This is a genomic window from Pseudomonas sp. NPDC090755 (assembly GCF_044769005.1).
Taxonomy (GTDB): domain Bacteria; phylum Pseudomonadota; class Gammaproteobacteria; order Pseudomonadales; family Pseudomonadaceae; genus Aquipseudomonas.
The window spans coordinates 68,999-125,780 of record NZ_JBIVXC010000007.1 but is presented as its reverse complement, the minus strand read 5'-3'; the positions used below and the strand labels follow the sequence as shown (position 1 = coordinate 125,780).

Genomic DNA, 56,782 nt, shown 5'->3' with positions numbered 1-56,782 from the left:
GCCCTGGATGGCGGCCTGGACCTTGAGCTTGGCGTCCTTGATGTGGGCAACGATCTTCTTCGCCAGCTCCTTGTCGATACCTTCCTTGAGCACGGCTTCCTGCTTCATCACCTTGCCCGATGCGTAAGCGTCCTTGACCTCCAGGCACTGCACGTCGATCTTGCGCTTGACCAGGGCCAGCTTGAGGATCTCGATCATCGCCTCGAGCTGGAACTCGGCTTCGGCGGTCAGGTTGACGGTCAGTTCCTTTTCCTTGAACTCGAAACTGCCCTTGCCCTTGAGGTCATAGCGGCGGTCCAGTTCCTTCACGGCGTTCTCAACGGCGTTGGTGACTTCGTGCTTGTCCAGTTCCGATACCACGTCGAACGACGGCATAGCGATTCTCCAGAAAATAAATGCGCGCTCACGGCCCTGATTGCAGAGCGTGATGGAGCGCGTCGGGTTTGACGGTTAAAATGCCGGCTCATTATAACGGTTGCGAAACGCTGATGAGCAGCACCTGGCATATTCTCGGCGCGGGGAGTCTGGGCAGCCTCTGGGCCTGCCGTCTGGCCCGTGCCGGCAAAGCGGTCCGCCTGATCCTGCGCGATACGCCGCGCCTTGCGGCCTACGAAGCGGCTGGCGGCCTGACCCTGGTTGAACACGGCCAGGCGCAATTGCACGCCATTCCGGCACAGACCGCACAGGACAACACGCCCATTCATCGCCTGCTGGTGGCCTGCAAGGCCTACGATGCCGAGCAGGCAGTGGCGCAACTGGCGCCGCGCCTGGCCCACGGCGCCGAGCTGATCCTGCTGCAGAACGGCCTGGGCAGCCAGGACGAGGTCGCCAACCGGGTGCCCCATGCCCGCTGCATCTTCGCCTCCAGCACCGAAGGCGCGTTTCGCGAAGCCGACTGGCGGGTGAATTTCGCCGGCCATGGCTTCAACTGGCTGGGCGATCCTGCCAACCCGTTGGCCCCCGAATGGCTCGACGAGCTGGCCGACGCCGGCATTCCCCATGAGTGGACCCCGGATATCCTCACCCGCCTGTGGCGCAAGCTGGCGCTCAACTGCGCCATCAATCCCCTGACGGTGCTGCATGAGTGCCAGAACGGCGGCCTGCAGGCGCATCACTGCGAAGTGGCGACCCTCTGCGCCGAACTCGCCGAACTGCTGCAGTACTGTGGCCAGCCCGAAGCCGCCGAAGACCTGGACCAAGAAGTGGAGCGGGTGATCAAGGCCACGGCGGCCAACTACTCTTCCATGTACCAGGATGTTCGCCAGGGCCGGCGCACCGAGATCCACTACCTGCTCGGCCATGCCTGCCGCGTCGCCAGCCGTCATGGCCGCGAGCTGCCGCACCTGGAGCGGCTCTACCGGCGCCTGGTCGAACACCTGAACGCGCGCGGATTGCCCAGCGACTGAGCGCAGCGTTACCCTGCCCTTTCACCTACAGACCGGGATCTGGCTTTCACATGACGCTGCGCGAACGCCTGGAAAACCTGCCGGTTGGCCAGAAACTGCTGGCCGCCCTGCTGGTGCTGTTGATCACCATCCTGCTGGTGGCCAACCTGACTTTCATCAGCGCCGCCTACTGGATCTCCCAGGAAAGCATGGCGCCGCAGGCCCTGCAGACCATCGGCCGGCTGGTGGCCAATCCGCAATTGTCCACCCAGGCGGCGGACTCGCCCGAGGCCGCCAAGGCCCTGCTCAAGGAACTGGACAGCTACACCCCCTTGCGCGCCGCCGCCGTGTACGGGGGCGACGGCAAACTGCTGGCGCAGTTACAGCACGGTGAAGTGCTGCCCCTGCCCAAGCGTTATCGCAACATCGAAAACTGGCGCCTGACCGAGTTTCGCAGCACCCAGCTGACCCAGCTGCCGCGCCCGGGCGGGCCGCCGGGCTACCTGTTGCTGGTGGCCAGCAGCGAGCTGCCCGTGGCCTTCTACACCGGCACCCTGACCGCCAGCCTGGGCATCCTGGTGTTCAGTATCCTCTTGTGGATGATCATCGCCCGGCAGATCAAGCGCCTGATCACCCAGCCGATCTACCAGCTCGAAGAACTGTCGCGCCAGGTCACCCGCGAAGAGAACTACGCCCTGCGCGCCCGGCGCGGCAATGACGACGAAATCGGCAGCCTGGCCGAAGCCTTCAACACCATGCTGTCGCGTATCGAAGCCCGCGAGCAGCAGCTCAAGCGTACCCGCGACGAATTCCAGGAAGCCTACGACCAGGCCCAGGGCCTGGCCGAAGAAACCCGCCACACCAACCGCAAACTGGAGCTGGAAGTCCAGGTGCGTAGCAAGATCGAGAAAAAGCTCACGGGGTTCCAGAACTACCTCAACAGCATCATCGACTCCATGCCCTCGGCGCTGATCGCCCTGGACGAACAGCTGTATGTCACCCAGTGGAACCAGGAAGCCAGCGTGCTCTCCGGCACCCCGCTGGACGAAGCGCTCAACCAGCCGATCTTCCTTGCCTTCGAGCCGCTCAAGCCGTTCCTGCCGCAGCTCAAGGAAAGCGTCGAGAAGCACCGGGTGGCGAAGATCGAGCGGGTCACCTGGACCAAGGACGACGACGCCCGCCACTACGCCCTGACCTTCTACCCGCTGATGGGCGGTGGCGGGCGCGGCGTGGTGATCCGCATCGACGACATCACCCAGCGCCTGTCCCTGGAAGAAATGATGGTGCAGTCGGAGAAGATGCTCTCGGTCGGTGGCCTGGCGGCCGGCATGGCCCATGAAATCAACAACCCGCTGGGGGCGATCCTGCACAACGTGCAGAACATCCGCCGGCGTTTGTCGCCGGACCTTGCCAGGAACATGGAACAGGCCGAAGAAGTGGGCATCGATCTGCCCGCCGTCAATCGCTACCTGGAAAGCCGCGAAGTGCCGCAGCTGCTCGACGGTATCCAGCAGGCCGGTGCCCGCGCCGCCAAGATCGTCACCCACATGCTCAGCTTCAGTCGGCGCAGCAACCGCCAGCTGGCCCCTTGCGACCTGCCGGCGCTGATCGACCAGGCGGTGGAAATCGCCGGCAACGATTTCGACCTGACCATCGGCTTCGACTTCAAGGGCCAGGCCATCATCCGCCAGTTCGACCCCGAGCTGGGCCCGGTGCCCTGCACCGCCAACGAGCTGGAACAAGTGTTGCTCAACCTGCTGAAGAACGCCGCCCAGGCCATTCACCTGCGCGAAGACGACAGCGAACCCGGCCGCATCATCCTGCGCACCCGGCTCAATCCGCCCTGGGCAGAGATCCAGGTGGAGGACAACGGCGTCGGTATGCCCGAAGCAGTGCGCAAGCGCACCTTCGAGCCGTTCTTCACCACCAAGGAGATCGGCCAGGGCACCGGCCTTGGCCTGTCGGTGTCGTATTTCATCATTACCAACAACCACAAGGGCCAGATGGAAGTGCAGTCGGCACCTGGCCAGGGCACCTGCTTCACCTTGCGCCTGCCCCTGGCCAATACCGCACCGACAGCAGTCGAGCCCCCCAAGACGGAGTCATGAACATGGGTTTTCGCCTGTCGAAGATCTACACCCGCACCGGCGACAAGGGCGAGACCGGCCTGGGCGACGGCCGCCGGGTGCCCAAGGATCATCCGCGGATCGAAGCCATTGGCGAGGTCGATAGCCTCAATAGCCAGTTGGGGTTGCTGCTGGCGGGGTTGGCCGAGCATGGGCTGGATGAAGTGTTCGAGGTTCTGGCGCCATGCCAGCACCGCCTGTTCGACCTCGGTGGCGAGCTGGCGATGCCCAGTTACCAGGCACTCAATGCCACGGAAGTGGAACGCCTGGAAGCGGCGATCGATCGCTGGAACGAGGAGCTGGGGCCGCTGGAGAATTTCATCCTGCCCAGTGGATCGGCATTGATCGCCCAGGCCCATGTCTGCCGCAGCCTGGCGCGCAGTGCCGAGCGGCGCTGCCAGCAGTTGAACAGTGTCGAGCCATTGGCCGGGGTGGGTCTGGCGTATATCAACCGGTTGTCGGATCTACTGTTTGTGGCGGCGCGCCTGATCGGGCGACGCCAGGGGGTGGCCGAGGTGCTGTGGCAGGCTGCCTCCAAACCTTGAGGGCCTCATCGCAGGCTTCGCCAGCTCCTACAGGTCCGGTGTTGTTCATCAAACCTGTGGGAGCCGACGCAGCCGGCGATTGTCGACTCAGAGTTCCGGCCAGAATGCCCGGATCCCCGCCACACCCTGGGCCCCGTGCTGCCAGGCCTTCTCGCGTTCAGCAGCGCCCACACCGCCCAGCAGGTAGACAGGCTTGCTGAAGCCTTCGATCAAACGTTGCGCCTGCTCCCAGCCCAACGGCACGGCCTCGGGATGGGTCTGGGTCGCCTGCACCGGCGACAGGGTGACGAAATCCACGCCCATCTGCTCGGCCAGGGCCAGTTCCTCGGCATTGTGGCAGGACGCCGCCAGCCAGCGCGCCGTCGGGAACGGACGTCCCTTGCTCGCATACTTGCGCAGTTGCTCGGAGGTCAGGTGCCAGCCCGCCGCCGGAAAATCACCCAGCCATTCCAGCGGCCCCTTGAGCATCAGTTGCGCTTTGCCCGCGCACAGCCCCACCGCATCCACCGCCACGTCGCGGTACTTGGGGTCGTACATGTTCGGGGCGCGCAGCTGGATCAGCTTGATCCCGCCGGCAATGGCCTTCTGCATGCCACGCAGCAGGTGGGGGGTGTCCAGGCCGTCCGGGGTGATCAGGTATTCACCCGGCAAGCGGGCAGCGGCCACGATCGGCCGGTTGGCTTCGGGGAACTCGTACTGCGGCAGGTCCCGCGCCGTGACCCACTCCAGCGGCTGGCCCTCGGCGCCATGGGGGTCGCCGGCAAAACCGCTGACTTCCCAGACATCGAGCAGCACCTGCTTGTCGGGGTAGTCATGCTTGACGGTGATCAACGGCCGCGCGGCGGTCACGACGATCCCCAGCTCTTCGTTCAGCTCGCGGGACAAGGCGACCTGTACCGCTTCGCCCTCCTCGACCTTGCCGCCGGGAAACTCCCACAGGCCACCCTGGTGCTGGGTATCGGCACGACGGGCAATCAGGATGCGACCATCAGCTGCGCGAATGACCGCAGCGGCTACATGAATACGTTTCACCCTTCACGCTCCGCAAGACCTGCCTTTTGCCAGGCCTGGAAAGCCGGCCACTGGTAGATCGTCTCGATGTAGGCAGCCGCTTCGACAGGCACCTCTACCCGGTAGGTGCGCAGGCGCACGGCGACAGGGGCGAAGAAGGCGTCCGCCAGGCTTGGCGTGCCAAACAGGAAAGGACCGGTCTCCTTGGAGGCCAGGCGGCATTCGGCCCACAGGGCGACGATGCGGTCGATATCGACCTGTACGTCCAGGGGCATGTTTTCCAGCGCCTGGTCACGGGACAGATCGAACGGCATGTTGCCACGCAAGGCAAAGAAACCGCTGTGCATCTGTGCACAGGCCGAACGCGCCTGGGCGCGGGCAGCGATGTCGGTTGGCCAGAGATTGGCCTCGGGATGGCGCTCGTTGAGGTACTCGGCGATGGCCAGGGAGTCGGCGATGACGCCGTGCTCGCACTTGAGCAGCGGCACCTTGCCGGTTGGCGAATGTTCGAGAATACGTGCGCGGGTGTCGGGCTGGTTGAGTTTGATCAGGGTTTCGTCATAGCGGGCACCGGCCAGTTCGAGGGCCAGGGCGCCGCGTAGCGACCAGGAGGAGTACAGCTTGTCGCCGATGATCAGGTGGTAACTCATGGTTCGGCTCCAGAACGTGTGAAAAAAAGATCCTTCTGTCCTTGTCGCAGGCTTCGCCAGCTCCCACAGATCATGCCCCAGACGGGGTCACTGTGGGAGCCGGCGAAGCCTGCGATCAGCCGCACAGCGGCTGCAAGGGAATCACGTACGGTATTCGGCGTTGATCTTCACGTACTCGTGGGACAGGTCGGTGGTCCAGATGGTTTCGCTGCACTGGCCACGGCCCAGCTCGATACGGATGGTGATCTCTTCCTGGGCCATCACTGCTGCGCCCTGGGCTTCGGTGTAGGTAGCGCTGCGTCCGCCCTTGCTGGCGATGCACACGTCACCCAGGTACACGTCGATCAGGCTGACATCCAGCTCCGGCACGCCAGCACGACCAACGGCTGCCAGGATCCGGCCCCAGTTCGGGTCGGAGGCGAACAGCGCAGTCTTGATCAGCGGCGAGTGGGCCACGGCGTAGCCGACGTCCAGGCATTCCTGGTGGTTGCCGCCGCCGTTGACTTCAACGGTGACGAACTTGGTCGCACCCTCGCCATCACGGACGATGGCCTGGGCCACTTCCATGCACACTTCGAAGACCGCCTTTTTCAAGGCTTCGAACAGCGGGCCGCGCGCCTCGGTGACCTCCGCGACAGCCGCCTTGCCGGTGGCGATCAGCATGCAGCAGTCGTTGGTCGAGGTGTCGCCGTCGATGGTGATGCGGTTGAACGACTTGTTGGCGCCGTCGAGCATCAGGTCCTTGAGCACTGCGGGGGCGACTTTGGCGTCGGTGGCGATATAGCCGAGCATGGTGGCCATGTTCGGACGGATCATGCCCGCGCCCTTGCTGATGCCGGTGACGGTGATGGTCACGCCTTCGTGCTGGAACTGACGGCTGGCACCCTTGGGCAGGGTGTCGGTGGTCATGATGCCGGTGGCGGCCGCAGCCCAGTTGTTTTCCGACAGGTCGTCCAGGGCCGCCTGCAGGGCGCCTTCGATCTTCTCGACCGGCAGCGGCTCACCGATCACGCCGGTGGAGAATGGCAGCACGGCGCTGGCCTCGACGCCAGTCAGTTCGGCGAGCTTGGCGCAGGTGCGCTCGGCAGCGGCCAGGCCCGGGGCGCCGGTGCCGGCGTTGGCATTGCCGGTGTTGGTCAACAGGTACCGCACGGTGCCCTGCACGCGCTGCTTGGCCAGGATCACCGGCGCTGCGCAGAAGGCATTGAGGGTGAACACGCCAGCAACGCTGGAGCCTTCGGCACAGCGCATCACTACCACGTCCTTGCGCCCCGGGCGCTTGATGCCCGCAGAGGCGATGCCGAGTTCGAAACCTGGAACCGGGTGCAACGTTGGCAAAGGACCAAGACCAACAGCCATGAAAGCGCTCCTAGATAAACAGCCTGTATAGGGGGTGATGAAGTGCAAGGCCGCTCCCACTGTAATCACTGTGGGAGCGGCCTTGTGCCGCGATGGGCCGCCAGGCGGCCCCTGTGTTTACTGCCGTAACGACTGACCGTTACTCGATCTGCCCGTGGCAGTGCTTGAACTTCTTGCCCGAACCACACCAGCATGGCTCGTTGCGGCCCAGCTTCTGTTCGTTGCGTACCGGCGCTGCCGCCACGGCGACGTCGGCGCCCTCTTCCTGCAGCTGGCTGCCATCAAGGCCAGGGGCCTCGGCGTGCTGGAACTGCATGCGCTGGGCCAGGGCTTCGGCTTCCTGGCGCAGGCGGGCTTCTTCTTCAGCCGGATCTTCGCGGCGAACCTGGACGTGCGAGAGCACGCGAATGGTGTCGCGCTTGATCGAATCGAGCAGTTCCTGGAACAGGTTGAACGACTCGCGCTTGTACTCCTGTTTCGGGTTCTTCTGGGCGTAGCCGCGCAGATGGATACCGTGACGCAGGTGGTCCATGGTCGACAGGTGGTCTTTCCACAGGTCATCCAGCACGCGCAGCAGGATCTGCTTCTCGAAGGTGCGCAGGGCTTCGGCGCTGGCCTGCTCTTCCTTCTCGTGGTAGGCCGCCAGCAGCTCGGCCATGAGCTTCTCGCGCAGGGTTTCTTCGTACAGGTGGTCGTCTTCGTCGAGCCATTGCTGGATCGGCAGCTTGACCCCGAAATCGCTGGCCAGGGCCGCTTCCAGGCCCGCCACATCCCACTGCTCTGGCAGCGACTGTGGTGGGATGTGCTGGGAGACGGTGGCGTCGAGCACTTCCTGGCGGAAGTCGGCGATGGTGTCGCCAATGTTGTCGGCTGCCAGCAGGCTGTTACGCATGTGGTAGATGACTTTACGCTGCTCGTTGGCCACGTCGTCGAATTCGAGCAATTGCTTGCGGATGTCGAAGTTGCGACCTTCGACCTTGCGCTGGGCTTTCTCGATGGCGTTGGTGACCATGCGGTGCTCGATGGCCTCGCCGGACTGCATGCCCAGGGCCTTCATGAAGTTCTTCACCCGGTCGGAGGCGAAGATGCGCATCAGGCTGTCTTCCAGCGACAGGTAGAAACGGCTGGAACCCGGGTCGCCCTGACGACCGGCACGACCACGCAGCTGGTTGTCGATACGACGGGACTCGTGGCGCTCGGAGGCGATCACGTGCAGGCCACCCGACTCGATCACCTGCTGATGACGCTTCTGCCAGTCCGCCTTGATCAGGGCAATCTGCTCAGGGGTCGGGTTTTCCATGGCGGCGACTTCGACTTCCCAGTTGCCCCCCAGGAGGATGTCGGTACCACGACCTGCCATGTTGGTGGCGATGGTCAGCGCACCCGGGCGACCGGCCTGGGCGATGATCTCGGCTTCCTTCTCGTGGTACTTGGCGTTCAGGACCTTGTGATCGATGCCTTCCTTCTTGAGCAGGTTGGACATGTGCTCGGAGGTCTCGATGGTGGCGGTACCCACCAGCACCGGACGGCCCTGGGCCATGCTTTCCTTGATGTCGGCAATGATCGCCGCGTACTTCTCGTCGGCGGTCAGGTAGACCAGGTCGTTGAAGTCCTTGCGCGCCAAAGGCTTGTTCGGCGGGATGACCATAACGTTGAGGTTATAGATCTGGGCGAACTCGAAGGCCTCGGTGTCGGCGGTGCCGGTCATGCCGGACAGCTTGCTGTACAGGCGGAAATAGTTCTGGAAGGTGGTCGAGGCCAGGGTCTGGCTTTCGGCCTGGATGTTCAGGTTTTCCTTGGCCTCGATGGCCTGGTGCAGGCCTTCGGACAGGCGGCGGCCCGGCATGGTACGGCCGGTGTGCTCGTCGATCAGCAGGATCTGGCCGTCCTGGACGATGTACTCGACGTTGCGGTGGAACAGCTTGTGCGCGCGCAGGCCGGCGTAGACGTGGGTCAGCAGGCTCAGGTTATGCGCCGAGTAGAGGCTCTCGCCTTCGGCCAGCAGGCCGATCTGGGCGAGCATCTCTTCGATGAACTGGTGACCGGCTTCGTTGAGCTCGACCTGGCGGCTCTTCTCGTCGATCTTGAAGTGACCTTCCTGGGTGACTTCGCCTTCGACTTCCTCGATGTGCTGCTTGAGGCGCGGAATCAGCTTGTTGATCTCGATGTACAGCTTGGAACTGTCTTCGGCCTGGCCGGAGATGATCAGCGGGGTCCGCGCTTCGTCGATCAGGATGGAGTCGACTTCGTCGATCACGGCGAAATTCAGCTCGCGCTGGAATTTCTCTTCCAGGCTGAACGCCATGTTGTCGCGCAGGTAGTCGAAACCGAATTCGTTGTTGGTGCCGTAGGTGATATCGGCGGCATAGGCGGCACGCTTTTCTTCCGGCGGCTGGAATGGTGTGACGACACCGACGCTCAGGCCGAGGAACTCATACAGCGGACGCATCCAGTTGGCATCGCGGCGGGCCAGGTAGTCGTTCACCGTGACAACGTGCACGCCCTTGCCCGACAAGGCATTGAGGTACACGCCCAGGGTTGCGACCAAGGTCTTGCCTTCACCGGTACGCATTTCTGCGATAGTGCCTTCGTGCAAGGCCATGCCGCCGATCAACTGGACATCGAAGTGGCGCATGCCCATGACCCGCTTACCGGCCTCGCGCGCGACGGCGAAGGCCTCCGGCAGCATCTGGTCGAGGGTCTCGCCTTTGGCCAGGCGCTCTTTGAACTCTGCGGTCTTGGCGCGCAGCTGTTCGTCCGAGAGGGCCACCATCTTCTCTTCGAAGGCATTGACGGACTGCACCGCCTTGAGCAGGCGCTTCACCTCACGCTCGTTCTTGCTTCCAAAAAGTTTTTTTAACAAAGGCGCAAACATATCGGCAGGATCTTCCACACATAGGGATGGAGGGCGGCCCCGTGAGTCGCCCGTGCAGCCCTTATGGCCGCATGCGAACGAGCATTCTACCCGGAAACGGTGGTGAGGAAAGTGGCGGATTTCCACGATGCTGGCACAGCGCTTTGACGGGGCTTTTTTACAATAAGGGCTTTTTACGCAACTTCAACCCATACACAACATGAAGTTTTTCCGGTGAGCGGGCGCAAGGCGCGCCTCGGGGGATCTGATAAGATGGTCGTTCTGTAACTTCAGGTGTCCTCCCATGGCTTTTCGCCCCTTGCCGGCCCGCGCGCCCGCCGTACTGTTGCGCGAAGCCAGGCCGCTCAAAGCCCTGTTCAGCCAGGCCCAGCGCCTGGCGCAATTGCAAAAGCTGCTCGACAGCCAGTTGCAGCCGGCTGCGCGTGAGCATTGCCATATCGCCTCCTGGCGTGAAGGCACCCTGCTGCTGATCGTCACCGATGGTCACTGGGCCACCCGCCTGCGTTACCAGCAAAAACGCCTGCAGCGCCAGCTACAGACCCTGGAGGCGTTCGCCAACCTCACCCGGATCCTGTTCAAGGTACAGCCGCCGACCACCCAGAGCCGCGCTGCCGGGCACACCATCGACCTGTCCACGCGCGCCGCCGAAAGCATCCAGGCCACCGCCCAGGGCATCAGCGATCCGAAGCTGCGCGCTGCCCTGGAGCGCCTGGCCAGTCATGCGCGGGACAAGGATTCGGCCGATAGCTGAACACCACCCTGTAGCCTGACGGCAGTGGCTACAACCGGTAGTGACGCCCAATAAAAAAGGCCACCCGAAGGTGGCCTAAAAAAACTAAAGAAGAGAGTGTTCGTACTTACACTGCCGCAACCGGACGCATGTAAGAGATCGGTGCCGTACTGGCATCTTCGAAAGTCACCACTTCCCAGGCATCAGTTTCCTCGATCAGCTTGCGCAGCAGCTGGTTGTTCAGCGCATGTCCGGACTTGTAGCCCTTGAACTCGCCGATCAGGCTGTTGCCCAGCAGGTAGAGGTCGCCGATGGCGTCGAGGATCTTGTGCTTGACGAATTCGTCTTCGTAGCGAAGACCGTCTTCGTTGAGCACGCCGTCCTTGTCGACCACGATGGCGTTTTCCACACTACCGCCGAGTGCGAGGTTGTGCTTGCGCAGGTACTCGATGTCACTCATGAACCCGAAGGTGCGGGCGCGACTGACTTCCTTCACGAACGAGGTGCTGGAAAAGTCCACGCTGGCACTTTGAGTCCGATTACGGAACACCGGGTGATCGAAATCGATCTCGAAACTCACCTTGAACCCGTCGAACGGCAGGAAAGTGGCGCGCTTGTCGCCGTCTTCGACTGTCACTTCGCGCAGGATGCGGATGAACTTCTTGGCTGCGTCCTGTTCTTCCAGGCCGGCAGATTGAATCAGGAATACAAAGGGCCCTGCGCTGCCGTCCATGATCGGCACTTCGGACGCGGAGAGCTCGACGTAGGCGTTATCGATGCCCAGGCCAGCCATGGCCGAGAGCAGGTGCTCTACCGTGTCTACCTTGGTATCGCCATTGACCAGCGTTGTCGACATGGTCGTCTCGCCGACGTTGGCCGCGCGGGCGGGAATTTCCACCACGGGGTCGAGGTCGGCACGGCGAAATACGATGCCGGTATCCACAGGTGCAGGTTTGAGGGTCAGGTAAACCTTTTCCCCGGAGTGCAGGCCGACACCTGTGGCACGGATAATATTCTTCAGGGTGCGTTGTTTAATCATGGCATTGGCCGCTTCAGCGCAAATTGCGAACTGGTATCAACAAAGGCTGAGGATAATACCAGACCCGGCCTTTGCTGAACACCAATCACCCTTATACCCCTGATAAATTTCATCAATCGGCCTGACGACGCAGGAATGCCGGGATGTCCAGGTAGTCCAGATCGTCTTGCGGATTGAGTTTCGCAGCAGCGGCAGCACCGGCGTGAGCCTGGTTGCGCATCACGGTCGGACGCTCCAGGTCACGGTAGTTCACCGACGACTGCTCCTGGCGCACCGGCGCAGGCGCGGCGGTTTGCATGGCGGCGGTCTGCATGGTGTTGTCGATGACCTTCACCGGCTTCTCGATCTTCGCGCCCAGGCCCGTGGCAACCACGGTCACGTGCAGCTCGTCGCGCATGTCCGGATCGATAACGGTACCGACCTTGACCATGGCGTGATCGGAAGCGAAGGCTTCGATGATGCTACCGACGTCGGAGTATTCACCCAGCGACAGGTCAGGACCTGCGGTGATGTTGACCAGGATGCCGCGGGCGCCCTGCAGGTTGACGTCTTCGAGCAGCGGGTTGCGAATCGCCGCCTCGGTCGCTTCACGTGCACGGTTCGGACCACTGGCGCAGCCGGTACCCATCATCGCCATGCCCATCTCGCTCATCACGGTGCGCACGTCGGCGAAGTCGACGTTGATCATGCCCGGACGCTTGATGATGTCGGAAATACCGCGGACCGCACCGGCCAGTACGTCGTCGGCCTTGGCGAAGGCGGACAGCAGGCTTGCGTCCTTGCCCAGGATGGTCAGCAGCTTCTCGTTCGGGATGGTGATCAGCGAGTCGACGCTGTCGGCCAGGGCGCGGATGCCTTCATCGGCGATCTGCATGCGCTTGCGACCTTCGAACGGGAACGGACGGGTCACCACCGCAACGGTGAGGATGCCCAGCTCCTTCGCCACTTCGGCGATGATCGGCGCAGCACCGGTACCGGTACCGCCGCCCATGCCAGTGGTGATGAACACCATGTTGGTGCCCTGCAGTACTTCAGCGATGCGCTCGCGATCTTCCAGGGCGGCCTGACGACCGACTTCCGGATTGGCACCGGCACCCAGGCCCTTGGTCACGCCGGTACCCAGTTGCAGGATGGTACGCGCGCCGATGTTTTTCAGCGCCTGAGCATCAGTGTTGGCGCAGATGAACTCGACGCCTTCGATGTTGCTCTTGACCATGTGATTAACGGCGTTGCCACCGCCGCCACCGACGCCGATCACTTTAATGACCGGACTTTGCGGGACGTTGTCTACGAGCTCGAACATTTTCCCTCTCCTTTCAGTTCTCTAGTTTTCGCGCCTACTACTACTGCTTTGAAACTTTAAAAGTTGCCCTGGACCCAGCGTTTGAGACGTTCAAACGCTGGCGCCTTCGGTTCATCGCCATAGCTGTTGCTGCTGTTACCGGTCAGGGACACGCCGTCGGACTGCTTTTGCAGGCCATAGGTCAGCAGGCCCACACCGGTGGAATAAATCGGGTTGCGCACGACGTCGCTCAAACCCCGAACGCTATGCGGCACGCCCAGGCGTACCGGCATGTGGAAAATCTCTTCGGCCAGCTCTACCGCACCTTCCATCTTCGAGGTGCCGCCGGTCAGGACGATGCCCGCAGGCACCAGGTCCTCGTAGCCGCTACGGCGCAGCTCGGCCTGGATCAGGGTGAACAGCTCGTCATAGCGCGGCTCGACCACTTCGGCCAGGGCCTGGCGCGACAGTTCGCGTGGCGGACGGTCGCCGACGCTCGGCACCTTGATGGTTTCGCCGGCACTGGCCAGCTTGGCCAGGGCACAGGCGTAACGGATCTTGATCTCTTCGGCGTACTGGGTCGGAGTACGCAGGGCCATGGCGATGTCGTTGGTCACCTGATCGCCGGCAATCGGGATCACGGCGGTGTGGCGGATCGCGCCTTCGGTGAAGATGGCGATGTCGGTGGTGCCACCACCGATGTCCACCAGGCACACGCCCAGTTCTTTTTCATCGTCGGTCAGCACCGAGTAGGCCGAAGCCAGCTGCTCGAGGATGATGTCGTCTATTTCCAGGCCGCAGCGACGCACGCACTTCTCGATGTTCTGCGCAGCGTTGACGGCGCAGGTCACCACGTGGACCTTGGCTTCCAGGCGCACGCCCGACATGCCCAGTGGCTCGCGCACGCCTTCCTGGTTGTCGATCACGTAGTCCTGCGGCAGGGTGTGCAGCACCCGCTGGTCAGCCGGAATGGCGACCGCCTGGGCGGCGTCGAGGACGCGCTCCAGGTCCGCCGAACTCACTTCACGGTCGCGGATGGCGACGATGCCGTGGGAGTTCAGGCTGCGGATGTGATTGCCGGCCACGCCAACGAAAGCCGAGTGAATCCGGCAACCGGCCATCAGCTGGGCTTCTTCCACCGCCCGCTGGATCGACTGCACGGTCGATTCGATATTGACCACCACGCCCTTCTTCAGCCCGCGCGATGGATGGGTGCCGATACCGACGATTTCCAGGGTACCGTCGGCCGCGACTTCGCCTACCAGCGCCACTACCTTGGAGGTGCCGATATCCAGCCCGACGATCATTTTGCCGCTATGCGCATTTGCCATGGTCCTGCCTCTCTCTAATTCTTCGCAACGGCGGGTTGGGCCGTCGTCGGTGCATTCGGTTCCCGCCAGCCAACGGCCAGGCCATTGGCGTAACGCAGATCGATGCGGGCGATGTTCGTGATCTGTTCTTTGAGTGTCTTGTCGTAAATGGCAATGAAGCGGCGCATCTTTTCCACCAGATGATCACGTCCCAGCAGCAATTCGATGCCCGCTCCGGCGCTGCCGGCGCCAGTGGTCAGGAACCAGCTGCCACGCTCGCGCAACTCCAGCCGTGCAATCGAAAAGCCCATTGGCCGCAACATCTGGCTCAGTACCTGATATTGCTGCATCACTTGTTGCTGCGCCCGCTGCGGCCCGAACAGCTGCGGCAGGTGCTCGTAGTTGGCCAGTTCGCGCGGAGTGAAGGCCTGGCCCTGGTTATTGAGCAAGGCTTCTTCGCCCCAACGCGCCACCGGCAACTGTTCTTCCAGGCGGATCACCACTTCGTCCGGCCACACCCGGCGTACCTCGGCGTGGGCGATCCAGGGCATCTGCTCCAGCTCTGCACGCATGCTGGCCAGATCGACGGTGAAGAAGCTGGCCGCCACATAAGGGGCGATTCGCTGCTGCACCGCCTGTTGGCTGATGTAGCTGAGGTCGCCCTGCACGGCGATCTTGGTGATCGGCCGGTCGGCGTAGGGCATCAGGCGTTGTGCACCTTCATAGGCGCCAAAGCCTGCGGCCACCAGCAATACCGGCCAGAGCAGTCGCTTGAAAATACTGAAGTTGGCCTTGGGCAGGCGCGCCGACAGTGGCTCCTTGGCCACCATCCGGCTGGCACCACGCGGCACCGGCTTGCTACGGCCGGTGGCGGGTTGCTGATGACGTAACATCGCGCCTTGCATGGGCTTAACCTCGCGACTCTACGCTGGCTGCCAGGATCGCCAGCACCAGTTGCTGGAAATCAAGGCCGGCCGCGCGCGCCGCCATAGGCACCAGGCTGTGATCCGTCATGCCTGGTGCGGTGTTGACTTCGAGCAGCCAGAAACGTCCCTGCTCATCCTGCATCACGTCCAGCCGTCCCCAGCCAGCGATGCCGATGGCGTCGCAGGCGCGGGCGGTCAGGTCGATCAGCTCTTGCTCCTTCGCCTCGTCCAGGCCGCACGGAATGCGGTACTGGGTATCGTTGGCGATGTACTTGGCGTCGTAGTCGTAGAAGGTGTGCGGAGTGCCCAGCGCGATTGGCGGCAGGACCTGACCACGCAGCACAGCAACAGTGAACTCCGGACCCTTGATCCATTGTTCGACCAACACTTGCGAATCGTAGGTGGCGGCGTCTTTCCAGGCGGCGATCAATTCGTCGACACCGTTCACTTTCGCCATACCGATACTGGAGCCTTCATGGGCCGGTTTGACGATCAAAGGGAAGCCCAGTTCCGCACCTGCAGAAATACAGTCGGCTTCGCTGGTAAGCACGGCGTGACGCGGGGTCGGAATACCCAGGCTGTGCCAGACCTGCTTGGTGCGCAGTTTGTCCATGGCCAGCGCCGACGCGAGGATGCCACTGCCGGTGTAAGGGATGCCCAGGCATTCGAGCAGGCCCTGCATGCTGCCGTCTTCACCGCCACGGCCGTGGAGGATGATGAAGGCACGGTCGATCTTCTCGCTTTGCAGGCGGTCGAGCAGGTCATCACCCACATCGATGCCGACCACGTCGACGCCAGCGCCGCGCAGCGCTTCGATCACCGCGGCACCGGACTTCAGCGAAACCGGACGCTCGGCGCTCTTGCCGCCATAGAGCACGGCGACTCGACCGAAGTCTTCCACGGCGAGGGTCGAATGCAGCTTGGCGTATTGGTTATCAGTCATTTCGACTTCCCCTGACTGGCAACGGCACCAGCGAACAACGGACTCTTGAGTAATTGCGGGGCCAGGCCGCCGATGTCACCGGCACCCTGGCACAGCAGGATGTCGCCAGAGCGCAGCAGCGGCTTGACCAGCGGCGCCAGCTCGATGCCGCGCTCGATATAGATCGGGTCGAGCTGGCCACGCTGACGAATGCTGTGGCACAGCTGGCGGCTGTCGGCACCGGGAATCGGCTCTTCGCCGGCCGGGTAGACCTCCATCAGCAGCAGGACGTTGGCGTCGGCCAGGACCTGGACGAAATCGTCGTACAGGTCGCGGGTGCGGCTGTAGCGGTGCGGCTGGTAGACCATCACCAGGCGGCGCTCCGGCCAGCCGCCGCGCACGGCCTTGATGACTGCGGCCACTTCGGTCGGGTGATGACCGTAGTCGTCGACCAGCATCACGCTGCCGCCGTCCACCGGCAGTTCGCCGTAGACCTGGAAGCGTCGCCCTACCCCCTGGAAGCCCGACAGGCCCTGGACGATGGCTTCGTCACTGATGCCTTCGTCGCTGGCAATGGCGATGGTCGCCAGGGCATTGAGCACGTTGTGGTTGCCCGGCATGTTGACCGACACATCCAGCGGCTCGCGGTCGCGGCGCAGCACGGTGAAGTGGGTCTGCATGCCCGACTGGCGGACATTGATCGCGCGCACGTCGGCTTCTTCGCTGAAACCGTAGGTAACCGCCGGACGCTTGACCTGCGGCAGGATCTCGCGCACCACCGGGTCGTCCAGGCACATCACCGCCAGCCCGTAGAACGGCAGGTTGTGCAGGAACTCGACGAAGGTTTTCTTCAACTTGTTGAAGTCGCCTTCGTAGGTCGCCATGTGGTCGGCGTCGATGTTGGTCACCACGGCCACCAGCGGCTGCAGGTGCAGGAAGCTGGCATCGCTTTCATCGGCTTCGGCGATCAGGTAGCGGCTGGTGCCGAGCTGGGCATTGGTACCGGCTGCATTGAGGCGGCCACCGATGACGAAGGTCGGGTCCAGGCCACCGGCGGCGAACACCGAGGCCAGCAGGCTGGTGGTGGTGGTCTTGCCGTGGGTACCGGCGACGGCGATACCGTGGCGGTAGCGCATCAGCTCGGCGAGCATTTCTGCACGCGGCACCACCGGAATGCGCCGCTCAAGGGCGGTGGCCACTTCCGGGTTGGCGGTGTTGATCGCACTGGAGACCACCAGTACATCGGCACTGGCGGCGTTCTCGGCACGGTGACCGATGAAGATCTCGGCACCGAAGGATTCCAGGCGCTCGGTGACCGGCGACGTCTTGAGGTCGGAGCCCGACACCTGGTAGCCCAGGTTCAGCAACACCTCGGCGATTCCGCACATGCCCACGCCGCCGATACCGACGAAATGGATGCGGCGGATGCGGCGCATTTCCGGTTGCGGCATGGCTTTCTGGCTTTCAACCATGGGCCACCTCCAGACAGATATCGACCACGGTGCGGGTGGCCGCAGGTTTTGCCAGGCGCCGGGCAGTGGCGGCCATGGTGGTGAGTTTTTCCGGTTGCATCAGCACCTCGTTCAGGCGTTCAGCGAGTTCCGCTGCGCCGGTTGTCGCTTGTGGCATCAGGAAGGCAGCGCCTTCGCGGGCCAGATAATGGGCGTTGTGGGTCTGGTGATCGTCGATGGCATGGGGCAAAGGCACCAGCATCGATGGCAAGCCGGCCGCAGCCAGCTCACTGACGGTCAAGGCGCCGGCGCGGCAGACCACCAGATCGGCCCAGCCATAGGCTTGGGCCATGTCCTTGATAAACGGCTCTACCTGAGCCTCGACGCCAGCCTCGCGATAGCGCTGGGCGGTAATCTGGTCGTGCTGCTTGCCGGCCTGGTGGAATACCTGCGGACGAATGTCCTCAGGCACCCGGGCCAGGGCCTGGGGCAGCAATTTGTTCAGAGGTTCCGCGCCCAGGCTTCCGCCGAGCACCAGCAAGCGAGGCCGACGCGCACCCAGGGGCTCGCGCGGGGCGTCCATGAACAGCTCGCTGCGCACCGGGTTGCCGGTGGTACGCAGCTTGTCCGAAGCACTGAACGTGCCGGGGAAAGCTTCGCAGACTCGGCCGGCCAAGGGCACCAGCAGCCGATTGGCGGTACCGGCACGGGCATTTTGCTCGTGCACCACCACTGGCACACCGCACAGCCTGGCGGCAACACCGCCCGGACCTGTCACGTAGCCGCCGAAACCGACCACGCACACCGGCTTGAGCTGACGCATGATGCGCCGCGCCTGGAGCACGGCCTTGACCAGGGTGAACGGCGCCTTGAGCAGCGACAGCTTGCCCTTGCCGCGCAGGCCGGTGACATTGATCAAGTGCAGTTGCAAACCTGCCTGGGGTACCAGCTCGTTCTCGATGCCACGCGGGGTGCCCAGCCAGTGCACGGTGTAACCGCGTGCCTGGAACTCACGGGCACAGGCCAGCGCCGGGAACACGTGGCCCCCGGTGCCGCCTGCCATGATCAGTACGTTCTTGCCGTTAGCGGCCATGATGCGGCTCCTCGGCAAAATCGCTCTCGTTGAATTCATGCTCTTCGCTGCCCAGGTGGGTGCGACTCTCCCACTCGATCCGCAGCAACAGCCCGACACAGGCGCAGCAGATCACCAGGGAGCTGCCACCGTAGCTGAGGAACGGCAGGGTCAGGCCCTTGGTCGGCAGCAGGCCGACGTTCACGCCGATGTTGATCAGGAACTGACCGATCCACAGGAACGCCAGGCCGAAGGCCATGTAGGCGGCAAAGAACTGTTTGGCTTTCTCGGCCCACAGGCCGATGTACAGCGCGCGCACGGTGACGAACACGAACAGCGCCACAGTCGCCAGCGAGCCGACCACGCCCAGCTCCTCGGCCAGTACCGAGAAGACGAAGTCGGTGTGCGCCTCAGGCAGGTAGAACTGCTTCTGCACGCTGTTGCCCAGGCCCACGCCCAGCCACTCGCCACGACCGAAGGCGATCAAGGCCTGGGTCAGCTGGTAGCCGGAGCCGAACTGGTCGGACCAGGGGTCGGTAAAGGTAACGAGCCGCGCCATCCGGTACGGCTGGGCCTGCACCAGGACGAACACCGCGCCCACCGCCAGCAGCACCATCAGACTGAAACGGAACAGCCCCACCCCGCCGAGGAACAGCATTGCCGCCGCCGCGCCCATCATTACCACGGTGGCGCCGAAGTCCGGCTCCATCAGCAACAGGCCGGCCATGGGCAGCAGTACGATGAACGGCTTGAAGAAGCCCATCCAGCTTTCGCGTACTTCCTTCTGGCGGCGCACCAGGTAGCCAGCCAGGTAAATGACCACGAAGACCTTGGCGATTTCCGAGGGCTGCACGTTGAAGAAACTGAATCCGATCCAACGCATCGAACCGTTCACTTCGCGACCAATGCCCGGCACCAGTACCAGCACCAGCAGGCCGAAGGCGCCGACCAGCATGGTGAAGCCCATCTTCTGCCAGGTAGCGATCGGGACCAGCATGGTGACGATGCACGCCCCCACACCGATGAGGACGTACACCAGGTGGCGGAACATGTGATACAGCGGGTTGCCCGATTGCGCCGCGGCCACTTCCGAGGAGGCCGAGGTGATCATCACCAGGCCAAGCCCCAGCAGCGCCAGGCAACCGGCGAGCATGGCGAAATCGAGGTCGATGCCACGTCCGCTGACCAGCGGAGACGGATAGGGCTTGATGATGCCGAAGATCATGCCAGCCCTCCCACGGCCTGGGCGAACAGGCGCCCACGCTCTTCAAAATTCTTGAACATGTCGAGGCTGGCGCAGGCCGGCGACAACAGCACGGCATCGCCCGGCAGGGCCTGGGCAGCAGCGTGCTCCACCGCTTCGTCGAGGGTCTTGACCCGGATCAGTGGCACGCTGTCGCCAAATACTTGTGCCAGGCGCTCGGCGTCACGCCCCAGCAGCACCACGGCGCGGCAATGGTTGGCGACCGGTGCACGCAGGGCAGAGAAATCGGCACCCTTGCCATCACCACCGGCAATCAGCACCAGCTTGCCGTCGATATCGGCACCCAGGCCTTCGATGGCGGCCAGGGCGGCACCGACGTTGGTGGCCTTGGAGTCGTCGTAATAGTTCACGCCGTTGCGTTCGCGCACCCACTGGCAACGGTGGGCAAGGCCGGCGAAGGTGCGCAGGCTCGACAGCATGGCCTCCATCGGCAGGCCGACAGCATGGCCCAGCGCCAGCGCCGCCAGGGCGTTGGACTGGTTATGGGCGCCGCGGATCTTCAGCTCGCGGACTGGCATCAGGTTCTGGAACTCGAATGCCAGGTACTTCTCGCCGTTTTCTTCACGCAGGCCGAAGGCCTTGAAATCCGGGGTATTCAAACCGAAGGTCCAGCAGGGTTGCCCCTCGGCCAGCAACGGACGGCTCAAGGCATCCTGGCGGTTGACCACCACCTGGCGCGCACCGCGGAAGATCCGGTGCTTGGCCAGATGATAGGCCGGCAGGCCGCTGTAGCGGTCCATGTGGTCTTCACTGACATTGAGGACGGTGGCCACTTCAGCATTGAGCTGGTCGGTGGTTTCCAGCTGGAAGCTGGACAGCTCCATCACGTACAGCTCAACGTCATCGCTGAGCAGATCCAGCGCCGGGGTACCGAGATTGCCGCCCACGGCCACGCGCTTGCCGGCCGCAGCGGCCATCTCGCCGACCAGGGTGGTCACGGTGCTCTTGGCGTTGGAGCCGCTGATGGCAATGATCGGCGCCTTGGCGTTACGGGCGAACAGTTCGATGTCCCCCGACAGCTTCACGCCGCGAGCTGCGGCCTGCTGCAGCGCCGGGGTAGCCAGGGCCAGGCCGGGGCTGACATAGAGCTCGTCGGCGCGGCAGAGAAATTCCACGTCCAGTTCGCCACAGCGCACTTCCACCTGCGGGTATTCGCGGCGCAGGGTTTCCAGCTCCGGCGGGTTCTCGCGGGTGTCGGCGACCGCAAAGGCAACGCCCCGGCTCGCCAGGAAGCGAACCAGGGACATGCCGCTCTTGCCGAGGCCGACAACGATGCGGAAGTGGTCAGTAGCGATCAGGGACACGCGTTTCTACCTCAGTTTCAGGGTGGCAAGGCCGATCAGCACCAGAATCACGGTGATGATCCAGAAGCGGACGATCACCCGAGGCTCGGGCCAACCCTTGAGTTCAAAGTGGTGGTGAATCGGCGCCATGCGAAATACCCGGCGGCCGGTCAACTTGAAGGAGGCCACCTGGATCACCACCGACAGGGTCTCCATGACGAACACACCGCCCATGATGAACAGGACGATTTCCTGGCGAACGATCACCGCAATGGTGCCCAGCGCCGCACCCAGTGCCAGGGCACCGACGTCGCCCATGAACACCTGGGCCGGATACGTGTTGAACCACAAGAAGCCCAGGCCCGCGCCGATCAGCGCACCGCAGAACACGATCAGCTCGCCGGCGCCCGGCACGTAGGGAATCAGCAGGTATTCGGCGAACTTCACGTTACCCGACAGGTAGCAGAAGATACCCAGGGCGCCGCCGACCATGACCGTCGGCATGATCGCCAGGCCGTCGAGGCCGTCGGTCAGGTTCACCGCGTTGCTGGAGCCGACGATGACGAAATAGGTCAGGACCACGAAGCCGATCCCCAGGGGGATGGTGACGTCCTTGAGCATCGGCACGATCAGGGTGGTTTCGACACTGCTCGGCGCGGTCATGTACAGGAAGATCGCTGCACCCAGGCCGAACACCGACTGCCAGAAATATTTCCAGCGGCTCGGCAGGCCACGGGAGTTCTTCTCGATCACCTTGCGATAGTCATCGACCCAGCCGATGGCGCCGAACAGCAGGGTGACGATCAGCACCACCCAGACATAACGATTGGTCAGGTCGGCCCACAGCAAGGTGCTGATGCCGATCGCCGAAAGAATCAGGGCGCCGCCCATGGTCGGGGTGCCGGACTTGGACAGGTGCGATTGCGGGCCGTCGTTGCGAACCGCTTGGCCGATCTGGCGAATCTGCAGGGTACGGATCATCCATGGGCCCAGCCACAGGGCCAGCGACAGCGCGGTCAGTACCCCGAGGATCCCGCGCAGGGACAGGTACTGGAAGACCGCGAAGCCTTTGTAGAACTGTTGCAGATACTCAGCCAGCAGCAGCAGCATTAATGTTTCTCCCCGCTGGAACCGCACAGCGCCGTCACGACGTTTTCCATCGCAGCGCTACGCGATCCCTTGATCAAAATAGTGGTGTTAGCGGCCTGCTCGTCGGCGCAAACGGCGGCGATCAGGTCGGCTTGATTAGCGAAATGTCGGGCATTGGCGCCGAACGCTGTTACCGCGTGAGCCATGTTCGGCCCCACCGCATACAGTGCCGAAACCTTGTCTTTGGCGTACGCGCCTACCTGCCGATGCCCTTCCTCGGCCCACTGGCCCAATTCGCCGATATCCCCGAGCACCAGGACGGTGCGGCCGGAAAAGCCGGCGAGTATATCAACGGCAGCGCACATGGAGGTGGGGTTTGCGTTGTAGGAATCGTCGATAACCCGCACACCGTTGCCGGCCATCTGCACCACAGTGCGGCCCTTGACCGGTTGCACGTTGTTCAGGCCCTGGGCGATACCCTCAAGAGTCAGACCAAAGGCATGGGCAGCAGCGGCAGCAGCCAGGGCATTGGCGACATTATGGGTACCCAGCAGGTTCAGCTGGACCCGCTCCACGCTTTCGGCGCCGTGCAGGTCGAAGGCCGGGCAGCCGCGCTCATCAAAGGCAATGTTGCCGGCGTGAAAGTCGGCCGCAGCGTTGTTCAGGGCGAAGGTCAGCACCTTGCGATTGCCGGCGCGCTGTTTCCAGGTGCCGAAGGCCTTGTCATCAAGGTTCAATACAGCCACGCCATCCTGACCCAGACCTTCGAGGATCTCGCCCTTGGCTTCGACAATCTTCTCTGGCCCGCCGAACTCACCGACATGGGCGGTGCCGGCGTTGTTAATCAGGGCCACTTGCGGGCGGGTCAGGCCGACGGTGTAGCGAATTTCACCGATGCGCGAAGCACCCAGTTCGATGACGGCGGCGGTATGTTCCGGGGCCAGTTCGAGCAGGGTCAGCGGGGCACCAAGATCGTTGTTCAGGTTGCCCCGGGTAGCCAGTACCGGGCCACGGGTGCGCAGGATGCTGGCCAGCATCTCCTTGACCGTGGTCTTGCCGCTGGAACCGGTGATGGCCGCGACCGGCTTGGCGAACGCCGCACGATTGAGGGCGCCCAGCTGGCCCAGGGCCAGACGACTGTCGGCCACCACCAGTTGCGGCAGGTCGCTGCCCGGCACTTCGCGCTCAACCAGGGCAGCAACGGCGCCCTTGGCCTTCACGTCGTTCAGGTAGTCATGGCCATCGAAACGCGGCCCGGCCAGGGCGACGAACAATTGCCCGGCAACGATTGCGCGACTGTCGATGCTGACGCCGGTGAAGGTTGCATCGGCCGCCACCAGGCGACCCTCAAGGGGCGCGACCAGTTGGCTGAGGGTCAATGGCTTAAGCATGGGGAGCCTCCCAGACAGCGAGTGCCTTCTCGGCTTCGACCAGATCGGAAAAATCCAGACGCTGGCCGTTGATTTCCTGGTAGTCCTCATGGCCCTTGCCGGCCAGGACAATGACATCGTCAACGCCAGCACTGGCAATCAGTTGGGCAATCGCCGGTCCGCGACCGGAAACGAACTCAACGACATCGGCCTTGCCAAAGCCCGGGCGAATGTCGGCGAAAATCTGCTGCGGATCTTCCGTGCGCGGGTTGTCGTCAGTGACCAGCACCCGATCAGCCAGGCGTTCGGCCACTTCGGCCATCAGCGGACGCTTGCCGCGATCTCGATCGCCGCCGCAGCCGAACAGGCACAGCAGCTGGCCGCGGGCGTGAGGGCGCAAGGCCTGGAGAACCTGCTCCAGGGCATCGGGGGTATGCGCATAGTCGACCACCACCAGCGGCTTGCTGCCGCCACCCAGGCGCTGCATGCGCCCGACCGGCCCTTGCAGGGTCGGGGTGACCTTGAGAATTTCATCCAGCGGATAGTCCAGCGCCATCAGGGTGCCGACCGCCGCCAGCATGTTGCTGAGGTTGAAGCGACCGAGCAGGCGGCTGCGCAGGGTGCGTTCACCTTGGGCGGTGACGATCACCGCGCGTACGCCATCGTCATCGAAATGCGCTTCGCGGCAGTACAGCGACGCGGCGCGGTCCTTGAGGCTGTAGCTGATCAGGCGCGACTCGGCATGCTCGGTGGCCAGGCGGCGACCGAACTCATCATCCAGGTTGACCACCCGGCAGCGCAGGTTCGGCCAGGCGAACAGGCGCGCCTTGGCGTCTTCGTAGGCCTGCATGCTGCCGTGGTAATCCAGGTGATCGCGGGACAGGTTGGTCATCACCGCGATGTCGAATTCCAGCGCCGCGACCCGGCCCTGGTCCAGGGCATGGGAAGAGACCTCCATGGCCACGGCTTTCGCCCCGCCCTTGCGCAGGTCGTTGAGGGTCGCCTGCACGGCGATCGGGTCCGGCGTGGTCAGGCGGCCGCTTTGCAACTCGCCATAGAAACCCGTGCCCAGTGTGCCGATAAGACCGCAGCGCTTACCAAGATTGTCCAGGGCCTGGGCCACCAGTTGAGTCACGCTGGTCTTGCCGTTGGTGCCGGTGACACCGACCAGGTCCAGCTGACGGCTTGGCTCGCCATAAAAGCGACCGGCAATGTCCGACAGCTGGGCAATCAGGCCCTTGACCGGGATCAGCGGCACTTCGGTGATCGGCAGCACGGTGGCGCCTTCGGCTTCATAGGCAACGGCCGCCGCCCCACGCTTGAGCGCGTCGGCAATGTGATCACGGCCATCGACCCGCGCACCCGGCACGGCCAGGAACAGGTCGCCCGGACGGATATTACGGCTGTCCAGGGTCAGCTCGCGGATCAACGGATCGCGGCTGGCCTGGGCGAAAAGCTTGCTCAATGGCATTGTCATTAACCGCGCCCTCCTTTGGCGGGCGCAGCATTGACCTGCTGCTGTGGAGTCGCCGGAGGCAGGTTGTCCGGCGGAACGTTCATCAGGCGCAACGTGCCCGACATGACTTTGCTGAATACGGGGGCCGAGACCAGACCACCGAAGTAGCCGCCTTTGCTCGGTTCATCGATGACCACGACCACGGCATAACGCGGATCGCTCATCGGGCCGAAGCCGGCGAACAGTGAGCGGTAGGCGTTCTCGGTATAGCCCTTGGAGCCGATGGTGGCCTTACGGGCGGTACCACTCTTGCCACCGACGTGATAGGACGGCACCTGGGCGCGGAACACACCACGCGGCGCTTCGATCACCTGCTGCAGCATGCCCTGGATGGTTTCGGCGGTTTCCTTCGGTACAACCTGGGTCGACTCCGGTGCCTTGTCGATCTTGAGGATGCTCAGCGGCACCATCTTGCCGTCGTTGGCCAGGGCCGCATAGGCATGCACCAGTTGCAGCGCGGTCACCGACAGACCGTAGCCGTAGGACAGGGTCGCGGTTTCGGCCTTGCGCCACTCGCGGTGGTTCGGCAGATTGCCGACCCGCTCACCCGGGAAGCCCAGGCCGGTGTACTGGCCCAGCCCCAGCTGGGACATCACCCGGTAGATGGATTCGCCACCGATGTCGAAGGCGATCTTGCTCATGCCGACGTTACTGGAGTTGATCAGGATGCCGGTCAGGTCGAGGATCGGGCCTTCGCTCTTGGATACGTCACGAATGGTGTAACGCCCCAGCTGCAAGGTGCCCGGGTAGACCTCGACCTTGTCGGTCGGTTTCCAGCGCCCGCTTTGCAGGGCCGCACTCATGGACAACGGCTTTACCGTCGAGCCCGGCTCGAACACGTCGATGATCGCCCGGTTACGCATGGCGGCCGGGAACATGCTGCGGCGGTTGTTCGGGTTGTAGGTGGGCTGGTTGACCATGGCAAGCACTTCGCCGGTCTTGACGTCCATGATCACCAGGCTGCCGGCCTTGGCTTCCTGCTCGGCGATGGCATTGCGCAGCTCGCGGGTTGCCAGGTATTGCAGGCGCAGGTCGATGGACAACGCCAAGGTCTTTCCGGCCTTGGCGTTTTTGGTTACCTGGATGTCTTTGATCAGCCGGCCGCGCCGGTCCTTGATGACCTGTCGCTTGCCGGGCACCCCGGCCAGCCACTCATCGTAGGCCAGCTCCACCCCTTCGCGACCATGGTCATCGAGGTCGGTAAATCCGACCATGTGCGCTGCGACATCGCCGGCCGGATAGAAACGACGGAACTCCTCGATGCCATAGACACCGGGGACTTTCAGATCGAGCACCACCTGCCCTTGCTCCGGGGTCAGGCCACGGACCAGGTAGATGAACTCCTTGCCGGCATTTTGCTCCAGACGCAGGGTCAGTTGTTGAGGATTCTGCTTGAGGGCGGCGGCCAGCGCCGGCCAGCGATCCTTGGATGCCTGCATTTCCTTGGGATTGGCCCACAGGGTGGTCACCGGGGTACTGACCGCCAGCGGCTCGCCATTACGGTCGGTGATCAGCCCGCGGTGTGCAGGAATCGGAATGTGCCGCAGGCTGCGGGCATCGCCCTGGCCCTTGAGGAAGTCACGGTCGACCACTTGCAGGTCGATGATTCGCCAGGCGATCGCACCGACCATCACCGCCAACAGGCCGATGACCACGCGAAAACGCCACGGATAGAGTGCACCCTCGAGCTTCATCATGGCGCCACCATCCGTACTTCGTCGGCGGCGGGAATGCGCATTTGCAGCTGCTCGCTGGCCAGGTTTTCAATTCGGCTATGCGCCGTCCAGGTGCTCTGCTCCAGGATCAACCGGCCCCACTCGGCCTGGGCCTTGTCGCGTTCGCTCAGCTCACCATAAAGGGTATTGAGCAACTGACGGTTCCAGTGCGCGCTGTACGATACCGCCACCGAAGAAACGAGCACGGCAATGAACAGCAGAAGCATCAGGAAGCTTCCGCCTGGCAAAGGCTTGGCGAACAGGCGGCTCACCGCAGCTTCTCGGCAACGCGCATGACCGCACTGCGCGCACGTGGGTTGGCCTTGAGCTCGGCGTCGGAGGCGAACTGCGCCTTGCCGTGCACCTTGATCCGCGGTTCGAATGGCTTGTGCTGCACCGGCAGGTTGCGCGGCAGGTTATCGGCCTCACCCTTGACCAGCTTGCGCATGAACAGTTTGACGATACGGTCTTCCAGGGAGTGGAAGCTGATCACCACCAGCCGTCCACCGACCTCCAGCGCATCGAGGGCTGCCTCGAGACCGGCTTCCAGGTCGCCCAACTCGTTATTGACGTGAATACGCAGGCCCTGGAAGGCGCGGGTAGCCGGGTTCTTGCCCTTTTCCCAGGCCGGGTTGGCGACCTTGAGCACTTCCGCCAGGTCTGCGGTGCGGGTGAACGGGGTCTGTTCGCGGCGCAGCACCACGGCACGGGCCATGCGCTTGGCAAAACGTTCTTCGCCGTACTCCTTGAAGACCCGGGCGATCTCTTCTTCCGGCGCGGTGGCGATGAACTCGGCGGCACTGACGCCACGGCTCGGGTCCATGCGCATGTCCAGCGGACCGTCGTTGAGGAAACTGAAGCCGCGCTCGGGGTCGTCCAGCTGCGGCGAGGACACGCCCAAGTCGAGCAGGATGCCGCTGACCTTGCCATCTATACCGCGCTCGACCACTTCCGCGCCCAGCTCGGCAAAACTGCGCTGCACAATGACAAAGCGGCCGTCTTCGGCCGCCAGCGCTTGCCCGGTGGCAATCGCTTGTGGATCCTTGTCAAAACCCAGCAGCCGGCCCTGGGGCCCAAGCTTGCTGAGAATCAGCCGGCTGTGCCCGCCGCGTCCGAAGGTGCCATCCAGATAGCAGCCATCGGCGCGTACGGCGAGAGCCTCGACGGCTTCGTCAAGCAGTACGGTGATGTGGTTAAAGCCGCTATCTATAGTCACAGGATCAAATCACGTAGTTCATCGGGCATGGCGCCCGGTTGTTGAATAGCTGCAAGGTCGGCTGCCGAAACCGCGTTCCAGGCATCCTCGTCCCACAGCTGAAATTTGTTCAGTTGCCCCACCAGCATTGCCTTCTTGTCGAGCTTGGCGTACTCGCGCAAACGCGGAGGCACCAGGAAGCGGCCACTGCCATCAAGCTCCAGATCCACCGCATTGCCGATCAGCAGACGCTGCAGGCGGCGGTTCTCTTCACGCAAGGACGGCAAGGCGCGCAACTTGGCTTCAATCAGTTCCCACTCATCGAGCGGGTAGACACACAGGCAGGGATCCACCGCATCGATGGTCACGATCAGTTGCCCGGAACTACGCGATTCAAGCTCGTCACGGTACCGGCTCGGCATGGCGAGACGGCCCTTGGCGTCGAGGTTGATGGCGTTGGCTCCGCGGAACACGGCTGCAAATCCCCACTTGTTAGCTTTTTGGTGTCAGAAAACCCACTTCGTGCCACTTTCTGCCACTTGCGCACACTATAGGAATCCGCCTACCACACCGTCAAGGCACGCTTATAAGGAAATCCCTTACAGATCGGAGATTTAGCGCGTTGTAGGGGGATGCAGGAAAAAACAGAGGGGGAATTTTTGGCAAGAAAATCAAAGTCACTCAGGCGAATAGAGTGCATAGTTAAAGTAATTTATTAAGAGTAAGATTTTTTCGGTATTACAAAGACGCATCTGCTATCGATTCAAGCAGGAAGGGAGGTGGAGAGTCGATCTGTAAGCCGGGTTCTGTCGAGGACAGTCATTCCTCTACGACGGCCATCACTGGACGCCTTTAGCAACCTACCCGGTTCCAACGCGGGCCGCGCCATATGGAACCCTATTTGGTCTTGCTCCGAGTGGGGTTTACCTAGCCACGAACTGTTACCAGTCGTGCGGTGCGCTCTTACCGCACCTTTTCACCCTTACCGGCACCGAAGTGCTTAGGCGGTTGTTTTCTGTGGCACTTTCCGTAGGCTCGCGCCCCCCAGGCGTTACCTGGCACTCTGCCCTATGGAGCCCGGACTTTCCTCCCCCCTCTTTTGCGGAACAAAAGAAGGCAGCGACTGTCCGATCGACTCTCCGCCGCAAAGGTTAACGGTAGCGGCGCTCAAGAACAAGTAATAATGCACATAGTAGCATTGTGCAACTATTGTGCTTTCTGTTTTTCCAGCGCGGCCTGGTACAGCAGGTTCTTGCGCACACCGGTAATTTCCGCCGCCAGGGCCGCAGCCCGCTTGAGCGGCATCTCCGCCAGCAACAGGTCCAGCACCCGCATCGCCTCGCTACTGACCGCCTGCTCGTCTTCCGGCGCAGTCCAGCCGGCCACCAGCACCACGCACTCGCCGCGCTGCTGATTGCTGTCCGCCTCGACGAACGCGCACAGCTCACCCAGTGGCAACCCCTTGAGGGTTTCGAACGTCTTGGTCAGCTCCCGCGCCAACAACGCAGGGCGGTCCGCACCGAATACCTGCTCCATGTCCTGCAGGCATTCGAGAATCCGGTGCGGCGCCTCGTAGAAGATCAACGTACGCGGCTCCTCCTTGAGCTGACTCAGACGTGCCTTTCGTCCGACAGACTTGGCCGACAGGAAACCTTCGAAAATGAAACGGTCCGACGGCAGCCCCGCCGCCGACAGCGCCGCGATCAGGGCGCAGGCACCGGGCACAGGCACCACCTGGACACCCGCCGCACGCGCCTGGCGCACCAGGTGATAGCCAGGATCAGAGATCAAGGGCGTACCGGCATCGGAAATCAGCGCCACATTGTCACCGGCCAGCAGACGGGTGAGGAAACGGCTGCCTTCGTCGCGCTCGTTGTGCTCATGACAGGCTGCCAGCGGCGTATTGATGCCAAAGTGCTGCATCAGCCGGATAGAGTGCCGGGTGTCTTCGGCAGCGATCAGGGCGACATCACTGAGCACTTTCAGCGCCCGCGCGCTCATGTCATCCAGGTTGCCGATGGGCGTGGCCACCACGTACAGCGTGCCAGCAGTGGAATGGGAAGCCCCTGGAACATCAGTCACAGCACACACCTGTCGTCTTGGTCAAAGCGCCATTGTAGCCCGACTGTCGGCAACAATGCGTAACCGGCAACGCCGCATGACCGCGCAGCACCACCTATATTGAAGGATTAGCACCACCAAGATCGCGCCCCGGCCAGCGCTTGGGTACAATTGCCAGTTAATTTGATCGAGTAACAGGACCCTTACATGATCGCTTGTCTGCGGCTGTTCACAGCCCTTTGCCTCGCCGCCCTGCTGGCAGCCTGCGCCAGCTCGCCCTCGTCGAGCCTCGGCGAACTGCCACGCACCCCGGACGCCAGCATCGAGCAACTGCTGGACCAGGCCGCCACCAGCAAGACCGCCGAGCAGGCAGCCCTGCTGCGCCTGAGCGCGGCCGACCTGGCCTTCCGGCAAAAGGACAACGCCCGTGCGGCGCGCATCCTCGAGCAGGTGCCGATGGATCAACTCAAACCGGCCCAGCAGATCTTCGCCAGCACCCTTAGCGCCGAGCTGGCCATGAGCCGCAACCAGCCGAAAGCGGCCCTGACCGCCCTGAGCCACCCAAGCCTGGAGCGCCTGGGCGAACTGCCGGACGAGCAACAGGTACGCACACGCAGCGTGCAGGCCAATGTATTGGAAGCCAACGGCCAGACCCTGGCCGCCGCCAAGGCCCGCATCGAACTGGCACCGCTGCTCAGCGGCAACGCCGCCAGCGCCAACCAGGACGCCATCTGGAACCTGATGGCCGCCCTGCCCGTCGACCAGCTGCAAGGTGTCAGCACCGGCACCGACACCCTGGCCGGTTGGGCCAGCCTGGCCCTGGCGGTGAAAAACGCCGGCACCCTGGAGCAGCAACAAGTCGCCATCGAGACCTGGCGCAAACAGAACCCCGAGCATCCGGCCGCCCTGCAGCTGCCGCTGCCGCTGGTCAAGCTCAAGGAACTGGCCAGCCAGCCGCTGACCAAGATCGCCCTGCTGCTGCCACAGGAAGGCCAGCTGGCCGGTGTCGCCCGCGCCCTGCGCGACGGCTTCATGGCCGCACACCTCCAGGCCCAGCAAGCAGGCCAGAAGCCTCCTGCCGTCGAAGTGTTCGACAGCTCGCGCATCACCTCCCTGGATGACTTCTATCGCCAGGCCCAGGCCTCCGGCGTGCAACTGGTCGTCGGCCCGCTGGAAAAGCCGCTGGTGAAAAAGCTCGCCGCTTACCCGCAACTGCCGATCACCACCCTGGCCCTGAACTACAGCGATGCCGGCAAGGCCGGCCCACCCCAGTTGTTCCAGTTCGGCCTGGCCGCCGAAGACGAAGCCCGCGAAGTCTCGCGCCGTGCCCATGCCGACGGCATGGTCCGCGCCGTCGCCCTGGTGCCGCGTGGCGAATGGGGTGACCGCGTACTCAAGGCCTTCCGCCAGGACTGGGAAGCCAAGGGCGGCACCTTGCTCGCCGCCGAACACGTCGACCAGCCCGTGGCCCTGGCCCAGCAGATCGCCGACCTGTTCCAGCTGCGCCAGAGCGAAGGCCGCGCCAAGAGCCTGCAGGACACCGTCGGCGGCGCCGTTTCGGCCCAACCTTCGCGTCGCCAGGACATCGACTTCATCTTCCTCGCCGCCACTCCGCAGCAAGGCCAGCAGATCAAGCCGACCCTGAACTTCCAATACGCCGGCGACGTGCCGGTCTACGCCACCTCGCACCTGTACAGCGCCAGCGGTGACGTCAACCAGTACAACGACATGAACGGCATCCGCTTCTGCGAAACCCCATGGCTGCTCGACACCAGCAACGCCCTGCGCCAGCAGGTCGTCAGCCAGTTCCCACAGGCCGCCGGCAGCCTCGGGCGCCTGTACGCCATGGGTATCGACGCCTATAGCCTGGCGCCGCGCCTGAGCCAGCTCAAAGCCTTGCCGGACAACCGCATCGATGGTTTCTCCGGCAGCCTGACCATGAACGCCAACCAGCGCATCGAACGCCAGTTGCCGTGGGCCGAGTTCTCCGGTGGCCAGATCGTCCGCCTGCCCGACACCCCACGCTGATGCCTGACAGTTCGCGCAAGCAGGCAGGCCAGGCCGCCGAGCGGCATGCCCTTGAATACCTTCAGGGGCAAGGCCTGCACCTGCTGGCGCAGAACTGGCGGTGCAATCGCGGCGAGCTTGATCTGGTCATGCTCGACAGCGATACAGTAGTATTCGTCGAAGTCCGCTATCGGTTGCATGCGGACTTTGGCGGTGCGCTCGGCAGTATCGACGGGCGCAAGCAGGACAAACTGGTGCTAGCCGCCGAGTCTTTCCTGCACAAGGAAACACGCTGGGCCAATCATCCCTGCCGTTTCGACGTGATCGCCGTGCAAGGCAGGGGCCATTCGGGCCAGGCGCTTCAATGGCTGAAAAACGCCTTCGAATGCTGACTCCACCCCTGCACCTTCACCCCTACAACTTTTTTGCTCTTTGCTTCGCGGGCTGCACAGTCATGTGCCGGGACCTTTTCTGTACACTCCCGACACGCCCGACCAGCCGCCCTACTTAAGGTCTCACTGATGGACATGCAATCCCGAATTCGCCAGCTTTTCCAGGCCAGCATCAACACCAAGCAACAGGCGATGGAAGTCCTTGCACCGCACATCGAGCAAGCCAGTCAGGTCATGGTCAACGCGCTGCTCAACGAGGGCAAGATGCTCGCCTGTGGCAACGGCGGCTCGGCCGGCGACGCCCAGCACTTCTCCTCCGAGCTACTCAACCGTTTCGAACGCGAGCGCCCGAGCCTGCCGGCCATCGCCCTGACCACCGACAGCTCGACCATCACCTCGATCGCCAACGACTACAGCTACAACGAGATCTTCTCCAAACAGATCCGCGCCCTGGGCCAACCGGGCGATGTGTTGCTGGCAATTTCGACCAGCGGTAACTCGGCAAACATAATTCAGGCGATCCAGGCCGCACATGATCGCGAAATGATTGTCGTAGCTCTGACCGGACGCGATGGCGGCGGCATGGCTTCGCTGCTGCTGCCTGAAGACGTCGAGATTCGCGTTCCGGCCAACGTCACCGCACGTATTCAGGAAGTCCACCTGCTGGCGATCCATTGCCTCTGCGATCTGATCGACAGCCAATTGTTCGGGAGTGAAGAATGACCCCTAACCGCCTCGGCCTGATGGCCCTGACCCTGTGCCTGAGCCTGACCGGCTGCAGCTCGGTCCTCACCGCCACCCGTGACACGCCGATTGAAGATGACCGTGGCACCCGCACCTTCGGCAGCAAGATCGACGACTCGCTGATCGAAACCAAGGTCGCGGTCAACGTAGCCAAGGCCAGCCCAGACCTGGACAAGAGTTCGCACATCGTCGTCAGCAGCTTCAACGGCGTTGTCCTGCTGGCCGGCCAGACGCCACGCGCCGACCTCAAGAACCTGGCCGGACAGGCCGCAGGCCAGGTCCAGCGCGTGAAGAAGGTCCACAACGAACTGCAGGTACTGCAACCCTCCTCGATCCTGGCGCGCAACAATGACGCCTGGCTGACCACCAAGATCAAGACCCAGATGCTCACCGACGCCACCATTCCCGGCACCCGGATCAAGGTGATCACCGAGAACGGCATCGTCTACATGCTCGGCCTGCTGACCCAACAGGAAGCCGTCCGCGCCACCAACCTGGTGCAGGGTGTGTCGGGCGTGCAGAAGATCGTCAAGTTGTTCGAGTACATCGACTGATTTCTACCCATCGCGGGGCAAGCCCGCTCCTACATCCCCTGTGGGAGCGGGCTTGCCCCGCGATAATTCTCAAGGAAAACCCATGAAAAACGGCCTGCTGCCAACCCTGCTGATTGGCGCCTTCGCCACCCTGGCCGGTTGCTCCACCCCCAGCCTGATCACCCTCAACGACGGCCGCGAGTTCCAGGCAGTCGACGCGCCGCGCTACGAGCGCAGCTCCGGCTTCTACGAGTTCAAGCAACTGGACGGCAAGGTGACCCGGGTCAACAAGGACCAGGTACGCACCATCAGCGACCTGTAATCCGGCAGGCGAACACAAAAAAGGCGATCCCCATGGATCGCCTTTTTCGTTACTTCACCACCTTCAGGCTCGGACGCCCGGTAGGTCGTGGCGGCTGCGCATCCGGCGGGCCGTCATCATCAGGCTCGACACCGTCGTCGTCCTCGTACTCATCATCCTCGAGCACCGGCGGCTCGAGCTCGAAGACCATGCCCTGGCCATTTTCCCGGGCGTAGATCCCCAGGATCGCACCGGCAGGCACGAACAAGGTGTGGGCTACCCCACCAAAACGTCCCTCGAAGCTCACAGCCTCGTTATCCATGTGCAGGTGACGTACGGCATTGGGTGAGATGTTCAGGACGATCTGGCCGTCACTGGCAAAGCCCTGGGGCACCTGTACCGCCGGGTACTCGGCATTGACCAGCATGTGCGGGGTGCAGTCGTTGTCCACGATCCACTCATAGAGTGCACGTACCAAATAGGGGCGACTGGAGTTCATCGACAGCTCCTTAAAACCTAGCGCATTTCACGTTCAGCAGCGGACAGGCTTGCCTGGAAGGCTTCGCGGGCAAACTGTCGCTCCATGTAATCGAGCAGCGGCTTGGCCGGCCGCGGCAGTTCAATACCCAGTACCGGCAATCGCCAGAGTATGGGCAGTAGACAACAATCGACCAGACTTTGCTCCTCACTAAGGAAACAAGGCTTGTCGGCAAACAGCGGCGACACGCCGGTCAGGCTCTCACGCAATTCCTTGCGCGCCTGCACGCGGGCGGCTTCCTTGCTGCGCGGATCGAGAATCAGGTCGACCAGTGCACACCAGTCGCGCTGGATGCGGTGCATCAACAGCCGGCTGTTGGCCCGCGCCACCGGATAGACCGGCAGCAGCGGCGGATGCGGGTAACGCTCGTCGAGGTACTCCATCACCACGGTCGACTCGTACAACGCCAGGTCGCGATCGACCAGGGTCGGCGCACTGCCATAGGGGTTCACTTCGACCAGCTTGGGCGGCAAGCGTCCGGGATCGACATTGATGATCTCGACGCTGACGCCCTTCTCGGCGAGAACGATGCGCACCCGATGAGAATAATGGTCAGCGGGGTCGGAGTAGCAGGCCAACCGGTTGGTCACGCCCATAGTGGTCCTCCTCGCAGATGAAATTATAGAAGCTACAAATGCAAACGCGCCCTGCAGGCACCTCCGTCGTCCAGAGGCGCCCCAGGGCGCGTTCAACTACCAGAAACTACTGCGTGATCAGTGCACGTCCTTCCAGTATTCGCGCTTGAGCAGGTAAGCGAATACGAAGAAGAAGGCCAGGTACAGCAGCACATAGGTGCCGATGCGCTGGCTTTCCAGTTTGACCGGGTTGGCCGAGTAGGCCAGGAAGGTCACCAGGTTCTTGACCTTCTCGTCGAACTGCTCTTCGTTCAGGGTACCGGATTTCGGCTCCACGGTCAGCTGATCGCACGCTTCATGAGTCAACGGCGTACCGGTCAGCGGGTCGTACTGCTTCTTGCCATCGACCAGGGTCTGTACCTGCTTGCAGCCAATCACCTGGTTGCCCTGCAGACCCACCAGCACGTTGGGCATGCCGACGTTCGGGAAGACCTTGTTGTTCACACCCCATGGGCGCGAAGGGTCGGCGTAGAAGCTGCGCAGGTAGGTGTACAGCCAGTCGGTGCCACGCACGCGGGCCACCAGGGTCAGGTCGGGTGGCGCGGCACCGAACCAGGCCTTGGCATCGTCAGGCTGCATGCCGATCTTCATGTGGTCGCCGATCTTGGCGCCGGTGAACACCAGCTTCTCGAGCATCAGCTCGTGAGGGATGCCCAGGTCATCGGCAACCCGCTCGTAGCGCTGGAACTTGGCGCTGTGGCAACCCATGCAATAGTTTGCAAAGGTTCGGGCACCGTCCTGCATGGCGGCCTTGTCGGTCAGATCGATATCGACCTTGTCCAGCACCAGGCCGTGTTCGGCCGCGAAGGTCAGCGAGGGCATCACTGCCAGAATCAATGCTGCAAATAGCTTTTTCATCAGCCAGTCACCCTTTCCGGAACCGGTTTGGTCTTCTCAAGCCTGGTGTAGAACGGCATCAGAATGAAGTAGGCGAAATACAGGAAGGTACATACCTGCGACAGCAACGTACGACCCGGGGTAGGTGCCAGTACGCCCAGCACGCCAAGGATCACGAACGAGATGCAGAACACTACCAGCCAAGCCTTGCTCATCCAGCCCTTGTAGCGCATGGACTTGACCGGACTGCGGTCGAGCCAGGGCAGGACGAACAGCACGGCAATCGCGGCGCCCATGGCGATGACGCCCAGCAGCTTGTCCGGAACAGCCCGCAGGATCGCGTAGAACGGGGTGAAGTACCAGACCGGGGCAATGTGCTCAGGGGTCTTGAAGGCGTTGGCCTGCTCGAAGTTCGGTTTTTCCAGGAAGTAACCGCCCATTTCCGGGAAGAAGAACACCACGGCACAGAACACGAAGAGGAACACGACGACGCCGACGATGTCTTTCACGGTGTAGTAAGGGTGGAAGGCGATGCCGTCGAGCGGCACACCGTTCTCGTCCTTGAGCTTCTTGATGTCGACACCATCGGGGTTGTTCGAACCCACTTCGTGCAGCGCCAGGATGTGCAGCACCACCAGACCGAGGATGACGATCGGCAGGGCCACCACGTGCAGGGCGAAGAAACGGTTCAGGGTGATGCCCGAGATCAGGTAGTCACCACGGATCCACTGGGTCAGGTCGTCGCCGATCACCGGAATGGCACCGAACAGCGAGATGATCACCTGGGCTCCCCAGTAGGACATCTGGCCCCACGGCAGCAGGTAACCCATGAAGGCTTCGGCCATCAGCGCCAGGTAGATCAGCATGCCGAACACCCAGACCAGCTCGCGAGGCTTCTGGTACGAACCGTACAGCAGGCCGCGGAACATGTGCAGGTAGACGACGATGAAGAATGCCGATGCGCCGGTGGAGTGCAGGTAGCGCAGGATCCAGCCGTACTCGACGTCACGCATGATGTATTCGACCGAGGCGAATGCCTCTTCGGCCGACGGGGTGAAGCTCATGGTCAGCCAGACACCGGTGACGATCTGGTTGACCAGAACGAGCAGTGCCAGGGAGCCAAAGAAATAGAAGAAGTTGAAGTTCTTCGGTGCGTAGTACTTGCTGAGATGGTCTTCCCACATCTTGGTCGCGGGGAAGCGGGCGTCAACCCAGTCCATGAACTTACTCATCACGCGTTCTCCTGATCGACGCCGACGACAATGATGTCGTCCGACTCATAAGAGTGCGGCGGCACTGGCAAATTGAGCGGCGCCGGCTGGGATTTGTAGACGCGGCCAGCCAGGTCGTAGTGAGAACCGTGGCACGGGCAGAAGTAACCGCCGACCCACTTGGGACCCAGGTCGACAGGGGCGACTTCAGGACGGAAGGTCGGCGAGCAGCCCAGGTGGGTGCACAGACCGACCAGCACCAGGATTTCCGGCTTGATCGCGCGGTTTTCCGGGTTGACGTAGGTGGGTTGGACCGATGCTTTGGACTCGGGATCGGAGAGGTCGCCGGTGATCTTCTTGAGGTTGCCAAGGATCTCTTCGGTACGACGGACGATGAAGACCGGCTGGCCACGCCACTCAGCAATCATCTGCTGACCTGGCTCAATCTTGGCGATATTGACCTTCACCGGTGCACCTGCGGCTTTCGCCTTGGCACTGGGGAACCATGACCCCACGAACGGGACCGCAGCCCCCACCGCTCCTGCAGCACCCACCACGGATGTGGCTGCTACGAGGAAGCGACGCCGGCCTGCATTGACGCCGTCATTGCTCATTCAGTCCTCTCCCATCAGCTTTATGGCCTGTTACAACAGGCATCTACTAAGTAATTTCTGAACTGCTAAAAATTTGCCGCATGGTAATGAAAAGACCCTTCATTGACAAGGTGATTAGCCGCGGCAAAGGGCTGCATCCCTTATAGCACTTGACTTGCGTCTATGCGGCAAGTTGTCACAGCAAAAAACCAACATGCTTTATTCAAGACATAAAAAAAGCCCGGTTCCACTGGAACCGGGCTTTTTTTGAACGCCGAAGCGAAATTAACGCTTGGAGTACTGAGGACGCTTACGCGCTTTACGCAGACCCACTTTCTTACGCTCGACTTCACGAGCGTCGCGGGTGACGTAGCCAGCACGACGCAGAGCGCCACGCAGGGTTTCGTCGTAGTCCATCAGCGCACGGGTGATACCGTGACGGATCGCACCAGCCTGACCGCTGACACCACCACCGATAACGGTGACGTAGATGTCGAACTTCTCGGTGGTCTCGGTCAGCTCCAGCGGCTGGCGAACGACCATGCGCGCGGTTTCACGACCGAAGAAGGTGTCGAGAGGACGGTTGTTGATGGAGATGTTACCGGTACCTGGACGCAGGAAAACGCGAGCGGTTGCGGTCTTGCGACGGCCAGTGCCGTAATTTTGAGTCGCCGACATAATGAACTATTCCGTTAAATCTTCAGTTCTTGGGGCTGCTGAGCAGTATGAGGGTGAGTAGCGCCCGCATAGACTTTCAGCTTACGGTACATGTCGCGACCCAGTGGGTTCTTAGGCAGCATGCCTTTAACCGCGGTCTCGATCACGCGCTCTGGGGCCTTGGCGATCAACTTCTCGAAGTTGATTTCCTTGATACCGCCCGGGAAGCCGGAGTGGGAGTAGTACATCTTGTCCGAAGTCTTGGCGCCAGTAACACGGATCTGCTCGGCGTTGATGACGACGATGTAGTCGCCGGTGTCAACGTGAGGAGTGTATTCTGGTTTGTGCTTGCCACGCAGACGGCTAGCGATTTCGGTAGCCAGACGACCCAGGGTCTGACCAGCGGCGTCAACTACGAACCAGTCGCGCTTTACTGTTTCCGGTTTAGCAGTAAAAGTTTTCATTCTTTATAGCCTCAGGGGCCGCCCAGCGAAAATAAGACGGCGGATCTTACTGGATAGTGCGTCCCTTGACAAGTCAAGGACACAGCCGCACACGGACGCTATCGGGGGCTCGGGTCAGCGCGTCCAATATTCGGCAGGGTTCTTCTATGGGCGGGGCATCACTTCCGCACCACGGAGAGGGGCTGAATTATCCAGATTGCGAAAAAAAATTCAACCTGCTTTTATGCTTCTTTTGCCAGGGAGAAGCCGATGGAATACCGCCAACTGGGCCGCACCGGCCTCAACGTCAGTGCCCTGTGCCTGGGCACCATGACCTGGGGCGAGCAGAACGAACAGGCCGAGGCTTTCGCCCAGATCGAACGGGCCAGGGCCGCCGGAATCAACTTCATCGATACCGCCGAGATGTACCCGGTACCGCCCCGTCCGGAAACCTATGCGGCCACCGAACGGATCATCGGCAACTGGTTCAAGCAGCGCGGCGATCGTGCCGACTGGATCCTGGCCAGCAAGGTCGCCGGCCCCGGCAACGGCATCAGCCATATTCGCGACGGCCAGCTAAAGCACAATCGCCAGCACATCGTCGCCGCCCTGGACCAGAGCCTCAAGCGCCTGCAGACCGACTGGATCGACCTCTACCAACTGCACTGGCCCGAGCGCAGCACCAACTTCTTCGGCAAGCTGGGCTACCAGCACCTGCCCCAGGACCACTTCACCCCACTGGAAGAAACCCTGGAAGTGCTCGACGAGCAGGTCAAGGCCGGCAAGATCCGCCACATCGGCCTGTCCAACGAGACGCCGTGGGGCACCATGAAATTCCTGCAACTGGCCGAGAGCCGCGGCTGGAGCCGCGCGGTGTCGATCCAGAACCCCTACAACCTGCTCAACCGCAGCTTCGAGGTGGGCCTGGCGGAAATCGCCATCCGCGAACAGTGCGGCCTGCTGGCCTACTCGCCCCTGGCCTTCGGCATGCTGTCGGGCAAGTACGAGAACGGCGCCCGCCCGGAAAAGGGTCGCCTGACCCTGTTCAGCCGCTTCTCGCGCTATTCCAACCCACAGACCGTGGCGGCCTGCAGCCGCTATGTGAAGCTGGCCCGCGACCACGGCCTGGACCCGGCGCAGATGGCCCTGGCCTTCGTCACCCGCCAGCCGTTCGTGACCAGCAACATCATCGGCGCCACCACCCTCGAGCAACTGGACAGCAATCTGGCCAGTCTCGACCTCAAGCTCTCGGACGAACTGCTGGCCAGCATCGAAGCCATTCACCAGGACCAGCCCAACCCGGCGCCATAGACCTTGTGGGAGCGGCGATGCGGCGACCCGACTTGCCCCGCGATTGCATTCTGCCGACCTCATGGCATCGCGGGACAAGCCCGCTCCCGCAAGAACCGAGGGTAGACACAACGGCCAAAAAATAAGACGATCCAGCCGGTGATTGACCACTCTACCCTATAAGAATAAAGAAAATGATGTTTACCCAACCCTCCGCGTCCTTGCGGCGCGTCAGCATCCTGGCCATCGACAATGTGTTCGCTTCGACCCTGATGCAGGCCAAGGACTTCTTCCACCTGGCCAGCCTGCGCTATGGCAAGCAACTGGGACTGGGCCTGCAGCCCATGTTCGAGACCCGTCTGGTAAGCCCGGACGGCCAGCCGGTACGCAGCTTCAGCGATGTCCTGCTGCCGGTGGACAGTGGCCTGGAACAGGCCGATGTGATCATCCTGCCGGCCTTCTGGGACGACTTCGACGCCCTCTGCCAGCGCTACCCCCAGGTACTGCCCTGGCTACGCGACCAGCACGCCCGTGGCGCGGTGCTCTGCGGCGAAGCCAGTGGTGTGTTCTGGCTGGCCGAGGCCGGCCTGCTCGACGGCAAGGAGGCGACCACCTACTGGCGCTTCTTCAACCAGTTCGCCGAGCGCTTCCCCAAGGTCAGCCTGAACCCCGACAAACACCTGACCGACGCCGACAACCTGTATTGCGCAGGCGGCACGACCTCGGCGTGCGACCTGTACATTTACCTGATCGAGCGCTTCTGCGGTGCCAACGTGGCCCAGGCCGTGGCCCGCGACACCCTCTACGAAGTGCAGCGCAGCTACACCCCGGGGCGCATGGGGTTCGGCGGGCAGAAACTGCACCAGGACCTGATCATCCTGCAGATCCAGCAGTGGCTTGAAGAACACTTCGCCGACAAGTTCCGCTTCGAGGACGTGGCGCGCAACCATGGCATGAGCATCCGCAACTTCATGCGCCGCTTCCAGAGCGCAACCGGCGACAAGCCGCTGCATTACCTGCAGCGACTGCGGATCGAAACGGCCAAGGGCTTGTTGTCGGGTACGCGCAAGAGCATCAAGACCATCAGCTATGAGGTCGGCTACGACGATGCGAGTTTCTTTGCGCGGCTGTTCAGGCAGCACACCGAGTTGTCGCCGAACCAGTATCGGCAACAGTTCATGCAGGAGGCGTGAGGGCCCCATCGCGGGGCAAGCCCGCTCCCACGGTGGGAGCGGGCTTGCCCCGCGATGAAGGCGCCGCCGATTAAGGCTTGTGCGCCCGCGCCAGGAACTCGTGGGACTGCATCTCCAGCAACCGGCTCAGGGTCCGCTGGAATTCGAAGGTCAGGCGACCACCGGTGTACAGGTCCTTGAGCTCGACTTCGGCCGAAATGATCAGCTTGACGTTACGGTCATAGAACTCGTCGACCATGTTGATAAAGCGACGGGCGATGTCATCGGTGGTCACGCTCATCTGCTCGACGTCGCTGAGCAGCACGGCGTGGAAGATCTTGCCCAGTTCGATGTAGTCGTTCTGGCTGCGTGGGCCGTCGCACAGTTCGCGGAAGTCGAACCAGGCCACGTCGTCACAGGTGCGCAAGGCACGGATCTCGCGGTTCTCGATGATCAGTACGTCGTTTTCCACCGCCTGGGTGCATTCCGGCGTCAGGGCCCGGAAGCTCTTGCGCAGGCTTTCGTGGGCGGCTTCGTCCAGCGGGAAGTGGAACAGCTCGGCCTGCTCCAGGTGACGCAGGCGGTAGTCGACGCCGCTGTCGACGTTGACGATGTCGGTGTTCTGCTTGATCAGGGCAATGGCCGGCAGGAAGCGCGCACGTTGCAGGCCGTCCTTGTACAGGCCGTCCGGCACGATGTTGGAGGTGGCCACCAGGGTCACGCCGTTCTTGAACAGCTCCTCCATCAGGGTGCCGAGGATCATCGCGTCGGTAATGTCCGAGACGAAGAATTCGTCGAAACAGATCACCCGCGCCTCATCGGAAAAGCGCTTGGCGATGAGGGTCAACGGGTTCTTCTCGCCCTTGAGCGACTTCATTTCGTCGTGCACACGCTTCATGAAGCGGTGGAAGTGCGTGCGCATCTTCTGCTTGAACGGCAGCGCTTCGAAGAAGGTATCGACCAGATAGGTCTTGCCGCGCCCTACCCCACCCCAGAAGTACAAGCCCTTGACCGGTGCCTGCTCCTTCTTGCCGAACAACTTGCCGAACACGCCCGGCTTGTTGTTCTGCGCCGCGATCAGATCGTCGTACAGGCGCTGCAGATGACGCACCGCTGTTTCCTGCGCCGCGTCATGGAAGAATTCGGGACGTTTCAGATCTGCTTGATATCGTTCTAGGGGCGTCATAATTCGTTAGCAAGGCAACAAAAGCGGGCCGTCACTGTAGCGACGGCCCCGGATAATGGCAATCAGACTTGCGTCAGGCCGTTCAGTCCTGCTGCGGCTGCAGGGCCACGCGCAGGCTCTCGATGGCGGCATCACGCGCGGCCTCGTCGGCCAGCTGCGGACCGTCGGCTACGCACTCGCCTTCCAGCCACAGGGTGAAGCCCAGGCCTTCGCTGCGCACATCCAGCTCACCGCCCTGCTGCAGCTGTTTGCTCACCGCACCGGCAGTCTTGCCATCGGCGAAGTTGCGCGACAGCAGCAGTTGCTCGCCATCGGCTGCCAGCAGGCGGAAGCGGAAGCTGCCGTCATCTTCGCGGAAACTGACGAAACGCGCTGCCTTGACTGCTTTTTTCTTGACCTGGGCGGCGCCCTGCTCGACGGCACGGAACGAACGCAGGCCCACCGCCTCGCGCAGTTGCTCGAGGAACGGGGTGGCGACCTTGCGCGCTTTCTGCGCACCGGCCAGGAGGATGTCTTCCAGGTCACCCGGGCGGCTGATCAGCTGGTGATAGCGCTCGCGCGACTCACTCAGCTGGCCGTCGAGCAGCTGGAACAGGCGCTGCTTGGCTTCGCCCCAGCCCAGGCCCTGCAGCAGCTCGCTGCGGAACTCGTCGGCTTGTGCCGGCGTGGCAAAAGCCTGGAACAAGGTGAACAGGTGCGAATTGTCCGGATCTTTCGCTTCACCCGGTGCACGGGAGTCGGTAACGATGCGCGAAATCGCATCCTTCATGTCCTTGGCGCTGGTGAACAACGGAATGGTGTTGTCGTAGCTCTTGGACATCTTGCGCCCGTCCAGGCCCGGCAGGGTCGCCACGCTTTCCTCGATCAGCGCCTCGGGCATGGCGAAGAATTCCTTGCCCTGGCCGAACAGGTGGTTGAAGCGCTGGCCGATGTCGCGGGCCATTTCCACGTGCTGGATCTGGTCGCGGCCGACCGGCACCTTGTTGGCGTTGAACATCAGGATGTCGGCGGCCATCAGCACCGGGTAGCTGTACAGGCCCATGCTGATACCGGCATCCGGGTCTTCACCGGTCTCCAGGTTCTTGTCCACCGAGGCCTTGTAGGCGTGGGCGCGGTTGAGCAGGCCCTTGGCCGCCACGCAGGTCAGCAGCCAGGTCAGCTCGGGGATCTCGGGAATGTCGGACTGGCGATAGAAGGTCACGCGCGCAGGATCCAGGCCACCGGCCAGCCAGGTCGCGGCGATTTCCAGGCGCGAGCGCTGGATGCGCTGCGGGTCGTCGCACTTGATCAGGGCGTGGTAGTCCGCCAGGAAGTAGAACGAGTCGACACCCGGCTCGCGGCTGGCGAGGATGGCCGGACGAATGGCACCGGCGTAGTTGCCCAGGTGAGGCGTGCCCGTGGTGGTGATACCGGTAAGGATGCGCGTAGTCATGGGTAATCGCTTATCAGGCTTGTATCAATTCGAAAGGCGCGGCAGCACCAGATCCTTGAGGTCGGTGAGCTTGCCATGGAAAAAGTGTCCGCATTCTGCCACTTTCAGCAGCTCATGGGGGCGCACAAGTGCGTCGGACCAGTCGTAGACGATCTGCGGATCGATCACTTCGTCGGTATCCGGCTGGATCACGCTCAGCGCGCAAGCCTGCGGCAGCGCATCCTGGTCCCTGAGGCGCATCACCGCCGGCGCCACCATGAACAGGTGCTTGAGCGAGATGTCGCTGGCTTCCAGGCGTCCGCCAAGGCTGGCCGCGACAAAACCGCCGAACGAGAAGCCCATCAGGGTCAACGGCAACTGCGGGTGCTTTTCCAGCAACCAGTTGGCCGCCGCCTGGGCATCGTCCACTTCGCCGCTGCCCATGTCGTGGCTGCCGGCACTGGCGCCGACGCCCCGGTAGTTGAAACGCAAGGTAATGTAACCGGCATCGCGGGCGGTGCGTTGCAACATCGACACCACCTTGTTGGTCATGGTGCCACCCTGCACCGGGTTGGGGTGGCACAGCAGCACCACGCCGCGAGCGTCGGCGACATCAAGGTACAAGGCTTCCAGTTGGCCGACCGGGCCATCGATGAATACGGGGGTTTCGCGGATAAGCAAGGATAAACTCCGTGACCTCGGAAAGGGTCGACTCGTCTAGCTGAATGATTCTGTCTGAGATATTTGCGATCGTTCGCGGTATACAGCGCAGGTCCGAGCCGTTAACGTAAAGCAAAGCCGTTTATAGAGGAAGGACTCGTGGAACTCTCGCTCTTAGTTTGGTTGTTGCCGACCCTGGCCCTCGTCGTGGGCGTCGTCGTTGGTTTCCTGGTCGCCCGCCTGCTGCCCAATGCGGCACCGAGCAGCACCCAGCGGCAGCTGGATGATATCCAGGAACGTTTCGACAGCTACCAGAATGAGGTGGTGACTCACTTCAACAGTACGGCTGCGCTGGTCAAGAAACTGACCCAGAGTTACCAGGAAGTCCAGGATCACCTGGCCGATGGCGCCAACCGCCTGGCCCTGGACGAACTGACCCGCCAGCGCCTGCTGGCCGCCCTGCATTCGGAAGCCGCCCAGGCCCCGCGTGATCGCCTGACCCCGCCCCGGGACACCGAGGTGCCACGCGACTACGCACCGAAGGCGCCCAACGCGCCGGGCATGCTCGACGAGCATTACGGGCTCAAGCGCTGATAACACGAACCCCGCCGATTGGCGGGGTTTTTTATTGCGGTCCAGCGGCTACAGGTACCAGGGGGCCTGGGTGATTTTCTGACCATACCGCTCCAGCGCCCGGCCCAACACCTGCTGCTCGACACGCCCCTGCCCAACCAGGCTGTGCAGGCTGGCCAGCACGATACTGTAGCGATCCACTTCGAAAAACCGGCGAAGCTGCTGCCGGGTGTCACTGCGACCAAAACCGTCGGTACCCAGGGTGACATAGGGCGCCTGCACATACTCGGCAATCAACTGCGGCCAGGCACGCACATAATCGCTGGCGGCAATCACCGGCGTGCTGCCCTCCAGGCAACGCTGCACATGACTGCTGCCCGCACTGTCCTGCCCCAGGCGACCGGCCCGCTGGATATCCCGTGCCTCGCGCGCCAGCTCGCTGAAGCTGGTGACGCTGAACACCTCACTCTCGACCTGCCAATCGGCCGCCAGCAACTCACTGGCTGCAATCACTTCGCGCAGGATCGCACCGGAGCCTAGCAGGCGCACGCTCCCCCTGGCATCTGCCACGCGCTGTTCGACATAACGGTACATGCCGCGCAAAACCTCTTCGTGCACCTGCTCGGGCAGGGACGGTTGTGGATAGTTTTCGTTCATTACGGCGACGTAGTGGAACTCGTCCCGTTGCTCGGTGAGCATGCGCCGCGCCGCATGTTCGAGGATCACCGCCAGCTCGCCGGCGAAGCACGGCTCCCAGGCGCGGCAGTTGGGCACCATCGAGGCCATGACCAGGCTCGAGCCGTCCTGGTGTTGCAAGCCTTCGCCCCCCAGGGTGGTACGCCCTGCAGTGGCGCCGAGCAACAGGCCGCGGGCACGCTGGTCGGCCGCCGCCCAGATCAGGTCGCCCACGCGCTGGAAGCCGAACATCGAGTAGTAGATGTACACCGGTAGCATCGGCTCGCCATGCACCGCATAGGAGGTTGCCGCCGCCACCCAGGAAGAAATCGCCCCGGCTTCGGTAATGCCCTCCTCCAGCAACTGCCCGTCCCGCGCTTCCTTGTAGGACAGCAACGAACCGGCATCCTCGGGCTCGTAGCACTGGCCCTGGGGCGAATAGATTCCAATCTGCCGGAACAGGCTGGCCATGCCGAAGGTGCGGGCCTCGTCAGCCACGATCGGCACCACCCGCGCCCCCAGCTCCGGCGCCTTGAGCCAGGCGCCGAGCATGCGCACCGCCGCCATGGTGGTGGACATCTCCTTGCCGTCGGCCTGCAGGGCAAAGCCCCCCATGGTCGCCAGCGCAGGCACTGCAATCGGGCGCACGTCACTGCGCCGCGACGGCAAGGGGCCGCCAAGGGCCGCTCGACGCTCGCGCAGATAACGCATTTCCGGGCTGTCTTCGGCTGGGCGATAGAACTGCAGCTGCTCGACCTGGCTGTCGCTGAGCGGCAGGTGGAAGCGGTCGCGGAAGGCCAGCAAGGCCTGGACGTCCAGTTTCTTGGCCTGGTGCGCGGTCATCCGCGACTCGCCCGCCGCACTCATGCCATAGCCTTTCTTGGTCTTGGCCAGGATCACACTCGGCCGGCCCTTGCAGGCCCTGGCAGCGGCGAAGGCCGCGTACAACTTGCGAAAATCGTGGCCACCACGCTTGAGCGCGTTGATCTCGGCCGAACTCATGTGCTCCACCAGCTTCTGCAAGGCCGGCTGCTGGTTGAAAAAGTGTTCGAGGTTATAGGTGCCGTCCTTGGCACCCAGGTTCTGGAACTGGCCATCCGGCGTAGCCGCCAGCTGGCGCAGCAACACATGCTCGGTGTCGCGGGCGAACAGCGCGTCCCACTCCGATCCCCAGAGCACCTTGATCACATTCCACCCGGCGCCGCTGAACAGCGCTTCGAGCTCCTGGATGATCTGGCCGTTGCCGCGCACCGGTCCGTCCAGTCGCTGCAGGTTGCAGTTGACCACGAAGGTCAGGTTGTCCAGTTGCTCGCGCGCCGCCAGGGTCAGGCCGGCGATGGATTCCGGCTCGTCCATTTCGCCATCACCGAACACGCCCCAGACATGCCGCTGCGCGGTGTCGGCCAGCTGGCGATGCTGCAAGTAACGCATGAAGCGCGCCTGGTAGATGGCATTGATCGGGCCGATACCCATGGAGCCGGTGGGAAACTGCCAGAAGTCCGGCATCAGCCAGGGGTGTGGATAAGAGCACAACCCCTTGCCCGCCACCTCCTGGCGGTAACTGGCAAGCTGCTCTTCGCTCAGGCGCCCTTCGAGAAAAGCACGTGCATAGATGCCTGGCGCCGAATGCGGCTGGAAGTACACCAGGTCAGCCGTGCGCTGCTCGCCGCCGCAGTCGCCACGAAAGAAGTGTTGAAAGCCGACCTCGAAGATCTCTGCCGCCGAGGCGTAGCTGGCGATATGGCCACCCAGGTCGCCATAGGCGTGGTTGGCCCGCACCACCATGGCCAGGGCGTTCCAGCGCAGGATGCTGGTGATGTGCTCCTCAAGTTCCAGGTCGCCCGGATAGGCGCCCTGCTGCTCCACCGACAAGCTGTTGCGATAGGCCGAAAAGGGCTGTACGCCATGCTCCACGCCCAACTCGCGCGCATGGGCCTGCAACTGCTGGAGCAGAAATCGCGCGCGCTCCGGGCCGCAGTGGCGCAAGGTCGATTCCAGCGCCTCCAGCCATTCGGCGGTCTCGCCCGGATCGCTATCGTCTTGTGGATCGTCCCCTAATTGCCGCGGCACAGCATCGCCAGGCACAAGGCTCATCATCGCCACCATCGTATTGGCCTCTTCCGTGAGGGGTTCAGGCGCAGGCCTTCAGTGCCTGTTCGATATCCGCCAGCAGGTCGTCGATGTCCTCAAGGCCAACCGACAGCCGCACCAGACCTTCGGAGATGCCGTAGCAGGCACGTTCTTCAGGGGTATAGCTGGAATGCGTCATGCTCGCCGGATGCTGGGCCAGGGACTCGGCATCGCCCAGACTGACGGCACGGCTGAACAATTGCAGGGCGTTCATGAAACGCCGTCCCGCGGCGATGCCGCCCTTGAGCTCGAAGGCGATCATGCCGCCGGGCAGGCGCATCTGCTGTCTGGCCAGTTCGTACTGGGGAAAGCTGGGCAGGCCGGGATAGTTGATCAACTCCACGGACGGGTGCTGTTCGAGGAATTCGGCGATGACCTGGGCATTGCTGCAGTGGCGATCCATGCGCAGGTTCAGGGTTTTCATGCCGCGCATCAGCAAGGCGGCATCCTGGGGCGACATCACGGCACCGGTCATGTCCTTCAGCCCTTCCAGGCGAATCCGGTCCACCAGTGTCTTGCGTCCTACGACCAGGCCGGCAGTGATATCGCCGTGGCCACTGAGGTACTTGGTTGCCGAATGCACCACCAGGTCGGCGCCCAGTTCCAGCGGGCACTGCAGGTAGGGCGTGCAGTAGGTGTTGTCGACCACCACATGGATGTCGTGCTTGTGGGCCAGCGTGGCCACGGCGGCGATATCGGCCATCTGCATATTGGGATTGGCCGGGGTTTCGAAGTAGATGACCTTGGTTTTACTGCTGATCGCTTCCGCAACGGCTGCAAGGTCAGTCAGGTCCACATGCCGTACCTTGACCCCGAACTCGCCGATGCCGTGGTGCAGGAAGGCGAAGGTGCAGCCGTAGAGGGTACGCCCTACCAGCACTTCATCGCCGGGTCGTAGCAGGGTCCATAGCGTCGCGGTGATCGCGCCCATTCCCGAGGCCAGCGCCAGGCCGGCTTCGCCGCCTTCCAGGGACGCCATCCGTTGCTCCAGCAACGCCAGGGTGGGGTTGGAAATGCGGCTGTAGAAGTATCCACCCTCTTCCCCGGCAAAGCAGGCCGCGCCGTATTCAACCGTAGGAAAAGCGAAGGTGGCCGTCTGGTAGACCGGGGGAACCAGTGCCCCCTGGTGAGCCAGCGGGTCATAGCCGTGATGGATGGCACGGGTAGCAAAACCTGAATCCTTGGTGGAGCCGCTCATGACAACAGCCTCTTGTGGTTTGTTATAAGCTTATGCCACTGAGGTGCTGAATTTTTTCCAAATGTGACCACCCTTACCCAGGGTTGTTGATAAAAAAACAATGAATCCAGGCCACGGAGGGCAAACCATGCCTACCGCCATCGACCGTACCGACCGCGCCCTGCTTGCCGCCTTGCAGGACAATGCCCGACTGACCGTTTCCGAACTGGCCGACAGCGTTGCCCTGACCACCTCGCCCTGCTGGCGACGGGTCAAGCTGCTGGAAGAAAGCGGCTACATCACCGGCTACCAGGCCATCCTGTCGCCCAAGGCCCTGGGCTTTGGCGTGACGGCCTTCGTCAGCATCATGATGGACTCGCACAACAAGGAAATGGCCCGGGCCTTTGAACAGCGCCTGATGGAGATTCCCGAGATCGTGGCCTGCCACAACATCTCCGGGCGCTATGACTTTTTGCTGGAGATCCTGGCGCGGGACCTGGAGTCGTTCGGCGAGTTCGCGCGGGAAGTGCTGCAGTCGTTGCCGGGGGTGAAGGAAATTTATTCGAGTTTTTCGTTCAAGGCGGTGAAGGAGAAGCGGGTGATTCCGGTGTCGGAGAAGCATATTTAAAGCGTATTTTTTGCTAAAGCACCGCCGCCTACAAAGATATCCTACACATGTGGAGTCATAGCCTTACATAACATTAGGAGGTATTGGTATGTACCTAGCGCTCGTGCCGCGAGATCATCTAAAACTCCAGACACGAGCCTAGGAAAAACGATGAAAGCAATAATGGCAAGTCTTCTAATTCTATCGCTAATGGCCTGCTCGAATGGAAAATTCGTTCCGCCAGAGGCCGCCAATGAGAGGCAATTCAAATGTGACATGGACCCATTCATGCAACAATGTGGAAAGCGCATCACTCCTTAAAAAACCAATCCCAGTCGAACACCTTGATATTGAAAATTTCCTTATATGGCTTAGGCTTTGGAAAACGTCCGGGTACAAAGCCAACTCGAGCCCAGCGGACTTCACCTGAGCGCTGATCGTGAATCACTAAATTCCCATCATCCCTCAAGACCAAACAATTGTTATACCAATATGACTTATCCGTTGTATGTGTACTCTCTGCTATCCATAGCCTACCTCTGGATGGGTCATATAAAAACCCTGAGTTACTCACCACAAAACTCAACGACTGACGCATTTTCCTCCGATGGATGGTAGTACTATACGGCTAAGCAGTATTAGCCACCCAAACTTGTACGCCGTCTTGCTCAAGAACCAAATCCCCTTCCGATTTCAACCTCAAATAATATCGACCATTCTCAGACATTAAAAACTGACCAGGCAATAACATGTGGTTGGCTGGCAAAAGCATAGAGCCGGAATTTTGAAAGACAACATAATTCACAGACACTTAACACCTCCAAACCCAAGTAGGAGACATCAATGTACTGCCCGCCAAACCCATAAAACCATAAATATGCACCACAACATTAAAAATTTATAAAAACACAACCCTCTTACAATATCCAACACACTTCGGACACCCAGAAATTACTCCACGAGCCTTCCCCTCGCTCAAGCAAGCTAAGCCGCGAAACAAGCCCTTTCTTAGTAGAATGTACTGGCGAAACGATTGCTTCGGCCAAAAAAAACCCCACCGAAGTGGGGCTTCTTGTTTACACCAAACGCTTAGATGGCACCACGCTTACGCAGCAACTCCAGCACTTGCTTGACGCCCTCTTCCAGGCTGACGCTCTGGGTGTCGATCACCAGATCCGCATCCAGCGGCACGTCGTACGGGAAGCTTTCACCCGGGATGTTGTCGCTGCCGGCGGCATACAGGCCCTGCGGGTCACGCTCGCGACAGGCCAGCGGCGATGCCTGGACGTAGACGGTGAGCAGGCGCTCCTTGCCGATCAGGGCCTTGGCCTGTTCGCGGCCTTCGGCATCCGGGGCGACGAAGGCCGCCAGGGTCAGCAGACCGGCTTCGTTGAACTGACGCGCCACATGGGCGGCACGACGCCAGTTCTCGGTACGTCCGGCACGGTCCTGAGGCAGGCCCTTGTTCAGGTCGTGGCGCAGGTTCTGGCCATCGAGCACATAGACCGCACGGCCCATGTCGAACAGCTTGCGCTCAACGGCGTAGGCCAGGGTGCTCTTGCCAGCGCCCGACAGGCCGCTGAACAGTACGGTGGCCGGTTGCTGGCCGAAGCGCAGGGCACGCTCTTCAGTGTCCACATGAGCCAGCTTGCCATGCTGGCCAACGGTGCCGTGCGGCACCACCGGCGGCGCGATGATCATGCCGGCGCCGACGGTGCCGTTTGTCAGGCGGTCGATGACGATGAAGGCACCGGTAGTGCGGTTGCTGTCATAGCCGTCCAGGGCGATCGGTGCGTCGAGGCTGACCTTGACCTTGCCGATCTCGTTCAGTTGCAAGGCACTGGCGGCGCCCTGCTCCAGGGTGTTCACATCGACCTTGTGGGTGATGCTGGCGATCGAGCCCGGCACGTAGCTGGTGGCCCGCTTGATGTCGTATTTCTTGCCCGGCAACATCGGCTCTTCGGCCATCCATACCAGCATGGCGTCGAACTGGTCGGCTACCTGCGGCACGTTGTCGGCATGCACCAGCAGGTCGCCACGGGAGATGTCGATCTCGTCTTCCATGGTCAGGGTCACGGCCTGGCCGGGGCCTGCGTTCTCCAGCTCACCTTCGAAGGTGACGATGGATTTGACCCGACTGCTCTTGCCCGACGGCAGCACGACGATCTCGTCGCCCTTGTGCACCACGCCGCTGGCCAGGGTGCCGGCAAAGCCGCGGAAGTTCAGGTTCGGACGGTTGACGTACTGCACCGGGAAACGCAGGTCGGTGAAGTTGCGGTCGGCGGCCACTTCGACGGTTTCGAGGATTTCCATCAGCGCAGGGCCGGTGTACCACGGCGAACGCTCGCTGCGGTTGACCACGTTGTCGCCCTTGAGCGCCGACATCGGCACGAAGTGCAGGCTGCTCGGGGCCATGTTGATGGCTTCGGCGAACTGCAGGTAGTCGGCCTTGATGCTTTCGAACACGCCTTCGTCGAAGCCCTTGAGGTCCATCTTGTTGACCGCAACGACGATGTGCTTGATGCCCAGCAGCGAAGCGATGTAGCTGTGCCGGCGGGTCTGGGTCTGCACGCCGTAGCGGGCATCGACCAGGATGATCGCCAGGTCGCAGGTGGACGCGCCGGTGGCCATGTTGCGGGTGTACTGCTCGTGGCCCGGGGTGTCGGCGATGATGAACTTGCGCTTGGCGGTGGAGAAGTAGCGGTAGGCCACATCGATGGTGATGCCCTGCTCGCGCTCGGCCTGCAGGCCATCGACCAGCAGTGCCAGATCGATATCGTCACCGGTGGTACCGACTTTCTTCGAGTCGCGGGTGATGGCTTCCAGATGGTCTTCGTAGATCATCTTCGAGTCGTGCAGCAGGCGCCCGATCAGGGTGCTCTTGCCGTCGTCGACGTTACCGCAGGTAAGGAAGCGCAGCAGCTCTTTACGTTCGTGCTGGGCCAGGTAAGCGAGGATGTCCTCGCTGATCAGATCAGATTGATGCGACATGAAGAGACCCTAACTTAGAAATAGCCCTGACGTTTTTTGTCTTCCATGGAGCCGGCGCCATCGTGATCGATGACACGGCCCTGGCGCTCGGAAGTGCGCGTCAGGAGCATTTCCTGAATGATGTCGGTCAGGGTTTGGGCCTCAGACTCGACAGCGCCCGTCAACGGGTAGCAACCAAGGGTACGGAAACGCACTTTCTTCTTGACGATGCGGGACTTTTCTTCATCCGAGAGGTGCTCGAGGATGCGCTCGTCATCGATCATGATCAGGGTGCCGTTCTTCTCGATCACGTCACGCTCGGCAGCGAAGTACAGCGGCACGATCGGGATGCCTTCGAGGTAGATGTACTGCCAGATGTCCAGCTCGGTCCAGTTCGACAGGGGGAAGACACGAATCGATTCGCCCTTGTTGACCTTGCCGTTGTAGACGTTCCACAGCTCCGGACGCTGGTTCTTCGGGTCCCAGCGGTGCTTGCTGTCGCGGAACGAGTAGACGCGTTCCTTGGCCCGGGACTTTTCTTCGTCGCGGCGGGCACCACCGAAGGCGGCATCGAAACCATGCTTGTCGAGTGCCTGCTTCAGGCCCTCGGTCTTCATGATGTCGGTGTGCTTGGCGCTGCCATGGGTGAAGGGGTTGATGCCCTGGGCAACACCCTCGGGGTTGACGTGAGTGATCAGCTCCAGGCCCATTTCCTCGACCATCTTGTCGCGGAAGCTGTACATCTCCTGGAATTTCCACTGGGTGTCGACGTGCATCACCGGAAACGGCAGTTTGCCCGGGAAGAAGGCCTTGCGTGCCAGGTGCAGCATCACGGCCGAGTCCTTGCCGATCGAGTACAGCATCACCGGGTTATCGAACTCGGCGGCCACCTCACGAATGATGTGGATGCTCTCCGCCTCCAACTGTTTCAAATGCGTCAGTTTGTCGACCATGGCTACTCACGGAAATACGATCTTATGGACGGCCAGCGGGCCGTGTTCGAGCGGGTCACTGTATCACAGCACTCGATTCTATTTAGACGTCCAACTAGAACGAAACAGTATAAGAATATGCCCTGCCGTTTGAGCCTCAGATCGGGTTCGGGCAATCGATGAACAGGTGTTCCAGGGCAAAGCGCCGGGCCAGGTAATCACCCAGGGCCTGGACGCCGTAACGTTCGGTAGCATGGTGACCGGCGGCGATGAAGCTGATGCCGTTTTCCCGGGCGCTGTGGAAGGTCTGCTCGGATGCTTCGCCGCTGAGGAACAGGTCGACACCGGCGGCAATCGCCTGGTCGATGTAACCCTGGCCGCCTCCGGTGCACCAGCCGACCCGGCGAATCACCTGCTCGCCTTCGATCACCAGCGGCTCGCGCCCCATCACCTCTTGCACCTTGCGGGCGAAGTCGCGTGCCGACATCGGTTCAGCCAGCGAGCCGACCAGGCCGACGACCCGCGGATTGTCCGGATCCAGCGGCCCTTCCACGGTGATATCGAGCTGGCGGGCCAGTTGTACGTTGTTACCGACTTCCGGATGCAGGTCCAGCGGCAGGTGGTAGGCCAGCAGGCTCAGGTCGTTCTTGAGCAGGGTCTTGAGCCGGCGCTGCTTCATGCCGGTGATGCAGGGATTTTCGCCCTTCCAGAAGTAACCGTGGTGCACCAGCACCAGGTCGGCCTCGGCTTCGACCGCAGCATCGAGCAACGCCTGGCTGGCGGTGACGCCGCTGACGATGCGGGTCACCTGCGGACGACCTTCCACCTGCAGGCCGTTGGGGCAGTAATCCTGGATTTTTGCGCTGCCAAGGTAGCGTTCGGCTTCCTCGACCAGGGTGCTCAGGGCAACAGCCATGAAAAGACTCCTCAAATCAGGTTCAGCGCGGCACAAGGCCCCGTATAATGGCTGCCATTATGGGCCGTCGCCGGGTTTGGGGAAACCGACGGCAGTTGCCTGGGGGTATCCGACGTTGGCCTTCGTGGTGCTGTGGCAGTTCCAGCAGGAGCCTTGCCACAGTATGATCGCGCGCTTTCACGCTCCCAGCTGTCCACGGCCCTCTGCCAACTCCCAGGATTCGTTCAATGTTCAAGGCTTTGCGTTACTTTGGCTGGCCGCTGCTGGTCGGCGTGTTGATCGCCCTGCTGATCATCCAGCGATTCCCGCAGTGGGTCGGCCTGCCCAGCCAGGACGTCAACCTGCAGCAGGCGCCGCAAACCACGCGGATCATGCAGGGCCCGGTGTCCTATGCCGACGCGGTCAGCAATGCCGCCCCGGCGGTGGCCAACCTGTACACCACCAAGGTGGTCAACAAGACCGCCCACCCGCTGTTCGAAGACCCGCAGTTCCGCCGCTTCTTCGGTGACAACCTGCCCAAGCAGCGGCGCTGGGAGTCGAGCCTGGGCTCGGCGGTGATCATGAGCCCGGAAGGCTACCTGCTGACCAACAACCACGTGACCTCCGGTGCCGACCAGATCGTGGTAGCGCTCAAGGATGGCCGCGAGACCCTGGCACGGGTCATCGGCAGCGACCCGGAAACCGACCTGGCCGTCCTCAAGATCGACCTGAAGAACCTGCCGTCGATCACCATCGGCCGTTCCGACAACATCCACATCGGCGACGTCGCCCTGGCCATCGGCAACCCCTTCGGCGTCGGCCAGACCGTGACCATGGGCATCATCAGCGCCACCGGCCGTAACCAGCTGGGCCTGAACAACTATGAAGACTTCATCCAGACCGATGCGGCGATCAACCCGGGCAACTCCGGTGGCGCACTGGTGGATGCCAACGGCAACCTGACCGGCATCAACACGGCGATCTTCTCCAAGTCCGGTGGTTCCCAGGGCATCGGCTTCGCCATTCCCACCAAGCTGGCGCTGGAGGTGATGAAGTCGATCATCGAACATGGCCAGGTGATTCGTGGCTGGCTGGGCATCGAAGTGCAGCCGCTCAGCCAGGAATTGGCCGAGTCGTTCGGCATGCAGGGCCGTCCGGGGATCGTGGTGGCGGGGATTTTCCGTGATGGTCCGGCGCAGAAGGCCGGCCTGCAGCTGGGTGATGTGATCCTCAGCATCAACGGCGAACCGGCCGGCGATGGCCGTCGCTCGATGAACCAGGTGGCGCGGATCAAGCCCAACGACAAGGTGGCGATCCAGGTCATTCGCAACGGCAAGGAGCTCAAGCTGACTGCCGAGATCGGCTTGCGTCCACCGCCGGCACCCGCAGCCAAGGAAGAAAACTGATTGGTTTAAAGGCATCGCGGGGCAAGCCCGCTCCTACAGGTCCGTAGGAGCGGGCTTGCCCCGCGATGGTATCAGTGCAGGATCTGGCTCAGGAACAGCTTGGTCCGCTCGTTCTGCGGCCGGTCGAAGAAGTCGTCCGGCGCTGCCTGCTCGACGATCTCCCCCTTGTCCATGAAGATCACCCGGTTCGCCACGGTCCGGGCAAAGCCCATTTCGTGGGTCACGCAAAGCATGGTCATGCCGTCTTCAGCCAGGCTGACCATGGTGTCGAGCACTTCCTTGACCATTTCCGGATCGAGCGCCGAGGTCGGCTCGTCGAACAGCATGATCTTCGGCTTCATGCACAGCGCGCGGGCAATCGCCACCCGCTGCTGCTGACCACCGGACAGTTGCCCCGGGTACTTGTTCGCCTGCTCGGGAATGCGCACCCGCTCAAGGTAATGCATGGCGATTTCCTCGGCCTTGCGCTTGGGCATCTTGCGCACCCACATCGGCGCCAGGGTGCAGTTCTGCAGGATGGTCAGGTGCGGGAACAGGTTGAAATGCTGGAACACCATGCCGACCCGCGAGCGCAGCTTGGGCAGGTTGGTCTTGGGATCGGCGATCGAGGTGCCGTCGACCACGATGTCAC

General features: G+C 62.3%; 52 protein-coding genes and 1 other RNA gene (1 of these 53 only partly in view). 14 read left to right on the top strand and 39 right to left on the bottom strand.

Features of this window, described 5'->3' with window-relative positions:
* Positions 1–375, bottom strand: partial view of a YajQ family cyclic di-GMP-binding protein gene (locus ACIQUS_RS13140; protein WP_285862757.1) — the 5' portion only. It extends 111 nt beyond the left edge of the window; the window shows 375 of its 486 coding nt (coding positions 1–375); the start codon lies at positions 373–375; its stop codon lies beyond the left edge, outside the window.
* A 113-nt stretch (positions 376–488) separates the two neighbouring features.
* Here ACIQUS_RS13140 and ACIQUS_RS13135 point away from each other — a divergent pair, with 113 nt between their 5' ends.
* The 3 genes from ACIQUS_RS13135 to ACIQUS_RS13125 are packed head-to-tail and all read left to right on the top strand — an operon-like array spanning position 489 to position 4,056.
* Positions 489–1,406, top strand: coding sequence for a putative 2-dehydropantoate 2-reductase (locus tag ACIQUS_RS13135; protein WP_403047584.1), 918 nt, complete (start codon positions 489–491; stop codon positions 1,404–1,406).
* A 50-nt stretch (positions 1,407–1,456) separates the two neighbouring features.
* Positions 1,457–3,493: an ATP-binding protein gene (locus ACIQUS_RS13130; protein ID WP_403047583.1), complete on the top strand. Its 2,037-nt coding sequence runs from the start codon at positions 1,457–1,459 to the stop codon at positions 3,491–3,493.
* Between the two features lie 2 nt (positions 3,494–3,495).
* Positions 3,496–4,056, top strand: a complete 561-nt coding sequence (locus tag ACIQUS_RS13125; protein ID WP_403047765.1) for a cob(I)yrinic acid a,c-diamide adenosyltransferase — start codon at positions 3,496–3,498, stop codon at positions 4,054–4,056.
* Positions 4,057–4,143: 87 nt separating this feature from the next.
* Here ACIQUS_RS13125 and ACIQUS_RS13120 read toward each other — a convergent pair whose 3' ends face one another.
* The 4 genes from ACIQUS_RS13120 to secA all read right to left on the bottom strand — a co-directional run bounded on the left by ACIQUS_RS13120 (position 4,144) and on the right by secA (position 9,951).
* Positions 4,144–5,088 (bottom strand): Nudix family hydrolase, encoded by a 945-nt coding sequence (locus ACIQUS_RS13120; protein ID WP_403047581.1) that lies wholly within the window; start codon positions 5,086–5,088, stop codon positions 4,144–4,146.
* The gene (locus ACIQUS_RS13115; protein ID WP_403047580.1) at positions 5,085–5,717 is read right to left on the bottom strand and encodes a glutathione S-transferase family protein; all 633 of its coding nucleotides are present in this window, start codon (positions 5,715–5,717) and stop codon (positions 5,085–5,087) included. The genes ACIQUS_RS13120 and ACIQUS_RS13115 overlap by 4 nt, the downstream gene beginning before the upstream one ends.
* A 141-nt stretch (positions 5,718–5,858) precedes the next feature.
* Positions 5,859–7,076: a bifunctional glutamate N-acetyltransferase/amino-acid acetyltransferase ArgJ gene (gene argJ / locus ACIQUS_RS13110; protein ID WP_403047578.1), complete on the bottom strand. Its 1,218-nt coding sequence runs from the start codon at positions 7,074–7,076 to the stop codon at positions 5,859–5,861.
* 139 nt (positions 7,077–7,215) lie between these two features.
* Positions 7,216–9,951, bottom strand: coding sequence for a preprotein translocase subunit SecA (secA, locus tag ACIQUS_RS13105; protein ID WP_403047576.1), 2,736 nt, complete (start codon positions 9,949–9,951; stop codon positions 7,216–7,218).
* Between the two features lie 283 nt (positions 9,952–10,234).
* Here secA and ACIQUS_RS13100 point away from each other — a divergent pair, with 283 nt between their 5' ends.
* Positions 10,235–10,702 carry a DUF721 domain-containing protein gene (locus ACIQUS_RS13100; RefSeq protein ID WP_403047574.1) on the top strand — a complete coding sequence of 156 codons (468 nt, stop codon included), beginning with the start codon at positions 10,235–10,237 and terminating at the stop codon, positions 10,700–10,702.
* 106 nt (positions 10,703–10,808) lie between these two features.
* On the opposite strand, the gene lpxC is transcribed toward ACIQUS_RS13100, so the two are convergent.
* From lpxC to rsmI, 18 genes are all read right to left on the bottom strand, one after another.
* Positions 10,809–11,720, bottom strand: coding sequence for a UDP-3-O-acyl-N-acetylglucosamine deacetylase (gene lpxC, locus ACIQUS_RS13095; RefSeq protein WP_028943297.1), 912 nt, complete (start codon positions 11,718–11,720; stop codon positions 10,809–10,811).
* Between the two features lie 112 nt (positions 11,721–11,832).
* On the bottom strand, positions 11,833–13,023 hold the full coding sequence (ftsZ, locus tag ACIQUS_RS13090) for a cell division protein FtsZ (protein WP_045183523.1): 1,191 nt from the start codon (positions 13,021–13,023) through the stop codon (positions 11,833–11,835).
* Positions 13,024–13,079: 56 nt separating this feature from the next.
* Positions 13,080–14,333 carry a cell division protein FtsA gene (ftsA, locus tag ACIQUS_RS13085; protein ID WP_403047572.1) on the bottom strand — a complete coding sequence of 418 codons (1,254 nt, stop codon included), beginning with the start codon at positions 14,331–14,333 and terminating at the stop codon, positions 13,080–13,082.
* A gap of 14 nt (positions 14,334–14,347) precedes the next feature.
* Entirely contained in the window at positions 14,348–15,217 is an 870-nt protein-coding gene (locus tag ACIQUS_RS13080) for a cell division protein FtsQ/DivIB (RefSeq protein ID WP_403047571.1), read from the bottom strand.
* Between the two features lie 4 nt (positions 15,218–15,221).
* Positions 15,222–16,181, bottom strand: a complete 960-nt coding sequence (locus ACIQUS_RS13075) for a D-alanine--D-alanine ligase (protein ID WP_403047570.1) — start codon at positions 16,179–16,181, stop codon at positions 15,222–15,224.
* Positions 16,178–17,632 (bottom strand): UDP-N-acetylmuramate--L-alanine ligase, encoded by a 1,455-nt coding sequence (gene murC / locus ACIQUS_RS13070; protein ID WP_403047569.1) that lies wholly within the window; start codon positions 17,630–17,632, stop codon positions 16,178–16,180. Before murC ends, ACIQUS_RS13075 begins: the two co-directional genes overlap by 4 nt.
* Positions 17,625–18,704, bottom strand: coding sequence for an undecaprenyldiphospho-muramoylpentapeptide beta-N-acetylglucosaminyltransferase (gene murG, locus ACIQUS_RS13065; RefSeq protein ID WP_403047567.1), 1,080 nt, complete (start codon positions 18,702–18,704; stop codon positions 17,625–17,627). The genes murC and murG overlap by 8 nt, the downstream gene beginning before the upstream one ends.
* Positions 18,694–19,908: a putative lipid II flippase FtsW gene (gene ftsW, locus ACIQUS_RS13060; protein WP_403047566.1), complete on the bottom strand. Its 1,215-nt coding sequence runs from the start codon at positions 19,906–19,908 to the stop codon at positions 18,694–18,696. The genes murG and ftsW overlap by 11 nt, the downstream gene beginning before the upstream one ends.
* Positions 19,905–21,251, bottom strand: a complete 1,347-nt coding sequence (murD, locus tag ACIQUS_RS13055; RefSeq protein ID WP_403047564.1) for a UDP-N-acetylmuramoyl-L-alanine--D-glutamate ligase — start codon at positions 21,249–21,251, stop codon at positions 19,905–19,907. Before murD ends, ftsW begins: the two co-directional genes overlap by 4 nt.
* 6 nt (positions 21,252–21,257) lie before the next feature.
* Positions 21,258–22,340 carry a phospho-N-acetylmuramoyl-pentapeptide-transferase gene (gene mraY, locus ACIQUS_RS13050; protein ID WP_403047562.1) on the bottom strand — a complete coding sequence of 361 codons (1,083 nt, stop codon included), beginning with the start codon at positions 22,338–22,340 and terminating at the stop codon, positions 21,258–21,260.
* Positions 22,340–23,710, bottom strand: coding sequence for a UDP-N-acetylmuramoyl-tripeptide--D-alanyl-D-alanine ligase (gene murF, locus ACIQUS_RS13045; RefSeq protein WP_403047560.1), 1,371 nt, complete (start codon positions 23,708–23,710; stop codon positions 22,340–22,342). The genes mraY and murF overlap by 1 nt, the downstream gene beginning before the upstream one ends.
* Positions 23,703–25,166 (bottom strand): UDP-N-acetylmuramoyl-L-alanyl-D-glutamate--2,6-diaminopimelate ligase, encoded by a 1,464-nt coding sequence (locus ACIQUS_RS13040; RefSeq protein ID WP_403047559.1) that lies wholly within the window; start codon positions 25,164–25,166, stop codon positions 23,703–23,705. The genes murF and ACIQUS_RS13040 overlap by 8 nt, the downstream gene beginning before the upstream one ends.
* Positions 25,166–26,899 (bottom strand): peptidoglycan D,D-transpeptidase FtsI family protein, encoded by a 1,734-nt coding sequence (locus tag ACIQUS_RS13035; protein WP_403047763.1) that lies wholly within the window; start codon positions 26,897–26,899, stop codon positions 25,166–25,168. Before ACIQUS_RS13035 ends, ACIQUS_RS13040 begins: the two co-directional genes overlap by 1 nt.
* Complete coding sequence (gene ftsL / locus ACIQUS_RS13030; protein ID WP_045183548.1) at positions 26,899–27,192, bottom strand: cell division protein FtsL; 294 nt, start codon at positions 27,190–27,192, stop codon at positions 26,899–26,901. Before ftsL ends, ACIQUS_RS13035 begins: the two co-directional genes overlap by 1 nt.
* The gene (gene rsmH, locus ACIQUS_RS13025) at positions 27,189–28,136 is read right to left on the bottom strand and encodes a 16S rRNA (cytosine(1402)-N(4))-methyltransferase RsmH (protein WP_403047557.1); all 948 of its coding nucleotides are present in this window, start codon (positions 28,134–28,136) and stop codon (positions 27,189–27,191) included. Before rsmH ends, ftsL begins: the two co-directional genes overlap by 4 nt.
* Complete coding sequence (gene mraZ / locus ACIQUS_RS13020) at positions 28,133–28,588, bottom strand: division/cell wall cluster transcriptional repressor MraZ (RefSeq protein ID WP_128323895.1); 456 nt, start codon at positions 28,586–28,588, stop codon at positions 28,133–28,135. The genes rsmH and mraZ overlap by 4 nt, the downstream gene beginning before the upstream one ends.
* Before the next feature lie 306 nt (positions 28,589–28,894).
* An RNA gene (gene rnpB, locus ACIQUS_RS13015) (RNase P RNA component class A) lies at positions 28,895–29,254 on the bottom strand.
* 67 nt (positions 29,255–29,321) lie between these two features.
* Positions 29,322–30,197, bottom strand: a complete 876-nt coding sequence (rsmI, locus tag ACIQUS_RS13010; RefSeq protein WP_403047555.1) for a 16S rRNA (cytidine(1402)-2'-O)-methyltransferase — start codon at positions 30,195–30,197, stop codon at positions 29,322–29,324.
* Positions 30,198–30,383: 186 nt separating this feature from the next.
* On the opposite strand from rsmI, the gene ACIQUS_RS13005 reads away from it, so the two are divergent.
* From ACIQUS_RS13005 to ACIQUS_RS12985, 5 genes are all read left to right on the top strand, one after another.
* Entirely contained in the window at positions 30,384–32,204 is a 1,821-nt protein-coding gene (locus tag ACIQUS_RS13005; RefSeq protein WP_403047553.1) for a penicillin-binding protein activator, read from the top strand.
* Positions 32,204–32,575 carry a YraN family protein gene (locus ACIQUS_RS13000; protein ID WP_403047552.1) on the top strand — a complete coding sequence of 124 codons (372 nt, stop codon included), beginning with the start codon at positions 32,204–32,206 and terminating at the stop codon, positions 32,573–32,575. Before ACIQUS_RS13005 ends, ACIQUS_RS13000 begins: the two co-directional genes overlap by 1 nt.
* Positions 32,576–32,704: 129 nt before the next feature.
* Positions 32,705–33,298, top strand: a complete 594-nt coding sequence (locus ACIQUS_RS12995; RefSeq protein ID WP_026001179.1) for a phosphoheptose isomerase — start codon at positions 32,705–32,707, stop codon at positions 33,296–33,298.
* Entirely contained in the window at positions 33,295–33,873 is a 579-nt protein-coding gene (locus tag ACIQUS_RS12990; RefSeq protein WP_403047550.1) for a BON domain-containing protein, read from the top strand. Before ACIQUS_RS12995 ends, ACIQUS_RS12990 begins: the two co-directional genes overlap by 4 nt.
* Before the next feature lie 82 nt (positions 33,874–33,955).
* Positions 33,956–34,174, top strand: coding sequence for a YgdI/YgdR family lipoprotein (locus ACIQUS_RS12985; RefSeq protein WP_285863989.1), 219 nt, complete (start codon positions 33,956–33,958; stop codon positions 34,172–34,174).
* A 49-nt stretch (positions 34,175–34,223) separates the two neighbouring features.
* Here ACIQUS_RS12985 and ACIQUS_RS12980 read toward each other — a convergent pair whose 3' ends face one another.
* The 7 genes from ACIQUS_RS12980 to rplM form a co-directional block, all read right to left on the bottom strand.
* Positions 34,224–34,652, bottom strand: a complete 429-nt coding sequence (locus ACIQUS_RS12980; RefSeq protein WP_285863988.1) for a ClpXP protease specificity-enhancing factor — start codon at positions 34,650–34,652, stop codon at positions 34,224–34,226.
* A gap of 17 nt (positions 34,653–34,669) precedes the next feature.
* Entirely contained in the window at positions 34,670–35,287 is a 618-nt protein-coding gene (locus ACIQUS_RS12975) for a glutathione S-transferase N-terminal domain-containing protein (protein WP_403047547.1), read from the bottom strand.
* Positions 35,288–35,404: 117 nt separating this feature from the next.
* Positions 35,405–36,184, bottom strand: coding sequence for a cytochrome c1 (locus ACIQUS_RS12970; protein WP_403047546.1), 780 nt, complete (start codon positions 36,182–36,184; stop codon positions 35,405–35,407).
* Positions 36,184–37,395, bottom strand: coding sequence for a cytochrome bc complex cytochrome b subunit (locus ACIQUS_RS12965; protein WP_285863985.1), 1,212 nt, complete (start codon positions 37,393–37,395; stop codon positions 36,184–36,186). The genes ACIQUS_RS12970 and ACIQUS_RS12965 overlap by 1 nt, the downstream gene beginning before the upstream one ends.
* The gene (gene petA, locus ACIQUS_RS12960; protein ID WP_128323885.1) at positions 37,395–37,988 is read right to left on the bottom strand and encodes a ubiquinol-cytochrome c reductase iron-sulfur subunit; all 594 of its coding nucleotides are present in this window, start codon (positions 37,986–37,988) and stop codon (positions 37,395–37,397) included. The genes ACIQUS_RS12965 and petA overlap by 1 nt, the downstream gene beginning before the upstream one ends.
* A gap of 264 nt (positions 37,989–38,252) precedes the next feature.
* Positions 38,253–38,645 (bottom strand): 30S ribosomal protein S9, encoded by a 393-nt coding sequence (gene rpsI / locus ACIQUS_RS12955; protein ID WP_285863984.1) that lies wholly within the window; start codon positions 38,643–38,645, stop codon positions 38,253–38,255.
* A gap of 14 nt (positions 38,646–38,659) precedes the next feature.
* Positions 38,660–39,088, bottom strand: coding sequence for a 50S ribosomal protein L13 (gene rplM / locus ACIQUS_RS12950; RefSeq protein WP_038607182.1), 429 nt, complete (start codon positions 39,086–39,088; stop codon positions 38,660–38,662).
* Between the two features lie 249 nt (positions 39,089–39,337).
* On the opposite strand from rplM, the gene ACIQUS_RS12945 reads away from it, so the two are divergent.
* Entirely contained in the window at positions 39,338–40,378 is a 1,041-nt protein-coding gene (locus tag ACIQUS_RS12945; protein ID WP_403047544.1) for an NADP(H)-dependent aldo-keto reductase, read from the top strand.
* Positions 40,379–40,653: 275 nt separating this feature from the next.
* Entirely contained in the window at positions 40,654–41,550 is an 897-nt protein-coding gene (locus ACIQUS_RS12940) for a GlxA family transcriptional regulator (RefSeq protein ID WP_403047761.1), read from the top strand.
* A gap of 70 nt (positions 41,551–41,620) precedes the next feature.
* Here ACIQUS_RS12940 and zapE read toward each other — a convergent pair whose 3' ends face one another.
* From zapE to ACIQUS_RS12925, 3 genes are all read right to left on the bottom strand, one after another.
* Positions 41,621–42,715 carry a cell division protein ZapE gene (zapE, locus tag ACIQUS_RS12935; RefSeq protein ID WP_403047543.1) on the bottom strand — a complete coding sequence of 365 codons (1,095 nt, stop codon included), beginning with the start codon at positions 42,713–42,715 and terminating at the stop codon, positions 41,621–41,623.
* An 82-nt stretch (positions 42,716–42,797) separates the two neighbouring features.
* Positions 42,798–44,147, bottom strand: a complete 1,350-nt coding sequence (locus ACIQUS_RS12930; RefSeq protein WP_403047542.1) for a tryptophan--tRNA ligase — start codon at positions 44,145–44,147, stop codon at positions 42,798–42,800.
* A 24-nt stretch (positions 44,148–44,171) separates the two neighbouring features.
* Complete coding sequence (locus ACIQUS_RS12925; protein WP_403047541.1) at positions 44,172–44,807, bottom strand: alpha/beta hydrolase; 636 nt, start codon at positions 44,805–44,807, stop codon at positions 44,172–44,174.
* A 138-nt stretch (positions 44,808–44,945) separates the two neighbouring features.
* On the opposite strand from ACIQUS_RS12925, the gene ACIQUS_RS12920 reads away from it, so the two are divergent.
* The gene (locus ACIQUS_RS12920; protein ID WP_285863979.1) at positions 44,946–45,380 is read left to right on the top strand and encodes a YhcB family protein; all 435 of its coding nucleotides are present in this window, start codon (positions 44,946–44,948) and stop codon (positions 45,378–45,380) included.
* A 48-nt stretch (positions 45,381–45,428) separates the two neighbouring features.
* Here the strand turns inward: ACIQUS_RS12920 and mdeB are convergent, their stop codons facing one another.
* The gene (mdeB, locus tag ACIQUS_RS12915) at positions 45,429–48,128 is read right to left on the bottom strand and encodes an alpha-ketoglutarate dehydrogenase (protein WP_403047538.1); all 2,700 of its coding nucleotides are present in this window, start codon (positions 48,126–48,128) and stop codon (positions 45,429–45,431) included.
* A gap of 37 nt (positions 48,129–48,165) precedes the next feature.
* Positions 48,166–49,362: a methionine gamma-lyase gene (locus tag ACIQUS_RS12910; protein ID WP_403047536.1), complete on the bottom strand. Its 1,197-nt coding sequence runs from the start codon at positions 49,360–49,362 to the stop codon at positions 48,166–48,168.
* 127 nt (positions 49,363–49,489) lie between these two features.
* On the opposite strand from ACIQUS_RS12910, the gene ACIQUS_RS12905 reads away from it, so the two are divergent.
* Entirely contained in the window at positions 49,490–49,969 is a 480-nt protein-coding gene (locus ACIQUS_RS12905; RefSeq protein WP_403047534.1) for an Lrp/AsnC family transcriptional regulator, read from the top strand.
* A 1,068-nt stretch (positions 49,970–51,037) separates the two neighbouring features.
* Here ACIQUS_RS12905 and cysN read toward each other — a convergent pair.
* The 3 genes from cysN to ACIQUS_RS12890 form a co-directional block, all read right to left on the bottom strand.
* Entirely contained in the window at positions 51,038–52,939 is a 1,902-nt protein-coding gene (gene cysN / locus ACIQUS_RS12900; RefSeq protein ID WP_403047532.1) for a sulfate adenylyltransferase subunit CysN, read from the bottom strand.
* Between the two features lie 14 nt (positions 52,940–52,953).
* Complete coding sequence (gene cysD / locus ACIQUS_RS12895; RefSeq protein WP_403047531.1) at positions 52,954–53,871, bottom strand: sulfate adenylyltransferase subunit CysD; 918 nt, start codon at positions 53,869–53,871, stop codon at positions 52,954–52,956.
* A 136-nt stretch (positions 53,872–54,007) separates the two neighbouring features.
* Entirely contained in the window at positions 54,008–54,766 is a 759-nt protein-coding gene (locus ACIQUS_RS12890; protein WP_285863973.1) for a Nif3-like dinuclear metal center hexameric protein, read from the bottom strand.
* Between the two features lie 227 nt (positions 54,767–54,993).
* Here ACIQUS_RS12890 and algW point away from each other — a divergent pair, with 227 nt between their 5' ends.
* Entirely contained in the window at positions 54,994–56,151 is a 1,158-nt protein-coding gene (algW, locus tag ACIQUS_RS12885) for a Do family serine endopeptidase AlgW (RefSeq protein ID WP_403047528.1), read from the top strand.
* Between the two features lie 71 nt (positions 56,152–56,222).
* On the opposite strand, the gene ACIQUS_RS12880 is transcribed toward algW, so the two are convergent.
* On the bottom strand, positions 56,223–56,782 hold a 560-nt coding region (locus ACIQUS_RS12880), incomplete at its 5' end, for an amino acid ABC transporter ATP-binding protein (protein WP_403047526.1).

Bases quoted from the DNA above. Each gene is read 5' to 3' on its own strand.
- ACIQUS_RS13135 (WP_403047584.1), top strand. From the start codon at position 489: ATGAGCAGCACCTGGCATATTCTCGGCGCGGGGAGTCTGGGCAGCCTC.
- ACIQUS_RS13130 (WP_403047583.1), top strand. From the start codon at position 1,457: ATGACGCTGCGCGAACGCCTGGAAAACCTGCCGGTTGGCCAGAAACTG.
- ACIQUS_RS13125 (WP_403047765.1), top strand. From the start codon at position 3,496: ATGGGTTTTCGCCTGTCGAAGATCTACACCCGCACCGGCGACAAGGGC.
- ACIQUS_RS13115 (WP_403047580.1), bottom strand. From the start codon at position 5,717: ATGAGTTACCACCTGATCATCGGCGACAAGCTGTACTCCTCCTGGTCG.
- argJ (WP_403047578.1), bottom strand. From the start codon at position 7,076: ATGGCTGTTGGTCTTGGTCCTTTGCCAACGTTGCACCCGGTTCCAGGT.
- secA (WP_403047576.1), bottom strand. From the start codon at position 9,951: ATGTTTGCGCCTTTGTTAAAAAAACTTTTTGGAAGCAAGAACGAGCGT.
- ACIQUS_RS13100 (WP_403047574.1), top strand. From the start codon at position 10,235: ATGGCTTTTCGCCCCTTGCCGGCCCGCGCGCCCGCCGTACTGTTGCGC.
- lpxC (WP_028943297.1), bottom strand. From the start codon at position 11,720: ATGATTAAACAACGCACCCTGAAGAATATTATCCGTGCCACAGGTGTC.
- ftsZ (WP_045183523.1), bottom strand. From the start codon at position 13,023: ATGTTCGAGCTCGTAGACAACGTCCCGCAAAGTCCGGTCATTAAAGTG.
- ftsA (WP_403047572.1), bottom strand. From the start codon at position 14,333: ATGGCAAATGCGCATAGCGGCAAAATGATCGTCGGGCTGGATATCGGC.
- ACIQUS_RS13080 (WP_403047571.1), bottom strand. From the start codon at position 15,217: ATGCAAGGCGCGATGTTACGTCATCAGCAACCCGCCACCGGCCGTAGC.
- ACIQUS_RS13075 (WP_403047570.1), bottom strand. From the start codon at position 16,181: ATGACTGATAACCAATACGCCAAGCTGCATTCGACCCTCGCCGTGGAA.
- murC (WP_403047569.1), bottom strand. From the start codon at position 17,632: ATGGTTGAAAGCCAGAAAGCCATGCCGCAACCGGAAATGCGCCGCATC.
- murG (WP_403047567.1), bottom strand. From the start codon at position 18,704: ATGGCCGCTAACGGCAAGAACGTACTGATCATGGCAGGCGGCACCGGG.
- ftsW (WP_403047566.1), bottom strand. From the start codon at position 19,908: ATGATCTTCGGCATCATCAAGCCCTATCCGTCTCCGCTGGTCAGCGGA.
- mraY (WP_403047562.1), bottom strand. From the start codon at position 22,340: ATGCTGCTGCTGCTGGCTGAGTATCTGCAACAGTTCTACAAAGGCTTC.
- murF (WP_403047560.1), bottom strand. From the start codon at position 23,710: ATGCTTAAGCCATTGACCCTCAGCCAACTGGTCGCGCCCCTTGAGGGT.
- ACIQUS_RS13040 (WP_403047559.1), bottom strand. From the start codon at position 25,166: ATGACAATGCCATTGAGCAAGCTTTTCGCCCAGGCCAGCCGCGATCCG.
- ACIQUS_RS13035 (WP_403047763.1), bottom strand. From the start codon at position 26,899: ATGAAGCTCGAGGGTGCACTCTATCCGTGGCGTTTTCGCGTGGTCATC.
- ACIQUS_RS13005 (WP_403047553.1), top strand. From the start codon at position 30,384: ATGATCGCTTGTCTGCGGCTGTTCACAGCCCTTTGCCTCGCCGCCCTG.
- ACIQUS_RS13000 (WP_403047552.1), top strand. From the start codon at position 32,204: ATGCCTGACAGTTCGCGCAAGCAGGCAGGCCAGGCCGCCGAGCGGCAT.
- ACIQUS_RS12995 (WP_026001179.1), top strand. From the start codon at position 32,705: ATGGACATGCAATCCCGAATTCGCCAGCTTTTCCAGGCCAGCATCAAC.
- ACIQUS_RS12990 (WP_403047550.1), top strand. From the start codon at position 33,295: ATGACCCCTAACCGCCTCGGCCTGATGGCCCTGACCCTGTGCCTGAGC.
- ACIQUS_RS12985 (WP_285863989.1), top strand. From the start codon at position 33,956: ATGAAAAACGGCCTGCTGCCAACCCTGCTGATTGGCGCCTTCGCCACC.
- ACIQUS_RS12980 (WP_285863988.1), bottom strand. From the start codon at position 34,652: ATGAACTCCAGTCGCCCCTATTTGGTACGTGCACTCTATGAGTGGATC.
- ACIQUS_RS12975 (WP_403047547.1), bottom strand. From the start codon at position 35,287: ATGGGCGTGACCAACCGGTTGGCCTGCTACTCCGACCCCGCTGACCAT.
- ACIQUS_RS12970 (WP_403047546.1), bottom strand. From the start codon at position 36,184: ATGAAAAAGCTATTTGCAGCATTGATTCTGGCAGTGATGCCCTCGCTG.
- ACIQUS_RS12965 (WP_285863985.1), bottom strand. From the start codon at position 37,395: ATGAGTAAGTTCATGGACTGGGTTGACGCCCGCTTCCCCGCGACCAAG.
- petA (WP_128323885.1), bottom strand. From the start codon at position 37,988: ATGAGCAATGACGGCGTCAATGCAGGCCGGCGTCGCTTCCTCGTAGCA.
- rpsI (WP_285863984.1), bottom strand. From the start codon at position 38,645: ATGTCGGCGACTCAAAATTACGGCACTGGCCGTCGCAAGACCGCAACC.
- rplM (WP_038607182.1), bottom strand. From the start codon at position 39,088: ATGAAAACTTTTACTGCTAAACCGGAAACAGTAAAGCGCGACTGGTTC.
- ACIQUS_RS12945 (WP_403047544.1), top strand. From the start codon at position 39,338: ATGGAATACCGCCAACTGGGCCGCACCGGCCTCAACGTCAGTGCCCTG.
- zapE (WP_403047543.1), bottom strand. From the start codon at position 42,715: ATGACGCCCCTAGAACGATATCAAGCAGATCTGAAACGTCCCGAATTC.
- ACIQUS_RS12930 (WP_403047542.1), bottom strand. From the start codon at position 44,147: ATGACTACGCGCATCCTTACCGGTATCACCACCACGGGCACGCCTCAC.
- mdeB (WP_403047538.1), bottom strand. From the start codon at position 48,128: ATGAGCCTTGTGCCTGGCGATGCTGTGCCGCGGCAATTAGGGGACGAT.
- ACIQUS_RS12910 (WP_403047536.1), bottom strand. From the start codon at position 49,362: ATGAGCGGCTCCACCAAGGATTCAGGTTTTGCTACCCGTGCCATCCAT.
- ACIQUS_RS12905 (WP_403047534.1), top strand. From the start codon at position 49,490: ATGCCTACCGCCATCGACCGTACCGACCGCGCCCTGCTTGCCGCCTTG.
- cysN (WP_403047532.1), bottom strand. From the start codon at position 52,939: ATGTCGCATCAATCTGATCTGATCAGCGAGGACATCCTCGCTTACCTG.
- cysD (WP_403047531.1), bottom strand. From the start codon at position 53,871: ATGGTCGACAAACTGACGCATTTGAAACAGTTGGAGGCGGAGAGCATC.
- ACIQUS_RS12890 (WP_285863973.1), bottom strand. From the start codon at position 54,766: ATGGCTGTTGCCCTGAGCACCCTGGTCGAGGAAGCCGAACGCTACCTT.
- algW (WP_403047528.1), top strand. From the start codon at position 54,994: ATGTTCAAGGCTTTGCGTTACTTTGGCTGGCCGCTGCTGGTCGGCGTG.